The following is a 56,603-nucleotide window of genomic DNA, read 5'->3' as shown; positions in this document are numbered from 1 at the left end:
AGGGGCTTCTCGGAGTCGTACAGGAAGTACGCGTACCCGCGCTCGCGCCCTCGGCCGACACGACCGCGCAGCTGGTGGAGCTGCGACAGCCCGTACTTGTCGGCCTTGTCGATGATCAGCGTGTTCGCGTTCGCGATGTCGAGGCCGGTCTCGATGATCGTCGTCGACACGAGGACGTCGAACCGGCGCTCCCAGAAGTCGACCATGACCTGCTCGAGGGTGCTCTCGGACATCTGCCCGTGTGCCACGGCGATGCGGGCGTCCGGCACGATCTCGGCCAGGTGCGCGGCGACGCCCTGGATGTCCCGCACGCGGTTGTGCACGTAGAACACCTGGCCCTCGCGCAGCAGCTCGCGGCGGATCGCGGCGGCCACCTGCAGGTCGGACTGCGGCCCCACGAAGGTCAGGATGGGGTGGCGGTCCTCGGGCGGGGTCGCGAGGGTCGACATCTCGCGGATCCCGGTGACCGCCATCTCGAGTGACCGCGGGATCGGGGTCGCCGACATCGCCAGGACGTCGACGTTCGTCTTGAACTTCTTCAGCTGGTCCTTGTGCTCGACACCGAACCGCTGTTCCTCGTCGATGATGACGAGCCCGACGTCCTTGAAGGTGATGCCCTGCGACAGGATGCGGTGGGTCGCGATGACGATGTCGACGGTGCCGTCGGCGAGCCCGGCGATGGTCTCCTTCGACTCCTTCTCGGACTGGAACCGGCTCAGGGCGCGCAGGTGCACGGGGAAGCCGGCGAAGCGCTCCTGGAACGTCTCCATGTGCTGGCGGACGAGCAGCGTCGTCGGCACGAGCATGACGACCTGCTTGCCGTCCTGCACCGCCTTGAACGCGGCGCGGATCGCGACCTCGGTCTTGCCGTAGCCGACGTCGCCCGAGAGCAGGCGGTCCATCGGGATGGGCCGCTCCATGTCCCGCTTGATCTCGTCGATCGTGGTGAGCTGGTCGGCCGTCTCGGCGAACGGGAACGCCTCTTCCAACTCGCGCTGCCACGGGGTGTCCGGGCCGAACGCGTGCCCCTTCGACGCCATCCGCGCCGAGTACAGCTTCACGAGGTCGACGGCGATGTCGCGGACGGCCTTGCGGGCCTTCGACTTGGCGGCGGACCAGTCCGAGCCGCCCATCTTCGACAGGGTCGGGGACTCGCCACCGACGTACCGCGAGAGCTGGTCGAGCTGGTCGGTCGGCACGAAGAGCTTGTCGCCGGGGTAGTTCCGCTTCGACGGCGCGTACTCGAGCACGAGGTACTCGCGCTGCGTCTTCACCGCGTTGCGGCCGCCGGAGCTGACCTCGCGGCTCACCAGTTCCACGAACTTGCCGATGCCGTGCGTCGCGTGCACGACGACGTCGCCCGGCTTGAGCTGCAGCGGGTCGACCACGTTCTTGCGACGGCTCGCGAGCTTCTTCACGGTGCGCGCGCCCTGCTGGACGCTCCGACCGTAGAACTCCGCTTCGCTGAGCACGACGATGCGCGGATCCGGGATGGCGAAGCCGTGCTCGACGGTGGCCGTCGTGACGATGGCGACACCCGGTTCGGGAGGCGCGGGCAGGGCTTCGGCACGGGCTGCGACCCCGGCGTCGGCGAGGACCTGCACCGCCCGCTCGACCAGACCCTGGCCCTGGGCGGTCACCACGACCGCCCACCCGTCATCGGTGAGCGCCTTGACGTGCGCGATCGCGCCGTCGGCGCTGCCCGCGAAGCTCGGTACCGCCTCGGCACGGACGCGGATGTACTCCCCCGCCTCGGCTGCTGCCTCGGCGTCGGTGAGCACGCGCGCGGTGTCACCTTCGTCGAGACCGGAGTCGAACGGCGACACCGTCCACCAGGTGCGCTGGCCGCGGGTGTTCTTGAGCTGCTGCACCGTCAGGAAGTTGCCGGCGTCGAGGTCGATCGGCGCCTGGGCCCCGGCGACCGCGGCGCTCCACGCGGCCTGCAGGAACTCGGTGTTCGTCTCGGCCAGGCTGTTCGCGCGACCGTTCACCCGCTCGGGCGAGAACACCGCGATGGTGGCGTCCTCTGGCAGGTACGAGGTCATCGGGACGAGGTCCTGCACGAGCGCGGGGGCGAGGGACTCCATGCCCTCGACCGGGATCCCCTCGGCGATCTTCGCGAGCATCTGGGACAGGTTCGGGAACTCGTGGAGCATCTCGCGCGCCCGCTGCCGGACGTCGTCGCTGAGCAGGAGTTCGCGTGAGGCCGTGAGTTCGACCGAGCCGAGGTCCTCCTCGGTCGTGCGCTGGTCGGCGACCGAGAACGCCTTGACGGCCTCGATCTCGTCGCCGAAGAAGTCCACGCGGACGGGGTGGTCCGCGGTGGGCGGGAAGACGTCGAGGATGCCGCCGCGCACCGCGAACTCACCGCGCCGCGTGACGAGGTCGACGCGGGCGTAGGCCATGTCGACGAGCTTCGCGGCGATGGCGGCCAGGTCGTTGCCGCGCGAGTCGGTGCGCAGCACGACGGGCGCGAGCGAGGTCAGGTTGGCGGCGATCGGCTGCAGCGCTGCGCGGACGCTCGCCACGACGATGGTGGTGCGGCGGTCGGCGGCGTCGGCGGCGGCGGACCAGGACGCGAGCCTGCGGAGCGTCGCGATGCGGGTGCCGACGGTCTGGGCACTCGGGCTGAGCCGTTCGTGCGGCAGGGTCTCCCACGCCGGGAACTCGAGGACGTCGGCGTCGGGGACGTAGCTGCCGAGGGCGTCGCGGACCGCTTCGGCTTCACGCCCCGTCGCCGTGATGACGAGCACGCACTGCGGCCCGTTCCGCTCGGCGAGCAGCGCCCCGAGCAGCGGGACCCGCAGGCCGTCGACGACCGAGAAGTCGGCGTCACGAGGCGCGGCGCGGAGCACGCGATCGAACGCGGAGGCGCGCGAGAGCGCAGGGATGATGCCCGAGATCGTCACTCACGAGATGGTACCGGCCCCCACCGACACCGCCCGCGTGGTGCGCGACGGGCGAACACGGCCGGGATCGACCAGCGCGGTCAGGACGGTGCGTGCACCCGCTGCTGCGCGGCGACGAGTCCGACCTCGGCGATCGCCTCGACCGCGTCCGCGGCGTCGGCCAGCAGGATGGGCAGCGACTTCTTCTCGGCTGCGGAGAAGTCACGCAGCACGTAGTCGGCGGGGTCCTGACGACCGGGCGGACGACCGATGCCGACGCGCACGCGCGAGAACTCGTTCGTGCCGGTGGCCTTGATGATGTCGCGCAGCCCGTTGTGCCCGCCGTGACCCCCGCTGCCCTTGAGGCGGACGGTGTCGAACGGCAGGTCGAGCTCGTCGTGCACGACGACGAGGTCGGCCGGGGTGGCGCTGTAGAACCCGAGGACCGACGAGACCGGTCCACCCGAGGTGTTCATGAACGAGCCGGGCTTCGCGAGCACCAGGCGCGGTCCGCCGGGCACCAGGCGCCCCTCGGCGACCTGGTTCGGCGTCTTGTGCTTCTTGAACCGCGCTCCCATGCGGGCGGCGAGTTCGTCGAGGACCATCTGGCCGACGTTGTGACGGTTGCCGGCGTAGTCGGGCCCGGGGTTCCCGAGTCCGACCACGACCAACGTTCGATCCGCCACAGCGTCGACCAGATGCCTTCGAAGGGGTGTTACTCGGAGTCGACCGGCTCGGAGCCGCCCTCGGCACCGGCTTCGGCACCGGCCTCGGCCGAGGCCTCGTCCGCAGCGTCGTCGTCAGCGGTGCCACGCGGGGTGACGATCTGCACGACGAGCGCCTCGCCGTCGGTCTCGAGCTCGGCACCCTCGGGGAGCTCGAGCTCGGCGGCGGTGATCTGCACGCCGTCCTCGAGGCCCTCGACGTCGACGACGACGTGCTCCGGGATGTCGGTCGCGAGGACCAGCAGGGAGACGGTGTTCAGGTCCTGCACGTGGATCGTGCCGGAGAAGGACTCGCCCTCGATGACGACGGGCACGTCGACCGTGACCTTCTCGCCGCGGCGCAGGACCACGAGGTCGATGTGCTCGATGATCTGGCGCACCGGGTCACGCTGGACGTCCTTGACGAGGGCGAGCTGGGCCGCACCCTCGATGTCGAGGTCGACGACCGCGTTGGCGGTACGGACGAGCAGCATGGTCTCGTGACCGGGCAGCGAGATGTGCTTCGGCTCGGTGCCGTGGCCGTAGACCACTGCCGGGATCTTGTCGGCGGCGCGGAGCTTGCGCGCTGCACCCTTGCCGAACTTGGTGCGGACGTCCGCTGCGAGCTTCGTGTAGTCGGCCATGGTGCCTCCTGGTCTCGGGGGTCGACACCGGCGGTCCGGCATCGTGGGGGTCTGTGGTGTTGCAACTCGAACGCGTGCACGCGTGAGGAACGTTCCCTGGGCTGGGCCGGGTCTCCCACCGCGTCGATCACGGCCGCTGTCGCGGCCCTCGCCGAAGTCAATCACCGACTCTACCAGCACCCGCCGGGCGTGTCGTGCCTCAGTGCCCCGCAGCCACCGACTCCTTCGGCACCTTGAGGAAGGACAGCACCACGAAGGCGAGGACGTAGAGGCCGACGAACGTCCAGACCACGCCACCGGGGCCACCCCACGGCAGGACGGCGCTGACCACGGCGTTGCCGAGGAAGGTCGCACCACCGGCCGCCGTGGCGTACATCGCCATCGCGGCACCGCGACGCTCCTCGCCGGCGAAGGCGGGGACGATCGCGCCCATGGGTGTGAACCCGGCGAGCATGATGCCGAACACCGTCCCCGCGGCGGTGGCGAGCCAGAAGCCCCACTCGGAACCGGCCGGCACCAGGTGCGGGACGTACCACCAGGCCAGCAGCCCGATCGCCGAGGCGCCGATGCCGAACCACTTGACGGTGCGGATCCAGCCGATGCGGTCACCGAGGGCACCGAAGAAGGCGTTGAACAGGATGTTGCCGGCGTAGACGATCACCGTCATCGTGAGCCACTTCGACTGGCCCCACCCGAGCTCGGTACCGATGATCGCCGGCATGATCACGAACATGCCGAACTCGGGCGCCGTGTTGACGAGCCGGATCAGGACGGCGAGCAGGACCTTGGGGCGCGTGATGCAGACCTCGATGCCGCTGGCGATGACCCGTGCGGCGGAGTGCGAGCGCGGGGCGATGCGGCCGAGCCCGGTCCGCTCGTGCACGCCGAACCGGACGATCACCCAGCCGGCCACGACCAGGACGAGCGACAGGGCCATCGACCACGTCTCACCCGTGTGGCCGCCACCGAACGCGGGGATGCTGCCGATCGCGATGAGCGAGCCGAGCGTCGGCAGGCCGCCGGTGAAGACGACGTAGAACCAGCCGACGGCCGTGGCGTTCCGGTCGCGCGCCACGGTGTGGTTCACCCAGCAGAGGAACGAGAAGGCGAACAGCGGGAAGCCGAGTCCGCGCAGGAAGTACGTCAGGGCGATCAGCCCGACCGACCCGGTGGGCAGTGCCGCGAGGAACGCGACCTGGAACACCACCCACAGGACGGCGCCGATCGTCATGACGCGGCGCGGGCCCCACAGCTCGGAGAGCACGCCGGCGAAGTAGGACGCCACCAGGACGGCGACGCCGTAGATGCCGATCACCATCGCGGCGCTGTCCGTACCGCCCGAGCCGAGGGCCGCGGCGATGTGCGGAGCGATGAAGTTCGACTCGATGCCGTCGCCCGTCATGAAGACGAGGACACCGAGGAAGCCCCAGCGCAGCGGGTGCGGGATGCCGAGGCGGGCGATGAAGCCCTCGCGCCCGGCAGCCGGTGGTGCGGTGGCAGGTGGGGCGGTCGTCACGCCGTTCGGCGGGGTCAGGGTCGTGGTGCGGTTGGTGCGGGGTTCCGACATGTGTCGTCTCTCCTGGAGGGGCCCCGGAGTGCTCGACCCGGCATCGCGGCATGTCTCCGGGGTGCGCCGCGCGCCACGCACCCGACCGCCCGCGCAGTGGCTGCGGGCGGTCGGGGCGTCGGCGATGATGCGAGTCCTGTACCCGGGGCGCCCCGTGCTGATGCGGAGACGGATCCCGGCGGACCATCGCCGGCCCGAAGCATGGTGTCCGACGTTAGACCGCTCCAACGCCGCTCGTCAAGAACGACAACTGTTATGTAACGATCGGCGGTCGTGCCGCGCGTGGTGGGTCGTTCCGGGCGTAGTGGGTCGTTCCGGGCGTAGGTGGTCGTTCCTTTTGACCGAGTACGCCCGATTCGACCTTCCATCGCGCGCGTGATGGGAAGGAACGCTCCGCGAGGCTCAGCGGCCGAGGCTGCGCCGGTGCTCCTGCGCGGCCGCCAGCAGCTCGCGGGCGTCGTTGCTCGTGGCCTCGGCGGCGTCGCGAGCACGTTCGAGGGCCTCGATCTCCGCGGTCGCCCGATCGAGCTCGCGCTGCAGGTCGGCCCGGCGCTCCTCGGCCTGCTCGAGGTCCGCCTCCGCGGCGTCGACTGCGGCATCGGCGTCGCGCGACTCGCTCCGGGCGGCGGTCTCCGCCTGGCGTGCGGCCTTCCGCTCAGCGGCCGGGTCACGCTTGGGCTCGGGCTGGGCGTCCGGCTCCGGTCCGTCCTGGGGTTCCGTCTCCGTCGACCGGGAGGCACGGCTCGCCTTCCGCGCGCCCCTCGCCTGGGTGATCGGGATGGGTGGGGCATCGCTGCCGGACCAGGCGTCCGGCACCGCGTCCGGGTCCGCGAGCGCCCCGTCCAGGTCGACCGCGTCGAACCCCACGCTCTCCAAGGGCGTCACGAGCAGCCCCGAACGCACAGCGGCGCCTGCGTGCGGATCGGCCATCGCCGCTTCGATCGTCGCCCGCACCTGTGCCAGCACCGCCGCCGTCACCGGGTGTCCGGCGTCCGAGGCGAGGTCGGCCCCGGCCTGCGCCAGCGCCTCGATCACCTCGGAGCGTTGCTGTCGGAGTGTCCGGATCGCTCCGGGGTCGGCGTCGGCCTGGGCCTTGCGGAGGGCTGGCCCGAGGTCGACCGCGTCGTCGAGGGCGCCGTCGTGCGCGAGCAGGTCCACGACCCACGCTGCCGGTGCCGGCTTCCGGAGCTTCCCGATCGCCGCGGCCAGGGCCCGGTCGTCCTTCCGCACCGCGCGCTGGCGAGCGGTGCGCTCGGCGACGAAGTCCCCCGGCGGGACGAGCAGCAGCTCCCGGGCGACCTCTGCGAACTCCACACCCACAGCTTGCCGCTACCAGTCGTGCACCGTTCCGTCGGCCAGGCGGTTGAACGGCAGGTAGGCCTGCTCGTACGGGTACTTGCCGGCCTCGTCGACGTCGAGGCTGACCCCGAGGCCGGGCTCGTCACCGGGGTGCAGGTAGCCGTCCGTGAAGGTGAAGGTCTGCTGGAACACCTGGTTCGTCTGCGGCCCGTGCTGCATGTACTCCTGGATGCCGAAGTTGTGGATCGCCATCCCGAGGTGCATCTGGGCAGCCAGGCCGACGGGCGAGATGTCGGTCGGCCCGTGGAACCCGGACTTGATCTGGTACATCGCGGCGTAGTCCATCGTCTTCTTGAGCGGGGAGATGCCGCCCATGTGCGTGACGGCTCCGCGGACGTAGTCGATGAGCTGGTCGCGGATGATGTCCTTGAAGTCCCAGATCGTGTTGAAGACCTCACCGATCGCGAGCGGTGTGGTGGTGTGCTGCCGGACGAGCTTGAGTGCCTCTTGGTTCTCGGCCGGGGTGCAGTCCTCGAGCCAGAACAGGTCGTACGGCTCGAGGGACTTGCCGAGCTTCGCGGCCTGCAGCGGGGTCATCCGGTGGTGCCCGTCGTGCAGGAGCGGCAGTTCGGGTCCGAACTCGTTCCGGACGGCCTCGAACACGGTGGGCACGTGGCGCAGGTAGGCGCGGGTGTCCCAGTCCTCCATGGCGGGGAAGGCTCCGCGCTGTGCCGGCTCGAAGTCGTACCGGACACCCTCGTTGCCCTCGGTGGTCTTGTTCGACGCGATGCCGTAGATGCTCTCGAGGCCGGGGACGCCGGTCTGCACGCGGATCGAGCGGTAGCCCTCCTCCTGGTGCTCGCGGATCGAGTCGAACAGCTCGGGGAGCTCCTTGCCCGAGGCGTGTCCGTAGGCCATCAGCCCGGTGCGGGATGCGCCACCGAGGAGCTGGTACAGCGGCATGCCGGCGACCTTGGCCTTGATGTCCCAGAGCGCCATGTCGACGGACGCGATCGCCGCCATCGTGACCGGGCCGCGACGCCAGTACGACGAGCGGTAGAGGAACTGCCAGGCGTCCTCGATGCGGCTGGCGTCGCGGCCGATCAGCAGCGGCACGACGTGCTCGGACAGGTACGCGGCGACACCGAGCTCGCGGCCGTTCAGCGTCGCGTCACCGAGGCCCGTGACGCCGTCGGCGGTCGTGATCTTCAGCGTGACGAAGTTCCGGTTCGGGCTGGTGACGATGACCTCGGCACGCTCGATGAGCTGGCCGCGGTCGGCCGACGCCCACGTGTCCGGACGCCCGGAGGTGTGCCCGGTCGCCGCGCCGGTGTCGGCGGCGCCCGGCACCGGGGCCGCGGGGTTCGTGGTGGTGTCGGTCATGCGTGGACTCCTTCGTCGGTGCTCGTTCGGGCGGTGCTGGTGGTGGTGCGTGCGGCGGTGCTCGCCGCCCGGATGTCGTCGGCCGCCGCGGTGATCGCGTCGACCACGTCGGTGGTGTCGAGGTCGGGGGCGATGACGCGCAGCACGTCGCGCACGTCCGAGTCTGCCCCGGGGGCTCCGTCGTCGTCCACGAGGTCGGGCTGCGCCGTGACGTGGAGCCACCACGCGGCGATCGCGGTCGCGGCTCCGGGCCCGATGCCGCCCGACGGCTCGCGCTCGAGTCGGTGCCGCACGACGTCGACGACCCGGACGGGCAGCTTCTGCGACCCGCCGGACGCGATCTGCCGCAGGGTGTGACGGATGCGCGGGTTCTGGAACCGGTCCACCAGGGCGGCACGGGCGTCGGTGACCTCGTCGGCAGGCAGGGGCAGTTCGCGGGCGGCCTCGTCCCACAGCTGCTCGACGGCGGCACGGCACACCGGGTCGTCCACGGCCGCGGCGACGGTCTCGTGCCCGAGCTGGAGCCCGAGGTACGCGAGCAGCGAGTGCGAGCCGTTCAGCAGCCAGAGCTTCCGCTGCTCGTACGGGGTGACGTCGTCGACGATGCGCACGCCGGCGGTCTCCCACGCGGGGCGGTCGATCCCGTCGAAGGCGTCCTCGAGCACCCACTCCGCGAAGGGCTCGGTGACGACGGGCACCCGGTCCCCGGCGAGTGCTCCCGGCAGGGCGGCGAGGCCCTCGACGTCGGCGTCGGTGGTCGCGGGGGTGATCCGGTCGACCATCGACGACGGGAACGAGACGTTCGCCTCGATCCACGCGCGCAGGTCGGGGTCGGTGGTGGCGCCCAGCACGGCCTCGCGCAGCACCGCGCCGTTGTGCGTCAGGTTGTCGAGGCTGACGAGCGCGATGCGCCCGCCGCTGGCCGTCCGCCGGGCGTCGAGCCCCGCGACCAACCGGGCGGGGACGTCGGAACCGGACCGGTAGCCCTGCTCGGTGACCGTCAGCGTGACGATGGTGGTCTCCGGGGACGCGACCACGTGCCTCCAGGCCGTGTCGTCGCTGCCCGGGTGGGCGGCCACGATCGTGTCGACCACCTCGGCGGCGTCGCCGGTCGCAGCACGCGTGACCAGCGTGTACCGGCAGTCCTGCGCGGTGAGGGCGTCCGCCGCCGCGGGCGAGCGGCCGGTGAAGGCGGTGATGCCCCACGGCTCCCCCGTGGTGTGGGCGGTGTACCAGGCGAGGTGGGCGCGCGCGAACGCACCCACCCCCAGGTGGACGATGCCGGGGCGGCGATCGGTCATGCCGACACCGGGACGAGGGACCGCAGGTACGCCAGGTTGTCGGCGGTCCGGGCCTCGAGCGGCAGGTCGGTGGAGAAGTCCTCGATGGTGACCCAGCCGTCGTAGCCGACCTGGCGGAGGGCGTCGAGGTACTCGGAGACGGACGCCTGCCCGGTGCGCAGCGGCGCCCACTCGTTCTGCCAGATCGTGCTGCCGTCGGCGCGGGTGTCGCCGGTGTCGACCCAGCGGGCGTTCTTCACGTGGGCGTGCGCGAGGTACGGGCCGAGGAGCTCGAACGCGGCGAGGTGGTCCTCCTGCCCCTCGATGACCAGGTTGCCGAGGTCGTGGATGACGCCGATGTGCTCCGGGTCGAGGCCGTCGACGAGCCGGAGTGCCGCAGAGGCCGAGGGCGTGATCGTCATGTGGTGCAGCTCGACGAGCGCCTTGACGCCGAGCTCGGTCGCCCGGGTCACGGCCCACTCGAGGTCGGCGCGGGTGCGGTCGAAGATCTGCCCGTACGTCTCGCCGGTGCGTTCCTTCTCCTGCCGGTACATCGGCATCGAGACGCGGACCTGGCGGGCGCCGAGCTCGCTCGTGACACGGAGCATCGTCTCGACGCCCTCGTGGTCCGACGCCTGCTGGTACCCGCCGATGCCGGAGTACTCGAGCCCGGCGGCGTCGGTGATCCGCGCGATCTCGCCGACCTGGTCCTGGATGCCGGTGAACTGCCACGTGGAGTTGTTGCCGGCCCAGAACGAGCGACCGGCGGGGACGACGGCGCCGTCCGCGGGGCGGTCGTCGACGATGCGCCACTCGACGCCGTCCCAGCCCTGCTCGGCCAGCGTCGAGGCCGCCTGCGACGGGGTCCAGTCGGGTGTGGAGGCGGTGAACACGGAGAACTTCATCGGGTGGCTCCTTCGGTCGCGGTGTCGGACGGTGCTGCAGCGCCGACGACCGGCACCACGTCGTCGTACTTGCCCTCGATCACGTCGTCGATCCGGACGGGCTGCCCGAGCGTCGCGCTGACGTACAGCCCGCGGACGGTGGCGAGCGACACGAGGGCCGCGTCGACGGTCACGCCGGGCTCACGGCCCTCGCGGATCGCGGCCACGATGTCGGTGTACTGCCGGCCGTGCCCTGCGGCGAAGTGGTCGGGCTCGGCCGGACCGCCCACGACGTGCTCCGGCGGGACGACGTCGTCCTTCTGGTCGACCGCGCCCGCGACCGCCGAGGCGTTCGAGGTGGTCGACGCGGACTCGAGGGTCGCGGCGTCGGGTGCGATGTGGAAGTAGGCCAGGCGGTCGTCGTCGACGATCGCCGACCCGTGCGTGCCGTACACGGCGTAGCGGGCGGACAGGCCCGGGTACGCGGCGGTCGTGCAGTGGATGACACCGAGCGCGCCGCCGGCGAACCGGACGGTGGCGACGGCGGTGTCCTCGACCTCGATGCGGTCGTGCGCGAGCAGCCCGGTCTGGGCCGAGATCTCGACCGGACGGCCGAGCGCCCACACGAGCAGGTCGACGGTGTGCACGCCCTGGTTCATCACGGCGCCACCACCGTCGAGCGCCCAGGTGCCGCGCCAGTCGCCGGAGTCGTAGTAGCCCTGCGACCGGTACCAGGCGACGCTCGCCAGGCCGGAGGTCACGGTCCCGAACCCGCCGTCGTGGGCGGCTGCGGCGACGGCGGCCGAGGCCGGGTCGAAGCGGTGCTGGCTGATGACACTCGTGACGAGTCCACGGTCGCGTGCCGCTGCGGCGAGCGCGGCGATCTGCCGGGCCCGGGGCATCGTGGTGTCGAGGGGCTTCTCGATGACGACGTGCTTGCCGGCGGCCAGGGCGGCCTCGGCGAGCTGCACGTGCATGCCGGAGGGCGAGCAGATCGCGACGACGTCGATGTCGGTCTGCGCGATCGCCTCCTCGATGGTGGACGTCGTGACGGGGCGGGTGACGCCCATCGCCTCGATCTCGTCGGCGGCGCTCGTGGCGGCGGCGGGGATCGCGTCGACGAGGGCGACGACCTGCAGGTCCGGGTGGTGGACGGCGACCGTGGCGTGGTGGCGTCCGATGACGCCGGCGCCGACGACTGCCAACTTCAGTGGGGTGGTCATCGCAGGGTGACTCCGATCTGGTCGGTGAGGGTGCGGAGGGCACGACCGGCGCGACCGAAGGCCGCGGGGCCGGAGTACCCGCCGAGGGAGGTGAAGTCGCTGAGGTGCGGCTCGAGCGAGGCGTAGCCGGAGTACCCGGCGTCGCGCAGCGCGGTGAGGGTCTGGAGCAGTTCGCCGTCGCCCTCGCCCGCGGGGACCACCGACGAGTCGGCGGCCAGGGCGTCCTTGACCTGCAGGTAGTCGACGTAGGGCGCGAGCTGCGCCCACCCTTCGGTGAACGGCTTGACGCCGCACTGCACGTAGTTCGCGTTGTCCCAGGCCAGTCGGAGCGCCGGGGACCCGACGCTCTCGACGATGTCGAGCACGCGCGAGGGGACGTCGCCGTAGATGTCCTTCTCGTTCTCGTGCAGCAGGGTCACGCCCTCGCGTGCGGCGAGGTCGGCCAGGGCGCGCATCCGGACGAGGACGTCGTCGCGGACGTCCTCCGGCTGCCGGCCCTCGAAGTAGAACGAGAAGATCCGGATGTTCGTGGTGCCGAGGGCGTGCGCGGCGGCGATCGCGCGACCGAGCCGTCCGACCTCGTGCTCGACGGGCTCGTCGACGGAGACCTTGCCGATCGGCGAGGCGATGGCGGACACGGTCTGTCCGCGCTCCTCGAGCAGGCGGTGGAGTCCGGCGAGCTGGTCCTCGTCGAGGTCGACGACGTTCACGCCCCAGGCGCTGCGGACCTCGATGGCGCTCGCGCCGAGCGCCTGCAGGACCGCGACCTGGACGACGGGGTCGGCGTCGATCTCGTCGCCGAAGCCGGAGAGTTCCCACGTGGGCTGGTCGGTCATGGTGTCCTTTCGTGTCGGACGGGAGGCGCGTGGCGGGGCCGCCACGGGCCTCCAGTCCGGTTCTGGGTTGCGGTGACTGCCGCGCTCACTTGACGGAGCCGGCCGTCAGACCGCCCACCAGGTAGCGCTGGAAGATGAGGTACAGGGCGACGACCGGCACGGCGCAGACGATCGAGGCGGCCATCATCTGGCCGTAGATCGGGACAGCGCCGCCCTCTTGCGCGGTGCCGAGCACCTGCAGGACCACGGCCACCGTCCGGGTGTTCGGGGTCGTCATGATCGTGGAGAACAGGACGTCGTTCCAGCCGAGCAGGAAGGCGAAGATCGCCGAGACGACGATGCCGGGCCACGACAGCGGCAGGACGATCTTCGTCAGGATCTTCGTGCTCGAGGCGCCGTCGATGCGGGCGGCCTCCTCGAGTTCCTTGGGCAGACCACGCAGGTACGTGACCATGACCCAGGTCGAGAACGGCAGGGCGAACGTCAGGTAGGTGACGAACAGACCCCAGCGGGTGCCGATGATCTGCACGCCCGTGGCGCTGGCGATGTTCGAGAACACCACGAACACGGGCAGCAGCAGGAGCGTGCCGGGGATCGACTGCAGCGCGAGGAGCCCACGCAGGATGGTCAGGCGGCCGAGGAACCGGAACCGGACCAGCACGTACGCGGTGGACACGGCGAGCGCCGCACTCGCGATGGCGACCGCGCCGGCGGTGAGCATCGAGTTGACCAGCCCCTCGCCGAGGGCGACCGTGGACCAGATCTCGACGTAGTTCGACAGCGTGAACTCGGACGGGAAGTACTCGCCGCGGGCGACCGCGACGTCCGAGTTCACCGAGCCGAACAGGATGTACAGGACCGGGACGGCGATGAACGCGATGATGATCGCGATCACCACGATGAGCAGCCAGCGGGGCAGGAGCCGGGTGACGTCGGTGTCGTAGGGGCGCTTGTGGCGTCGACCGGGTGCGGTGATGCTCTCGGTCAGGGTCGACGTCGGGCGGGTCCGGGTGGTGCCGGCGAAGGATGTGCTCTGGGCGCTCATGCGCGTGCTCCGTCGATGTCGGCGGCGGTCGGGGCGGCGGCGAGCGTGGCGCGGTCGGCGCGGCGCTGCTTCCGGTTGGGGCCCGCGTCGTCACCGGTGTCGAGCTTGACGGCTCGCAGGTAGACGAACAGCGGGATGGCGACGATCACGAGGGAGCAGATCGCCATGGCCGCGGACAGACCGAAGCGGAACGACTGGAAGCTCGCGATGTACGTCAGGACGGGCATGACCTCGACGCTCGACGGCAGCGGGATGCCGAACAGCACGAACGGCAGGGTGAAGTTGTTGATGTTGTGCAGGATCGCGATGATCACCGCCAGGCTGAGCGGCCCGCGCAGGTACGGGAAGATGATGTAGCGGAGCTTCGCCCACCAGGTCACCCCGTCGAGCGCGGCGGCCTCGTGCACCTCGTTGTCCACGGCCTGCAGTCCGGCGAGCGACAGCAGGTAGACGAACGGCCAGCTCGTCCAGATCATCACGCCGGCCAGCGCCCAGTACGACGCGGATCCGTTCAGCCAGAGCACGTCGGTGTGCAGGATCGAGTTCACGACGCCCTGCGGCTGCAGCATCGTGCGGAAGAACGTGCCGACGACGAACGCGGGCAGCACGTACGGGATCAGGTAGATCGACCGGACGAGGCCGCGCCCCGGGAACCGGTTCTGCGTCGAGATCGCGGCCGCGACGCCGATCGGCACGGTGACCGCGGTGACCAGGACGGACAGCGACACCGAGATCCAGATCGAGTGGAGCAGGGGCGAGTTCGTGAAGGCCTCGGTGAAGTTCGCGAAGCCGATGAAGGGAGCGCTGAACCACTGCCGCAGCGTGTACTGGTCCAGGTCGAGCATCGCGATGTAGAAGCCCACCAGGAGCGGCACCACGATGACGGCGAGCATGAGGACCCCGCCGGGGATGAGCATCCAGAGCGGACGCTCCTTCTTGTACAGCGGCGTCGTGCCGTGCGGGCGGACCGTCTGCTCCGTGCGCTGCGGCGGTCTGGTCTGGGTGCTGGTCATCACAGACCTCCGTTCTTCTGACGGTCGAGGGTGGACTGGGCGTCCTTCTGGGCGTCCTGCAGACGCTTGCGGAGCTGGTCGTCGGTGACCTCGCCGCTCTTGAGCGACGGGATCGACTGCACGACCACGTCGACCAGGGCGAGCTGGATGTCGGACCAGGCGCCGGTGAAGGCGGTGGGCTTCGACAGGCGGCCCGCGTCGATGATCGGCTTGAGCTGCGGGTTGTCTGCTGCCAGGTCAGCGGCGGCGGACGCATTGGTCGGCAGGTTGCCGAACAGGTCGTAGTACTCGAGCTGCGCCTTCGGTGCGCTGAGCTGCTTGACGAAGTCGAAGGACAGCTGCTGCTTCGTGCCGTAGTCGGCCACCACCCAGTTGTCGCCGGACAGGATGCTCGCGGCCTCGATGCCGTCGGCCGGGCGCTCGCTGGCCCCCGGCGGGACGGTGGGGAGCAGGGCGAACTCGTACTTGCCGTCGACCTTGGTGTCCTTGAACGAGTTGATCGCGGTGGTGGTCGTCATCGGGAAGAACGCGGCCTTGCCCTCGGTGAACTGGGCCAGGGCCTGCGCGTTGTTCCAGCCGATCGCGGCCTTGTCGACGACGCCGTCCTTCGTGACCCAGTCGAAGTAGGTCCGGTACGCGTTCTCGACGGCGTCGCTGTCGATCTCGGCCTTCGAGCCGTCGACGATGGTGTTGCCGGCGTTCTGCGCCATGCCCCACACGAACTTCCACGGGTCGAAGCCGTCGGCGTAGGCGATCGCCAGGCCGTGCCGGTCACCGGTCGTCGTCGCCTTCGCGTCCTCGGTCAGCTCGTCCCACGTGGTCGGCATGTCGGTGATGCCGGCCTTCGCGAGCAGGTCCTTGTTGACGGCCATCACGAACGGACGGCTGGCGAACGGGATCCCGATCTGCTTCGAGTCGCTCGGACCCGAGATGCCGAACGAGGCCGGGTCGAACTGGTCCTTGCCGCCGATGGCCTGCCACTCCTTCGATCCCATCTCGACGAAGGCACCGGTGGCGTAGGCGGTCGGGGTGAACGTGGTGCCGATTGCGTAGACGTCGGGGCCCTGGCCGGAGATGACGCTGGTCTGGATCGCGGTCAACTCCTCCTGCGCGGACGAGTAGGTCTCCCACTGGATGTCCGCACCGGTGGTGCGCTTGAACTCGGCAGCGGTGTCCTGCTGCCACTGCTTGCGCTCCTTGGGGTACGTGGTGTCCGCGCCCATCATCACGCGGAGGGTGTTCGGGTCGTCGCCGCTGCCGTTCACGACGGCGCAGCCCTGCAGGGAGAGAGCGGCGAGGGCGATCACCGCGACGGCACCGACGAGGGTGCGGGGCTTCAGCCGTGTTCTGTTCATCCGGGGGCTTCCTCCTCGAGACCTCCTCCGGGCGGCGCTGCCCGGTGGCACCACTGTTCCGCCGTTGGCAACATCCGGCAACCGGTTGCCACTTGTTGCCAGACGCGAATACGTTCGGCCACGTGAGCGACACAGACATCGACGTCTCCGGCGCCGGCAGCGGCTTCGGCACGCGATCCGACGCGAGCGCCGACACGAGCGCCGGCGCCGGCTTCAGCGCCGCCCGGCGCGTGACCATCCGGGACATCGCCGACGCGACCGGCGTGGCCCCGTCCACCGTGTCCCGCGCACTCTCGCTGCCCGACCGCGTGAACCACACCACGCAGGAGCGCATCCAACGCGCGGCCCGCGAACTCGGCTACGTCGCCAACTCGCAGGCACGCGCCCTGACGTCCGGCCGCACCCGGGCCGTCGCCGTGCTCGTCTCCGACATCACGAACCCGTTCTACTTCGACGTCATCCGCGGTACGCAGCACCAGCTCGCCGGCGCCGGGTGGACGCAGTTGCTCGTCGACACCGAGGAGTCCGCCGACGCCGAACTCGCCACCCTGAGCGCGATCGGCGCGAAGGCCGACGGCGTCGTCCTCACCGCCTCACGGCTGTCCGACGCCCAGATCGCCCGGTTCGCCGAGCGGATCCCCCTCGTCGTCGTCAACCGTCGCCCCGCCGGGGTGCCCTCGGTGCTCATCGACACCCCCGGCGGCGTCGAGCAGGCCGTGCAGCACCTCGTCTCCCTGGGCCACCGCGACGTGCTCTACGTCGCCGGTCCGGACAGCTCGTGGTCGAACGAACGCCGGTGGAAGGCGCTCGTGCGCGTCGCGAAGCGCCTCGGCGTCCGCGTCGCCCGCATCGGGCCGCACGCGCCGTTCGTCGACTCCGGAGCCGCAGCCGCCGACGCCGCCGTGCACGCGGGCGCCACCGCCTGCATCGCCTTCAACGACCTGATCGCGATCGGCATGCTCGCGCGGCTGCGGGAACGGGGCGTCCGCGTCCCCGAGGACATGAGCATCGTCGGCTGCGACGACATCTTCGGTGCCGACTTCTGCAACCCGCCGCTCACCACCATGACCTCGCCGATCGAACGCGCCGGCCGGGTCGCGATCCGGATGCTGCTCGGCCGGCTCGGTGCGATCCCCGCCGACGAGCTGCCCGGTGAGCACATGACCGGCGCCGTCGCACTGCCCACCCACCTGACCGTCCGGGAGTCGACGGGTCCCGCGCCCGCCTGACACCGGCGCACGCCCGCTGCACCCGCCGGCCCCGCCGCGCCTCGCCGTCCGTACCGTTCTCGAAGGAGTCGATGATGACCCAGACCAGCACCGCCACCCGTCTCGCCCCGCACCCCGACCGGCTGCTGCCCGCCGACCCCGGCGCGCGTCAGGTGGCACGGACCGTCTACGACGCCGTCAAGGACGCACCGATCATCTCCCCGCACGGCCACGTCGACGCGGCGCTCATCGCCGCCGACCAGCCGTTCAGCGACCCCGCGTCGCTGCTCATCACGCCCGACCACTACGTGCTCCGCCTGCTGCACGCGAACGGGGTGGACCTGGCCGCGCTGGGACGCGCCGACCTGTCGGGGACCAGCCCCGTGCCTCCCGGTCGCGCCATCTGGCGGAACCTGGCGGACCACTGGGACGACTTCCTCGGCACCCCCGTCCGCTATTGGTTCGAGACCGAGCTGCACGACGTCTTCGGACTGACGGAGCAGCCGTCGACGGCGAACGCCGACGCCCAGTACGACCACATCGCCGGCCTGCTGGCCTCCCCCGCCTTCCGCCCGCGCGCGCTGTTCGACACCTTCGGCATCGAGGTCCTCGCCACCACCGACGGCTCCGCCGACGACCTCGCCGCGCACGCGCAGCTCGCCGCCGACCCCACGTTCACCGGCCGGGTGGTCCCCACGTTCCGCGCGGACGCCGTGTTCGACCCGTCGCGGCCGGACTGGAGGCCCGTGGTCGCGTCCATCGGGCAGGCCGCCGGCATCGACACGGGCACCCACGCAGGGCTGTTGGCAGCACTCCGCGCACGTCGCCAGTACTTCATCGAGCACGGCGCGACGGCCACGGACACCGGGGTGCTCGACGCCGGATCGTCGCCGTTGTCCGCCACGTCGCGCGAGCGAATCCACGCCGAGGCGCTCCGCGACCCGTCTTCCGTCTCCGAGGCGGACGCCACCGCGTACCGGCACGACATGCTCTACCGCTGGGCCGAGATGAGCGTCGAGGACGGCCTCGTCATGCAGCTGCACCCCGGCGTCATCCGGAACCACCACGCGCCGACGCTCGAACGCTTCGGCCCGGACACCGGCCACGACCTGCCCGCCGTCGGCTCCTTCACCACGCCGCTGCGACCGCTCCTGGAGTCCTTCGGCACCGCTCCGGGCTTCCACCTCGTGCTGTTCACCGTCGACGAGACCGTCTTCTCGCGCGAGATCGGCCCGCTCGCCGGCTTCTACCCCGCCGTGTACGCCGGAGCACCGTGGTGGTTCATCGACACCCCGGCGGCGATCGGCCGCTACCGCTCCGCGATCACCGACTCGGCGTCGTTCACGAAGACCTCCGGGTTCATCGACGACACCCGGGCGTACTGCTCCATCCCCGCGCGGCACGACATGGCGCGGCGAGCGGACGCGGCGTACCTGGCGTCACTCGTCGTCACGCACGAGATCTCGGAAGAGGACGCCGTCCGCACCGCACGGCGGATCGTGTCCGACATCCCGCGGGCGACGTTCAAGCTGTAGCGGTGCGGGCCGGGGCCGTGACGCTGCGGACGCGTACCAGCGCGGAACGGATCTCGGCTTCGGCGGTCTCGGCGTCGAGCGCCCACCGGCACTCGAGCGAGACGGCGCCCCGGTACCCGCCGTCGTGCACGGCGGCGAGGAACTCGCGCCAGACGTCGTCGACCGTGCCGGGCGGCCGACGGTTCGGATCGCTGAGGTGGACGTGCCCGATCCGGTCGCCGTGGCGCCGCAGGACCTCGAACGACTCGCCCTCGTTCCGGATGTGGAACAGGTCGGCGACGACGCCGACGCCGTCGAGGGCGGCACCGTCGAGGAACGACACCGTCGCATCGACTGTGTGCAGGATGTTCGTCTCCGCGCGGCTCAGCGGCTCCACCACGATGCGCAGGTCGTTCGCGGCGGCCACATCGCGTGCGGTCCGGACCACCTCGCCGAACCGGCGCAGGGCGTCGTCGCCCGCCATGCCGTCGGGAGCGTTCCGAGCGGTCCCCGACCCGAAGACGATCGTCGCGCCCGGTTCCGCGACCGACCGCACGATCGGCAGGACCGACTCGAAGTAGGACCGGACCGTCCCGGGCTCCGTGGTCAGCAGCGGGAGGTCGCCGGGCACCAGGATGGCGAAGGACGGGAACCGCTGGCCGGCGTAGACCTCGTTCCGCCGCCACCCCGTTCCGTCTTGGACCGCGAGGTTGCCGGCGATCGTCGGCTCCACGTGGTCGGCGCCCGCGCGGCGGACCACCTCGGTCAGTTCTGCCCCGGCCACGACGCCGAGTCCGCTGGACGACATGCGGTCCATGCAACTCGTCCGAGGTCCCGACGGCGACTGTTGCCGTCCGTTGCCACCGGCGCCGGTACGGTCGGACGATGGACCTCGACGTCACCGCTGCGTACGGCGACCGTGCGGGCGAGTACGCGGAGGTCCTCGGATCGATGTCGGCCGTCCACGACGAGGACCGGACTCAGGTCGAGGCCTGGGCGTCGGGATCCGGGGCTCGCATCCTCGACGCAGGGTGCGGGCCGGGGCACTGGGCCGCACACCTGGCGGATCGTGGGCACGCGGTGATCGGCATCGACGCGGTCGCACCCTTCGTCGAGCACGCACGACGCGCGCACGACGGCGTCGACTTCCGCCTGGGCGCGATCGAGTCCACCGGTCTCGACGACGGCAGCGTCGACGGGGTGCTCGCCTGGTACTCCGTGATCCACCACGATCCGTCCTGCGTCGGCGAGGTCTTCGCCGAGTTCCGCAGGGTGCTCCGGCCGGGCGGCGGCCTGCTGGTCGGGTTCTTCGAAGGGCCCTGGATCGAGTCCTTCGACCACGCGGTCGTCACGGCGTACCGGTGGCCGACGAGCGCGCTGGCGGAGGTCCTCGACGACCACGGGTTCGACGTGGTGGACGTCCGGGCCCGGGTCGATCAGGGACAGCGGCCGCACGCTGCCATCCGCGCGAAGCGGCGGTGAGGTGCCTCAGCCGGCGGTGCCATCCGCTGAAGCCGTCGTTCAGGCTTCAGCAACCAGCGATTGCAGCACCGCGGAGATGTCCGCAACCGCGTCCAACTCCCCCTCGGCGATGGCGATGATCAGTTCGTACGCCTCGTCGTTCGTCGCGCGCAACCGAAGCCCGTTGACCCCGAGGAACACCACCAGCAGCATCAACCCCAGGCGCTTGTTGCCGTCGACGAGTGCATGGTTCCGAACCGCGGAGTGCACGAGCGCTGCCGCCTTCTCGAGCAACGACGGATAGGCGTCGCGTCCACCGACCGAGGTCGCTGGTCGGGCCACCGCGGCCTCGAGGAGTCCAGCATCTCGGATGACGAAGTCCGGCCCCAACGTCCGCCGAGCGATGTGCAGCGCTTCGTCGATCGTCAGGTGGATCATCGTCCGAGTCGCTCGAGCGCCTCGGCGAAGTTCGGCAACTCGCGGTCGAGGACCCCGTCGATGAGGTCACGTCGGCTGTGGTGCTCGATGTACTCGCGGATCGCTTCCCGCGCGATGTCCTGCATCGATCGGGCTTCGAGGTCGGCCCGGGTTCGGAGCGCAGCCGCCTCGGCATCGTCCAGTCGAAGGGTCATGGCCATGCGCAGGACGGTATCACAGTTGATACCACGGTCATCGATCAGCAGCACCGACCGGCGTCCCTTCGCTCGAGGCGTCGACGTCGATCTCGATCTCGATGGTGGGGTCGACGCGTGGCGGCTTGATGCGACCTGTCACTGGATTGTTCACTGTCATGATCCGAGTGTTGCGCGGTCGCTTCTCCGCCGGGGGAAGGCCTGGGAGAGGTTGTGGACGATCCCTTGCGAGGACTTCACTGTGGAGAAGTGAGGCTCAGCCGGAAGTGACCGACAGCGCCGCGAGGATCGTCGTCACCGTGTCGTCGACCGGCCCGTCGATGGAGACGTCGACGGCGGCCTCGTCGGCCTGCGGCCGTTCGAGCGTCGCGAACTGGGAGTCGAGCAGCGACGACGGCATGTACTCGTGGTGCCGGTGCGCCTGCCGCTCGGCGATGAGGTCGTGCGAGCCGTCCAGGAACGCGATGACGAGGCCCGGCGCCGACTGCCGGAGCCGATCGCGGTAGACGCGCTTGAGGGCGGAGTTGGCCATCACGCAGCGGCTCCCGGACGTCTCGACGGCGGCGATCCGCGCGGCGCAGGCGTCGAGCCACGGCCAGCGGTCGTCGTCGGTGAGGGAGATGCCCTGCCGCATCTTCTCCTTGTTCGCGGCCGGGTGCAGGTCGTCGGCGTCGACGAACACGGTCGGTTGGCCCTGCTCGGCGAGCGCGTCGGCGAGCGCCTGCCCGATGGTGGACTTGCCGGAACCGGAGACGCCCATGACGAGGACGGGTGGGAGGACAGCGGTGTCGGTCATCCCTCCACAGTATTGACGGGGTGAACAGTGGTCCCCAGTTGCCGTAACACCCGTGCGGTCCCAGGGCGCCGACCGTAGGTTGGTCTCACGTCCGGACAAAGGAGACGACGTGGCAGACAGCACTGGTCAGGCGAACATCGGGGTCATCGGCCTCGCCGTCATGGGGTCGAACCTCGCACGCAACCTCGCGTCGCGTGAAGGCAACACGGTCGCGGTGTACAACCGCACCTACGCCCGCACCGAAGAACTCATCAAGGAGCACGGCGACGCCGGCTTCATCGCGTCCGAGGACATCGACGGCTTCGTCGCCTCGCTCTCGAAGCCGCGCACGGCGATCATCATGGTGCAGGCCGGCAAGGGCACCGACGCCGTGATCTCGCAGCTCGCCGAGAAGTTCGAGGAAGGCGACATCATCGTCGACGGCGGCAACGCCAACTTCCACGACACGATCCGGCGTGAGCACGACCTGCGCGAGAAGGGTCTCAACTTCGTGGGCACGGGCATCTCCGGTGGTGAAGAGGGCGCGCTCAAGGGGCCGTCGATCATGCCCGGCGGCTCGAAGGAAGCCTGGGAGACCCTGGGCCCCATCCTCAAGTCGATCGCGGCGGTCGCCGAGGGCGAGCCCTGCGTGACCCACATCGGCACCGACGGCGCCGGCCACTTCGTCAAGATGGTGCACAACGGCATCGAGTACGCCGACATGCAGCTCATCGCCGAGTCCTACGACCTGCTCCGCCGCGTCGGCGGGCTCTCCGTCGAGGACCTGGTCAAGGTGTTCCAGGAGTGGAACGGCGGCGACCTCGAGTCCTACCTGATCGAGATCACGGTCGAGGTCCTGAAGCAGCGCGACGCCGACTCCGGCAAGCCCCTCGTCGACGTCATCCGCGACGAAGCGGGTTCCAAGGGCACCGGCGTGTGGACCGTGCAGAACGCGGTCGGACTCGGCATCCCGGTCTCCGGCATCGGCGAAGCGGTGTTCGCCCGCGCGGTGTCGTCGAAGCCGTCGCAGCGGGCTTCGGTGCAGCAGGCGTTCCCGGACCGGCCCGACATCGCCGAGGTCCCCGACGGCTTCGAGGACGACGTCCGCGCGGCGCTCTACGCCTCGAAGGTCGTCGCCTACGCGCAGGGCTTCGACCTGATCATCGCCGGGGCCAAGGAGTACGGCTGGGACATCAACCTCGGCAACATGGCGAAGATCTGGCGGGGTGGCTGCATCATCCGTGCCCAGTTCCTCAACCGCATCGTCGAGGCGTACGACAAGAACCCCTCGCTCGAGAGCCTGCTGGTCGACCCGTACTTCGCGAACGCCGTGCAGGAGGGCGAAGCCGCCTGGCGCCGCATCGTCGGGATCGCCGCCGCGTCGGGGATCCCCGCGCCGGGCTTCTCGTCGGCGCTGTCCTACTTCGACTCGCTCGCCTCCGAGCGGCTGCCCGCCTCGCTCATCCAGGGGCAGCGCGACTTCTTCGGCGCGCACACCTACCAGCGCATCGACAAGGACGGCACCTTCCACACGCTGTGGTCCGACGACGACCGCCGCGAGGTCGACCAGGAACCGTCCACCCACTAGACCGCGGCACGACCGCACCCTCGAAGGGCCCTGCCGATCGGCGGGGCCCTTCCCACGTCCGACAGCAGTGCGCTCGGTCACGACGATGTGCTCGGTTCAGGCGACGATGCGCTCGCGCGCGAGGTCGGCGACGAGCCGGTCCAGCCGCTGTCCGCGGCCGAGCAGCCGACGAGAGCCGGGAGCCGTCCGCACGAAGAAGGTCGCGACCGCCGGGGTGTCGTCCGGCCGGACGTAGTGGATCGCGACCGCGCACGCCCGACGGGCATCGGCGCGGTCACCGTCGCCGTGGACGTCCTCGATCCCGACGTGCACCACCCGGCTCCACCGGACCACGAGCAACCGTGTGGCCTTGCGGTCGTCGAGTTCCCACAGGGAGGCCTCGGTCGCCCCGAACGCCCACGTCACACGGGCACCGAGGCTCACCTCCGGCCGGACCTCGGCGATCGCGTCGCGCAGTTCGGTCGTCGGAGCCGCCGGCACGAGCCAGACCGTGGGGTCGATGCGGCGGATGGCGAGCGCGAGGGCCTCGTCAGCGTGCCGGCGACGTACCGCAGCGGCACGGAAGACCGCGACCACGATGACCGTGACGCCCAGCGCGATCGCACCGAACTCGACGATCCCGAACCAGGACAGGTCCACGTCGGGCGCCGTCGCGACGACGATGATCCGCGCGGTGAGGAGCGCTGCCCAGATGCCCACGATCACCCACCGCAACGTGGACAGGCGCTGCGCCGCCGACATCGGCGTGCGGTCGGAGCGGCGGGCGCGGCCGGGGCGCGGAACTGGATCTGGACGCCTCGGCACACCCCGATCCTCGCACGGCCCGATCGGCAGGTGCTGGCCGGGGTCGGTGAACGCCCGGGGAACCGCACGCACAGCGGACGAGCGGCCGGGCGACCTACGCTCGGGCGGTGACCACCGAACGCACCACGGACGTCCCGACGCCGGACGACCCATCGACGGACGAACGCCCCGCCGGAGCCCCGCTCCGCCGGCCCGCGGTCCTCGCTGCGGCCGTCGGTCTCGTGGCCGCCGCCGCCTTCCTCGGGATCGCCGAGTTCGGGGCGCTGCTCCTCGGTGGTGCCGGCAGTCCGTTGGTGGCCGTCGGGTCCGCCGTGATCGACCTCGCACCGGCGGGGGCAAAGAACCTGATGGTCGCCCTGTTCGGCACCGGCGACAAGGTCGCACTCTTCGCGCTCATGACCGTCATCGTCGCGGCGATCAGCGCCGGGGCCGGGGTCCTCGAGCGCGCTCGGCCGCCCTTCGGGGCGCTCGTCTTCGCCGTCGGCGGCGTGCTCGCGCTCATCGCGGTGAGCACCCGTTCCGGCAGCGGCACGTTCGACGGCGCTCCCACCGTGTTCGGCGTGGCGGCCGCCGTGATCACCCTGCGGCTGCTGCTCCGCCGGCTCCGGCGCTGGGAGGCCGCAGCGGCCGTCCCGTCGGCGTCACCGCGACCGGCCTCGACCGAGCGCCGCGCGTTCCTGGTCTGGGGTGTCACGACCGCAGCGGTCGCGGTCGTGGTGGGCACGGCCTCCCGGGTGGGGTCGTCCGCGATGCAGGCGGTCGCCGCTGCCCGACGAGCCGTGCGCCTGCCCGCGGCGGCGACGCCCGCACCGGCCGTGCCGGGCGGCGCCTCGCTCGACGTCGACGGGATCACGCCGTACGTCACACCGAACGCCGACTTCTACCGGATCGACACCGCGCTGCGCGTCCCCTCCATCGATCCGGGTGACTGGAGCCTGCGCATCCACGGCGCCGTCGAGAACGAGATCACGCTGACGTGGGACGAGCTGCTGGCCCTGCCGCTGGAAGAGCACATGGCCACCCTGAGCTGCGTGTCCAACGAGGTCGGCGGCGACCTGATCGGCAACGCGCTCTGGCTCGGGTACCCGATCCGGGAGCTGCTGGCCCGCGCGAAGCCGACCGGGGACGCCGACATGGTGCTGTCCCGCAGCATCGACGGGTTCACCGCCGGGACGCCGTTGGACGTCCTGCAGGACGAGGGCACCGACGCGCTCCTCGCCATCGGCATGAACGGCGAACCGCTGCCGACCGAGCACGGATTCCCGGCGCGGATGGTCGTGCCCGGGCTGTTCGGGTACGTGTCGGCGACGAAGTGGGTGACCGAGATGGAGGTCACGCGCTTCGCCGATGCGCAGGGCTACTGGACGCCGCGAGGATGGTCGGAACGCGGGCCTGTGAAGCTCGAGTCGCGCATCGACACCCCACGGAACGGGACGACCGTGACCGTCGGCGAGCAGGTCGCCATCGCCGGGGTCGCCTGGCAGCCGCACACCGGGGTGAAGGCCGTGCAGGTCCGAGTCGGCTCGGGTGCGTGGCAGCAGGCAGAACTCGCGGACTCGGTGTCGGCGGACACCTGGCGCCAGTGGGTGCTGCGCTGGACGCCGACCGCGGGGTCGCACCGGATCGAGGTCCGCGCGGTGAGCGCCGACGGCGAGGTGCAGACGAGCGTCGAGCGGCCACCCGCGCCGAACGGGGCCTCGGGCTGGGCGTCGGTGACGGTCGACGCGAAGTAGCGCGGGCCGGCGCGGTTCGGGGGCGTCGGGTGGGGCCGTGCGGCGCGCCGTCCGCTGGTCGTCGAGGTTCCGAGATCTCGGCATGTCGAGCGTTCGAAGGGCCGTCTGTGCGACCTCGGCGGAAGTGAGCGGCGTGTCGCGACCGGCCGGCGAACCAGGCGCCGGCCGAACCCGCGCGGGTCGAGCCCGTGCGGGTCGAACTCGTGCGGGTCGAGCCCGTGCGGGTCGAACTCGTGCGGGTCGAACTCGTCGGGTCAGACGGGGAGCGTCGCGACGACGCAGGTGCCGTCGACATCGTCGTCCTGCTCGACCACGGCCGTGAACCCGGCGGACACGAACGCCGCGACCGACGCATCTGCCTGCGCCACCGACACCTCGATCACGACCGAACCACCGGGGCGCAGCCACTCCCCCGCTCCTGCGGCGATCCGCCGGTGCAGGTCGAGGCCGTCCGCGCCACCGTCGAGGGCCACGCGGTGCTCGTGCTCACGCGCTTCGACCGGCATCATCGCGATCGACGCCGTCGGGACGTACGGGGCGTTCACCGCGATGACGTCGACGGCGCCGCGGAACCGGTCCGGCAGCGGCGCGAACAGGTCGCCGGCGACGACGATCCCGCGGTCGCCGATGTTCTCGGCCGCGACGTCGACGGCATCCGGGTCGATGTCCGTCGCCACGAGGTCGAGCGCGCCGACCCGGCCGAACAACGCCACCGAGATCGCACCGGCGCCACAGCACAGGTCGACCACGCGGTCGTAGCGCTGCAACCGACGGGCAGCCTGCTCGACGACGACGGTCGTCCGGGCACGGGGGACGAACACCCCAGTGGTCACCCGGATGCGGTGTCCGTCGAAGGCGGCCCAGCCGAGGACGTACTCGAGCGGCTCACCGGCGAGGCGACGCTGGACCAGGGAACGCAGCCGGACTGGTTCACCGTCGCCTGCTTCGAGGAGCAGGTCGGCTTCGTCCTCGGCGAAGACGCTCCCCGCGGCCCGGAGCCGGGCCGCGAGGGCGTCACGCGCGGGATGGGTCACCAACGGTCCGCAGACACGTCACGTCGACGAGACGGTGAGGCGCCGCCGGCTGTGCCCATGGTTCGACGGCTCCGCTACGCTGCGCCGTCGAACATCGACGTGACGGACCCGTCGTCGAAGACCTCGTGGATGGCGCGGGCCAGGAGCGGGGCGATCGGCAGGATCTCGAGACGGTCCCAGCGCTTCTCGACGGGCACCGGCAGGGTGTCGGTGACGACGACACGGTCGATGAACTCGCTCTGCAGCAGCTCGGTGGCGGGGTCGGAGAACACGGCGTGGGTCGCGGCGACGACGACGCCGATCGCGCCGGCCGCCTTCAACGCCTCAGCTGCCTTGGCGATCGTGCGCCCGGTGTCGATCAGGTCGTCGACGAGCAGGCACCAGCGGCCGGAGACGTCGCCGACGATCTCGTGGACCGTGACCTGGTTCGGGACCAGCGGATCGCGACGCTTGTGGATGATGGCGAGGGGTGCACCGAGCTTCTCGGACCAGATGTCGGCGACGCGGACGCGCCCCATGTCGGGAGACACGACCGTCAGCATCGACGGGTCGAGGATCTCGCGGAAGTGCTCGAGCAGCACCGGCATGGCGAAGAGGTGGTCGACCGGGCCGTCGAAGAAGCCCTGGATCTGGGCGGCGTGCAGGTCGACGCTCATGATGCGGTGCGCGCCCGCGGCCTTGAACAGGTCGGCGACCAGGCGGGCCGAGATCGGCTCGCGGCCGCGGCCCTTCTTGTCCTGACGGGCGTACGGGTAGAACGGCGCGACGACGGTGATGCGCTTGGCCGAGGCCCGCTTCAGCGCGTCGACGATGATGAGCTGCTCCATGAGCCACTCGTTGATCGGCGCCGTGTGCGACTGGATGACGAACGCGTCGCACCCGCGGACCGACTCGTCGAACCGGACGTACAGCTCACCGTTCGCGAAGGTCCGGGCATCGGTGGGGACCAGGTCGACACCGAGTTCCTCTGCGATCTCGGCGGAGAGCGCCGGGTGTGCTCGCCCCGAGACGAGGACGAGTCGTTTCTGGCCGGTTGTCTTGATTCCGGACAAGTGCGGTGCTCACTCCCTGACCCGTGTGGGGTCGATGTCGACGACCGGTGGTCGCCAGGATCTATTCGCCGTTCGCGTGCCGAGCAGCCTCGGCCGCCGGTGTGCCGGGTCGGTGTTCCTCGACCCATCCGTCGGTGTTGCGCTGTGGGGCGTAGCTGATCGCGAGCGATCCGGCCGGGACGTCCTTGCGGACCGTCGTTCCGGCACCCGTGTACGCACCGTCACCAATCCTAACCGGGGCGACGAACACGTTGTGCGAGCCTGTACGAACGTGCGAGCCGACCTCGGTGCGGTGCTTGTGCACGCCGTCGTAGTTCGCGGTGATCGTGTTCGCACCGATGTTCGAGTCCTCGCCCACCTCGGCGTCGCCGATGTACGACAGGTGCGGGACCTTGCTGCCGCGCCCGATCTTCGCGTTCTTCGTCTCGACGAAGGTGCCGATCTTGCCCTGGTCGCCCAGGATCGTGCCCGGACGCAGGTACGCGAACGGCCCCACCGAGGCACCGTCACCGATGACCGCGAGGGTGGCGTCGACCCGGTTCACCGTCGCGCCGGCACCGACCTCGGTGTCGCGCAGCGTGGTGTCCGGCCCGACGACGGCACCGGCGGCGATGGCGGTCGCGCCGAGGAGCTGGGTGCCGGGCAGGACCTCGGCATCCGCTTCGATCGAGACGTCGAGGTCGATCCAGGTGGTGGCCGGGTCCTGCACGGTGACGCCGGCGAGCTGGTGTCGGCGGACGATGCGGGCGTTGAGCTCGCGGGCGGAGTCGGACAGCTGCGCGCGGTCGTTGATGCCGGCGACGAGCCACGGGTCGGTGAGCGTGACGACGTCGATGCGCCCGCCTCGCGCACTGATCAGCGCGGGGGCGTCGGTGATGTACTTCTCGCCCTGCGCGTTCGCCGTGGTGAGCGACGGCAGGACCGCCCGGAGGCGCGTCACGTCGAACGCGTAGATGCCCGCGTTCGCCTCGACGATGGCCAGCTGTTCCGCTGTCGCGTCCTTGTGCTCGACGACGCCGACGAACGCGCCGTCAGCATCCCGCACGATCCGTCCGAGGCCGGTCGGGTCCGGGGCGATCGCACTGACGAAGGTCGCACCGTTTCCCCCTCCGGCGTGGGCGTCGACGAGCAGGCGGAGCGACGCCGCGTCGAGCAACGGGACGTCGCCGGAGAGCACCACGACGGCACCGTCGAAGTCGGCGGGGAGCGCCTGGACCGCGACCTCGACCGCGCGGCCGGTGCCGGGGACGTCGTCCTGGTCGACGATGATGGCGTCGGGCGCACGCTCGGTGATCTCCGCTGCGACCAGGTCACGCTCGTGCCGCACGACCACGGCCACGTGCTCCGGCCCGAGGGACGACGCCGTCCGCAGCACGTGCGCGATGAGCGGCAGCCCGGCGAGCCGGTGCAGCACCTTGGGGGTGGACGACTTCATGCGCGTGCCCTGCCCGGCGGCGAGGACGACGACGGCGATGCGCTGGTCGGTCATGGGTCCATCCTGGCGCACCCGCGCTGCGGAGTCCGGTGGAACCGCGGCCCTGTGCAGAACCGTGCGCACAACCGCACCGGGGACGTTCCTTCCCATCGACCTCGGGATGGAAAGCGGGATCGGGCGTACCTGGACGGAACAAACGACCAGCTACGCCCGAAACGACCAGCTACACCCGAACACCTACCCGCGCACCACCCGCGGCTCGGCCTTCACGAACGCCATGAGCACCAGCCCCACGACGAGCACCACCACGATCCCGAGGATCCCGAAGCGCGTCGAGCCGCCGACCGTCACCGCGACACCGAACAGCGCCGGCGCCAGGAACGACGCCGCCCGGCCGGTGGTGGCGTAGAGGCCGAAGAGCTCGCCCTCGCGGCCGGGGGTCGCCAGCCGCGCCAGGTACGCCCGCGACGACGACTGCACCGGTCCGACGAACAACGCCAGGGTCAGCCCCAGCACCCAGAACCACTCCGTCCGACTGCCGACCGCCAGGACGCCGAGCCCGCAGGCAGCGAGGCCGATCAGCGACACCATGATGAGCGCGCGCGAGCCGAAGCGGTCGTCGAGCCGTCCGGACACGAAGGTGGCGACGCCGGCGACGACGTTCGCGGCGATGGCGAACAGGATGACCTGCGAGGCGCTGAACCCGAACACCTGCGCCGCGATGATCCCGCCGAAGGTGAACACCGCGCCGACGCCGTCGCGGAACACCGCGCTGGCGACCAGGAACGCGAGTACGTTCCGCCGTTCGCGCCAGAGCCGGGCGATGTCCCGACCCAGGTCGCGGTAGGCACCGAACACGCCGCCGGTGTGCCGGTGGTCGGGCGCGGCCTCGGGCACGACGACGAAGAGCGGGATCGAGCTGACCGCGAGCCACACGGCGGCGATGCCGATGGCGACGCGGACGTCCCACTGCCCGGTCGCGACGGTGGCCGGCAGCTGCAGGAGTCCGCCGACGACGCCGTCGCCGCGGAAGTCCTGGATGCAGAGCACGAGCAGCAGTACGAGCAGCACGATGCCGCCGAAGTACCCGGCGGCCCACCCGATCGCGGACACCCGTCCGGTGCGCTCCCCTGACGCGACCTGCCCGATCATGGCGTTGTAGCCCACGCTCGCGATCTCGTACGCGACCGTGCCGATGCCGAGCAGCGCCGCCCCGAGCACCAGGTACGGCTGGCTCGGTGCGACGAAGACCATGCCGCCGATGGACAGCACGATGCCGATCGTGGCGATGAGCACGGACCGGCGGCGGTGCCCGGACGAGTCAGCGAGGCGCCCGATCGCCGGGGCCACGAGCGCGACGACGATGCCGGCGATCGTCAGGGCCGTGGAGACCACCGCGGCGTTGTGGGCGAGTTCGCGTTCCACCAACGCCGTGCCCGCGGCGGACGTGTCGGCCACCTTCGCCGGGTCGACGAACGCCCGGCTGGCCAGGTACGTGCTGAACACGAACGTGGTGACGACGGCGTTGAACGCCGCGGACCCCCAGTCCCACAGCGCCCAGGACACGAGCGCGCGCCGGTCGGTGCGCTGCGGCACGACGGCGGCCGGTGAAGCGGTCATGCGCGAACCGTAGCGCGTCCCGGTGACGCACCGGTGGCCCCGTTCCGGGTCACGTGGCGGTCGGGAGGCGCGTGGCGGCCTGGCCACGGGCCTCCCGTCCGCCCTGTGCGGTGTCCAGCACCCGGCGCGCGTCGCGCACGCCGGCTCAGGCGGGCACGCCGCCGGGGTAGACGACCGACTTGAGGGACTCCGGGTCGGTGTCGCTCTCGAGTGCCTCGCGGACCTCGTCGAGGCCGAACCGACCCGTCACGAGCGAGTCGAGGTCGATCTGTCCAGAGGCGACCAGGCCGATCGCGACGGGCCACGTGCCGGTGTAGCGGAAGATCCCGGTGACCGTGACCTCGAGGTTCTGGATGTGCTCGACGGGCAGGGTCATCTCGGAGTTGCCGAGCCCGACGAGCACTGCGGCGCCGGCCGGTCCGACGGCCTTGATGCCGTCGGAGACGGCTCGGGGAGCACCACTGGCGTCGATGAACGCGTCGACCGGTGCGATGTCCGAGGCGACGGACACCACGGTCGGGTCGACGACCTCGGTGGCGCCGTACTGCAACGCACGCTCCCGGCGCTCGGGGACCAGGTCACTGATGACGATCCGGGTGGCGCCGAAGGCCCGCGCCGCCTGGGCGCAGATGATCCCGATCGGACCGGCACCGGCGATGAGCACCGAGGAGCCGGGGACGATGCCGGCCTTGCGGACCGCGGCGATCCCGACGGACAGCGGTTCGAGCAGGGCACCGGCCTCGAACGAGACGGAGTCGGGCAGCACGTGGGCGAACTCGGCCTCGATCGTGACGAACTCGGCGAAGGCGCCGTCGACCGGCGGGGTCGCGTAGAAGCGCATGTGCGGGCAGAGGTTGTAGCGGCCGGCCAGGCACTGCGCACAGCGGTGGCACGGGCGCTGCGGTTCGACGGCGACGCGCTCCCCGACGCGGGCGGGGTCGACGCCCGCCCCGACGGCGGTGATCGTGCCGGACAGCTCGTGGCCGAGGACGAGGGGCTCCTCGACGACGAAGTCCCCGATGCGGCCGTGGCGGTAGTAGTGCACGTCGGAGCCGCACACCCCGACGGCGGCGACCCGGACGAGCACGTCGCCCGGTTCGACCTCGGGCACGGGGCGGTCCTCGACGGTCAGGTCCTGGGTCCCGAGCAGCACGCTGGTGCGCTGGCGCTGGATGGAGGTCATGGGGTTCTCGCTTCCTCGGCCGCGGCGTCGCGGTCGGACGTGGGGGTGGTGGAGCGGTCGGGCGTGTGGGTGGTGGAGCGGTCGGGCGTGTGGGTGGTCGTGGAGTCGGCTGGAGCTGGCCTCGGGACGAGCCGGGCTGCCGTCGGGTCGCGCAGCAGGTCACGGAACCCGAGTTCGGCGGCACCGCGGAGCAGCACGTCGGCACCGAGCGCCGCCGGAGCGATCCGCAGCCGTTCGGTCACGGCGGCCATCGACTGGGCGCGGACCTCGACCTCGATGCGGTCGCCGACGTGCTCGAGCAGCACCCCGAGGAACCCGCCGAGGACGACCACCTCGGGGTTGACGGTGTGGATCGCGTTGCGGAGCGCGGTGGCGAGCGCCGTCACCTGGCGGTCGACCACCCGCTCGACCTCGGGTCGGCGTTGCGCGAGCACCGCGGCGAGCGCGGACGGGTCGTCCGGGGCGACACCGGCCGCCGCGACGAGGGCGTCGCGCGAGGCCTCGGTCTCGAGGCACCCGACGGCCCCGCAGTGGCAGCGGACACCGTTCGCCGCGACGAACGTGTGGCCGAGCTCGCCGGCGTAGCCGTCCGCGCCGCTGAGGGGCCGGGCGGCGCTGATGACACCGCCGCCGATACCGCTCGCGCCGCCGTTGAGGTAGATCAGGTCGTCGACTCCGCGGCCGCTGCCGTACAGGCGCTCCGCCCAGGCACCGGAGTTCGCGTCGTTCGTCGCACGGACCGGCAGGCCGGTGCGCTCGGCGAGGGGACGGGCGATCGGTTCGTCGTGCCAGCCCAGGTGGGGCGCGGAGCGGACCACGCCGTCCTCGACCCGCACGGTCCCGGGCACGGCGACGCCGATGCCGGCGATCCGGGCGGGTGCGGCGTCCCCGGCGACCAGCTCGTCCAGGAGTCCGGCGATGGTCTCGACTGCCTGGGCAGCGGTCGGGGCCGAGCGACTCGACGCCACCGCACGGTCGCGCACGCTGCCGTCGAGCCCGACCAACGCGACGGTGACGGCGTCCACCTCGACCGTGACGGCGACGGCGACCACCTCGGCGGCAGCACGAACGACGGGGCTCGGACGGCCGACGCCTGCGGTCGCGCCGCTCGTCGTGCCTCCCGTGCCGCCGGTCGTGCCTCCCGTTGCAGGGACGTCCTCGTGCACGAGTCCGCGCTCCACCAGTTCACCGACGAGCGTGAGCGTGGTCGACCGGTTGAGTCCGGTGCGTCGGGTGATCTCGGCGCGGGTGATGGGACCGTCCTCGTGCACCAGGCGGAGGACGCGCGCAGCGTTGCCGCGTGTCGGGGTCTGCGCGACGACGGGTGCCGCTGTCAGGCGAGCCATCGGGTCCTCTCGGTCGTGCTCCGTGTGTGCTGGCCCATCCTCGCGTGTTCGGTCCTTCCCAGAACGCCCGCGATGGGAAGCGGGATCGGGCACACCTTGTCGAAACGAACGACCAGGTACGCCCGGATCGGCAGGTACGCCCGGAACCGCCGGTCACCGCGACTGCGAGAACGCGGCGTCGAACGAGGCCTCCGGCGGCGCGATCGTGCCGAGCTGCCGCACGAACGCCAGCGCCTCGGGTCCTCCGACGAGTCGGTCCATGCCGGCGTCCTCCCACTCGACACTGGTCGGGCCGGTGTACCCGATGTGGTTCAGCACGCGGAACACCCGCTCCCACGGCACGTCACCGTGTCCGGCGGTCACGAAGTCCCAGCCGCGGCGCGGGTCGCCCCACGGCAGGTGCGAGCCGAGCCGGCCGTTGCGCCCGTCGAGCTGCTTCACCGACTCCTTGCAGTGCACGTGGTACACCCGGTCGGCGAAGTCGAGCAGGAACGCGGCGGGGTCGAGGTCCTGCCAGACGAAGTGGGAGGGGTCGAAGTTGAACCCGAACGCCGGCCGGTCCGCGAAGAGCTCGAGCGTGCGCTTGGCGGTCCAGTAGTCGTAGGCGATCTCGGACGGGTGCACCTCGAGCGCGAAGCGGACCCCGACCTCCTCGAACACGTCGATGATCGGCAACCACCGGTCGTGGAAGTCCTGGTATCCGGCGTCGATCATGCTCGGCGGGACCGGCGGGAAGCCCGCGACGGTCTTCCAGATCGACGACCCGGAGAACCCGGTGACGGTGTCGACCCCGAGTGCCGCTGCGGCGCGTGCGGTCCACTGGAGCTCCTCGGCGGCACGCTGTCGGACACCTTCGGCCTCGCCGTCGCCCCAGACGTGCGGCGGCAGGATGTCCTCGTGCCGCTGGTCGATGGGGTCGTCGCACACGGCCTGGCCGACCAGGTGGTTCGCGATGGTCCAGACCCGCAGCCCGTTGCGTTCCAGGATCGCCTGCCGCTCGGCGACGTACGCCGGGTCCGTCGCGGCGCGCCGGACGTCCAGGTGGTCGCCCCAGCAGGCGATCTCGAGTCCGTCGTACCCCCAGTCGCCGGCGAGCCGGGCGACCTCCTCGAAGGGCAGGTCGGCCCACTGTCCGGTGAACAGCGTGACCGGCCTGGAGGCCCGGGTCGGCTCCGCCTGGTCGCTCGCGGCCGTCGTCGTCATCGTCGTCGTCCTTCCGTGCGGTGGTCGGGGTCCGTGCTGTGTTCGAGGTGCGTGCTGTGGTCGAGGTGCGTCACCACGACCCGGGTGCGGACCCGGCGGGGACGGTGGCGGGGCGGTCGACGCGCGAGTGCACGTCGACGACCGCGTGGTCGCGGGCCGCGGCCGAGACGGCCTCCATGACCTCGAGCACGTGGAACGCGAGGTCGCCGGAGGCCCGGTGCGGACGGTCCGTGGTGATCGCGTGCGCCAGGTCGGCGAGCCCGTAGCCGCGACCGGCGTCGGCGTACCCGGCGGAGACCGGCAGCTCGCGCCACTCGCGGTCGTCCGCCGTCGCGATCGACACCGGGTCCGAGAACCGGTTCGGGTCCGGCACACCGAGGGTGCCGGCCGTGCCGTACACCTCGAAGAGCGGTGCTCGGGTGGCCCAGACCTCGAACGAGACGGTGACGGTCGAGACGACGCCGTTCTCGTGTTCGAGGATCGCGACCACGTGGGTGTCGATGTCGACCGGGATCGACGTGCCGGCGTTCGGTCCGGTCGCGACGGTCCGCTCGCGGGTGGAGCGGGTGGCACTGCCGCTCACCCGGACGACCGATCCGAAGAACGTGACGAGGCTGGTCAGGTAGTAGGGGCCCATGTCGAGCAGCGGGCCACCACCGGGCTGGTAGTAGAACGCGGGTGCCGGGTGCCAGAGCTCGTGGCCGGGGGCGCTCCAGGCGACGGCCGCGCCGACCGGGGTGCCGATCAGGCCGTCGTCGAGGGCGGCCCGCGCGGTCTGGATGCCGGTGCCGAGCACGGTGTCCGGGGCGCTGCCGACCCGCAGGCCCGCGGCTCGGGCGGCCTCGAGCACCGGTTCGGCCTCGGCCGTGGACATCGCCAGGGGCTTCTCGCCGTAGACGTGCTTGCCCGCGGCGAGCGCCCGGGTCGCGACGTCGGCGTGGGCGGCGGGGATCGTCAGGTTGAGCACCACGTCGACGTCGTCGGCCGCGAGCAGCTCGTCGACGCTCGTGCCGCGCACGCCCTGCGCGGCGCCGACCGCCTGCGCCCGGTCGACGTCGAGGTCGGCGACCGCGACGAGCGACAGGCCGGGCAGGGCCGGGAAGTGTTCGAAGTACTGCTGGCTGATCACGCCGACGCCCACCACCCCGACGCGGAGGACGGGTTCGTTCATCGTGCTGCCCACAGGAGGCCCCTCTCGATGATGGTGCGGAGTGGCTGCGACTCGACGACCTCGAGGCGGTGCCCGGGTGCGGAGACGAACACGCGGCCCTCGCCCCACTGCCGTGTCCAGATCGCCGGGGCGGTGACCGGTCGGTTCCAGGCGTCGAAGTCGCGCGCTTCCTGCGTGGTGGTCGCGAGGACGTCGTTGTACTCGTCGGACAGCACCCAGTACTGCTCGGTGACGAGGTCGAAGTCCTCGATGCCCTGCGTGATCGGGTGCGATCGTCCGAGGTCGGTGAGGTGCACCGTGTACGGGATGTAGTTGTCGGACTGCTCCCCGACGCGCTCGTCGGGGTGCTTGCCGGCGTGGTGGGCGAACTGGCCGCCGACCATGTGCAGGTAGTCGGCGGTGTTCCGGAACGCGTCCGCGATCCCGCCGTGCCAGCCAGCCAGTCCGGCGCCGTCCAGTACCGCGCGCTGCAGCCCGGCGAACTCGTCGTCGGCGATGGTCGACATGGTGACGACCTGCACGATCAGGTCGACCTCGGCCATGACGGACGCGTCGGCGTAGACGGCCGTCGAGTCCGACACCCGGACCGCGAACCCGTTGTCGCGCAGGAACGGGACGAACAGGTCGGTGGTCTCGACGGGCTGGTGGCCGTCCCAGCCCCCGCGGACGACGAGCGCCTGGCGTGTGCCGTCGGCGGCGGTCACGCGGTCACCGTCCAGCTGCTGCCGTCGGCGGCGCTGCGTTCGACGGCGTCGAGCACGCGCTGCACGTGCAGGCCGTCCTCGAACGAGGGCGACGGGTCGGTGCCGGCCACGATCGCTTCGACGAAGTCCTTCACCTGGTGGCTGAAGGTGTGCTCGTACCCGATGAGGTGTCCGGTCGGCCACCATGCCGCCATGTAGGGGTGCTCGGGTTCGGTGACCAGGATGCGGCGGAAGCCCTGCTCTCCCGCGGGTGCCGATGACTCGTACAGCCGCAGTTCGTTCATGGACTCGAGGTCGAACTGGATCGCGCCTTCGGACCCGCTGATCTCGAGCGTCAGGCCGTTCTTCCGGCCGGTGGCGTAGCGCGTGGCCTCGAACGTGCCGATCGCGCCGTCGGCCGCACCGCCGCCGAGTCGGGCGGTGAAGAACGCGGCGTCGTCGACGGTGACCTGCCCGCGCTCGCTCGACGCCGTGCCGGAGAGTCCGACGCCGTCGGCGAGCAGGGGGCGCTCGGTCACGAAGGTCTCGAGCAGACCCGACACCCGGGTGAGCTCGGCGCCGGTGACGTGCTCGACGAGGTCGATCGCGTGCGCGCCGATGTCGCCGAGCGCACCGGAACCGGCGAGCTCCTTGTCGAGGCGCCACGTCATCGGGCCGTCCTCGTCGGCGAGCCAGTCCTGCAGGTAGAGCGCGCGGACCTGGCGCACGGTGCCGATCCGGCCGTCCTGCACGAGCTGTCGGGCGAAGGCGATGGCCGGCACCCGGCGGTAGCTGAACCCGACCATGGCGCGGACCCCGTGCGCCCGGGCGGCTGCGGCAGCGGCGGTCATCGCCTCGGCCTGTTCGACGGTGTTGGCGAGCGGCTTCTCGCACAGGACGTGCTTGCCGGCCTCGAGCGCGGCGATCGCGATCTCGACGTGCGACGAACCGGGCGACACGATGTCGACGACGTCGATGTCCGGGTCGGCCACGACGGCGCGCCAGTCGGTCGACGCAGCCTGCCAGCCGTACTGCACGCGAGCGGCCTCGGTGCGTTCCGGGTCGCGCCCGACGATCACCGCCATCTCGGGCTCGACCCCGAGGTCGAAGAACCTGGGGGCGGTCCGCCACGCCTGTGAGTGCGCGGCTCCCATGAAGCCGTGTCCCACCATGGCGATCCGCAGTCGTTGCTGCGCCGTCGAAACACTTGCCATCCGCTCGCTCCTTTGCGATCACGTCCTTGCCACAGCCAACACTACCGCTTATGTTGGGCGCGGCAACATTTTGTTTCGACGACGAACGGTGACCACCATGGCAACGACGCCCACCCGTGCAGACAAGTTCTCCTTCGGTCTCTGGACCATCGGCTACAACGGCTCCGACCCCTTCGGCGGGCCGACCCGTCCGGCCCTCGACGTGGTCGAGGCGGTCGAGAAGCTCGACGAGCTCGGCGCCTACGGCCTGACCTTCCACGACGACGACCTGTTCGCGTTCGGCTCGACCGACGCCGAGCGGCAGACGCAGATCGACCGCCTCAAGGGTGCGCTCGACTCCACCGGCCTCATCGTGCCGATGGTGACGACGAACCTGTTCTCCGCACCCGTGTTCAAGGACGGCGGCTTCACCTCGAACGACCGGCAGGTCCGCCGCTTCGCACTCCGCAAGGTCCTGCGCAACATCGACCTCGCCGCCGAGCTCGGTGCGTCGACGTTCGTGATGTGGGGCGGCCGCGAAGGCTCCGAGTACGACAGCGCGAAGGACGTGCAGGCCGCACTCGAGCGCTACCGCGAGGCCGTCAACCTGCTCGCCGACTACGTCACCGACAAGGGCTACGGCATCCGCTTCGCCATCGAGCCGAAGCCGAACGAGCCCCGCGGCGACATCCTGCTGCCGACCCTCGGCCACGCGATCGCCTTCACCGAGACCCTCGAGCGCCCCGAGCTGTTCGGCATCAACCCCGAGGTCGGCCACGAGCAGATGGCGGGCCTGAACTTCACGGCCGGCATCGCCCAGGCGCTCTACCAGGGCAAGCTCTTCCACATCGACCTCAACGGTCAGCGCGGCATCAAGTACGACCAGGACCTGGTGTTCGGCCACGGCGACCTGCAGAACGCGTTCTCGCTCGTCGACCTGCTCGAGCACGGTTCGCCGCAGGGTGGCCAGGCCTACGACGGCCCGCGCCACTTCGACTACAAGCCGAGCCGCACCGAGGACATCACGGGCGTCTGGGACTCGGCGGCCGCGAACATGCGCATGTACCTGCTCCTCAAGGAGCGCGCGCAGGCCTTCCGCGCCGACCCCGAGGTGCAGGCCGCGCTCGAGGCCTCCAAGGTCGGCGAGCTCAGCACGCCGACCCTGAACGACGGCGAGTCTTACGACGCCTTCCTGTCCGACCGCTCGGCCTACGAGGACTTCGACGCCGACGCGTACTTCGGCGGCAAGGGCTTCGGCTTCGTCCGACTGCAGCAGCTCGCCATCGAGCACCTGCTCGGCGCGCGCTGACAGGCTGCGGGGATGACACAGCTCGTCGCCGGCGTCGACTCGTCGACCCAGTCCTGCAAGGTCACGATCCGCGACGCGGCGACGGGTGCCGTCGTCCGTGAGGGACGTGCCGCCCACCCGGACGGCACGTCCGTCGATCCCCGCCACTGGTGGGACGCCCTCGGCACCGCGGTCGCGGACGCCGGCGGGCTCACCGACGTCGGCGCCGTCGCGATCGCCGGGCAGCAGCACGGCATGGTCGCGCTCGACGCCGACGGTCACGTGGTCCGCGACGCCCTGCTCTGGAACGACGTGCGCAGTGCGGATGCGGCCGCGCAGATGGTCGAGGAGATCGGACGGGAGGCCTGGGTCGCCCGGACGGGACTGGTCCCGGTGGCATCGTTCACCGGTACCAAGCTGCGGTGGCTCCGCGACGCCGAGCCGGACAACGCCGGCCGCGTCGCAGCCGTCGCGCTCCCCCACGACTGGTTGTCGTGGCGGCTGCGCGGGTACGGCCCGGCCGACGAGAGTCCGCTCGGCCCCGACCTCGACGCACTCGCCACCGACGCCTCGGACGCCAGCGGCACGGCCTACTGGGACCCGGTGCGCCGGGAGTACGACCCGGAGCTGTTCGAACTCGCGCTCGGTCGCCCGATGCGCGTCGCCGGCTCCGAGCCGACCGCGGACACGGTCGTCGTGCCGCGCGTGGTCGCCCACGACGAGGCGATGGGGACGCTCGACGTCGACGTCACGCTGCCGAACGGCGCGGTCGCACCGTCCGGACTGGTCGTGGCCGCCGGACTCGGCGACAACGCCGGTGCGGCGCTCGGACTCGGACTCGCTCCCGGGGACATCGCGGTGTCCCTGGGGACCAGCGGGACCGTCTTCGGCGTCACCGCGACCGAGGTCCTGGACCCGAGCGGGACCGTGGCGGGCTTCGCCGACGGGACCGGGTCGCGCCTCCCGATCGTCACGACGCTCAACGCAGCCCGCGTGCTCGAGGTGATCGGCGGCCTGCTCGGCGTGGACCACGACGCGCTCGGTGAGCTGGCGCTGCAGGCGCCGGCCGGGGCCGACGGCCTCGTGCTGGTGCCGTACTTCGTCGGCGAGCGCACGCCCAACCGGCCGGACGCGACCGCGTCACTGCTCGGGATGACCCCGGGCACGACCGACCGACCGCACCTGGCGCGCGCCGCGGTGGAGGGCATGCTCTGTGCCCTGGCCGACGGGCTCGCCGCGGTCGAGGGGACCGGCGTGACCGTGTCACGACTGCTGCTCATCGGCGGGGCCGCGCGGAACGAGGCTGTCCGGACCGTCGCGGCGCAGGTGTTCGGGCGCGACGTGCTCATCCCGGAACCCGGCGAGTACGTGGCGTCCGGGGCCGCGCGTCAGGCAGCCTGGGCGTTGACCGGCGCGCTGCCGTCGTGGGACATCGCGACGACGACCGTGCCGGCGGACCCGCACCCCGAGGTGCTCGAGCAGTACCGCGCCGCAGCGCGCTGACCGAGGAGACCCATGGCACGCACCGACCTCCCGCTCGACGAACTCCGTCGCCACCGACCCGAGGTCCGGCGACCGGCCGACTTCGACGCGTTCTGGGCGGACACGATCACCGCGGCCCGGGCGGCCGGAGCGGAGACGGCTCCCGTCCTCGCTCCGGCCGACACCCCGGTGACCGGACTCGTCGTCGAGGACCTGACGTTCCCGGGGTTCGCCGGCGATCCGGTGCGCGCCTGGGTCTCGCGACCGCTGGCCGGTCGTGACACGGCGATGCCCGTCGTGGTCGAGTTCCTCGGCTACGGCGGCGGCCGCGGGCGCCCCGGCGAACGCGTGCACTGGGCCCTCGCCGGGTACGTGCACGTCGTCATGGACACCCGTGGCCAGGGCAGCGGGTGGGCCGGCGGCGACACCCCCGACCCGCACGGCTCCGGACCGCACGCGAGCGGGTGGATGACGAGCGGCATCGGATCCCCCGCGGACCACTACTACCGCCGGGTGTACACCGACGCCGTCCGCCTGGTGGATGCCGTGCGGACGCTGCCCGGTGTCGACCCGTCACGCATCGCCCTGACCGGCGGCAGCCAGGGCGGGGGCATCGCCATCGCCGCAGCTGCCCTCGTGGAGGCCCACGTCGGACCGATCACCGCGGTGCTGCCCGACGTCGCGTTCCTGTGCGACTGGGAGGGCGGCACCGACATCGCCGTCGGGGGCCCGTACCTGGAGCTCGCGACCTACCTGTCCGTGCACCGCGACGCAGCCGACACGGTGTGGGACACCGCGGCGTACTTCGACGGGGTGAACCACGCCGCCGGCATCACCGCCCCGGCGCTGTTCTCCGTGGCCCTGATGGACGACGTCGTGCCGCCACGCACGACCTTCGCCGCCTTCAACGCACTCGGGGCGGACGACACGCACGCGCCGGCCGACCGTGAGATCGAGGTCTACCCGTACAACGGGCACGAGGGTGGCGGCTTCCGGCACTGGGAACGGCAGGTGGCGTTCCTGCGCGCACGGGCGTGACGGCGACGGCCGCGTAGCGTGACCGACGACCACCCGGGCCGCCGCGGTCGCTCGCCGCTCACTCCCCCGAAGCGCGCTCGATCCGCTCGAGATGCTCGACGCGCTCGAGACCGCCCCGGCACCGGTCGACGTACTCGGCGTACAGGTCCGGCCGCTGCTCCCGCGCCCACCGGGTCACGTCGACGAGGTGCAGCGCGGTGAGCGACGCCAGGATCGCGTGGTCAGCCGGAGTGGCCAGCCCGGCGGCAGCGATGAACTCGTCGTACTCGGCCCGCGAGATCGTCGCGTCGACGAACGCCCACTCGAACACCCGACGAGCGTCGGTCCACGGTGACGGACCGGTCTCGGCAGCGCCCCAGTCGATGAGCACGGGCGCACGACCCGGTCCCCGTGCGATCAGGTTCCGCGGTGCCAGGTCACCGTGTGCGAGTCCGAACGCGAAGTGCTCCGCGGCCAGCCGCTCGAAGTGCCTCCGGAGCGCGCCGGCCGAGTTGTAGGCGCCGTCCCGGCGGAGTGGATCGTCCGCGACGAGCGCTGCGCTGTTGTAGGCCAGGTGCGCCGACCACGCCCGAGCCAGGTCGGTGCCGAAGCGGGTGAACAGCGACGCCGGCGCCGCGCCCAGGTCGATCGAGGCGACGGTGCGGGCGAACGAGCCGAGCCACGTCCAGGGGTGATCGATCGGCCGCGGGTCGGGTTCGACGTACTCGGACACGATGAAGGGGACGCCGTCCTGGACACCGTGGCCGAGGGTCCGAGCGACGGCGATGCCCGCTGCGGCAGCCGCTCGCGCGGCCCACGCCTCGACGGGGAACTCGTCCGAGCGCAGGGCGTCGACGGGGAACCGCACGACGACGTCGGCACCGACCGCTCGCCGCACCCGGTACGTGTGGTTCACGGATCCGCCCAGCAGCCGTTCGGCCTGGTCGTCCGAGCTCCCGACGGCACGAAGGACCGCGTCCAGTCGGTGGCGGTGGGTGTCGTCGTCGAGCACGCACCCATCATGGCCGTCGGGGTGTCACGCCCGCCGCATCGTGTCCCGGGGGTACTCGCCGTGGCGCTCGAGGTAGGCGGCAGAGAACCGACCAGCGTGGGCGAACCCCCACTGCCGGGCGACGTCGGCGATGCTCGTCCCCGCCGGGTCGGCGTGCACGAGCTCGTCGCGCACCCGGTCGAGACGGACCCCGCGCAGGTAGCCGTTCGGGCTCACCCCGAGCTGCCGCTGGAACGCCTGCTGCAGGGCACGCAGGCTCAGGGAGGCCACCTCGGCCAGGTCGGTGCTCGTGATCGGCAGGTGGGCGTGCTCGTGCACGTACTCGACGGCCCGGCGGATGTGCGCGTTGCGCGGGAGCAGCAGTTCGTCCGGCAGCGTGGCCGAGACGACCGGGTACAGCTCGAGCAGCGCCAGCGCCCCCAGCCGGCCCATCTCCGCCTGCAGCAGCGGTGAGACCTGCCGGTCGAGCACCGTGTGCGAGATGAGCTTGACGGTGTTCCGCCACATCGTCACGGCCCGGTCGTCGGGTTGCACGGTGTGGTCGAGCTGCACGCCGCCCGACGCCGCGCCGCGCTCGCCGGCGACCTCCTCGAGCGATGCCCGGTTGATCTGCACGAGACGCTGGTCGTAGTCCTGGTACGTGAACGCGGCGCCGTCCTGCGGCCACAGCTGCGGCCGGCCCACGGCGCTCACGAGGCGGTCGTCACCCTCGCCGATGAAGCCGGTACCCCGGGTGATCCACTGCACGACGAAGTCGTCCGACGGCGTCATGACGCCGTCGAGGTGCCCGTCGAACCGGATCGCGCGCAGCGTCATCGTCGAGTCGCCGACAGCTGAGTACCGGAAGGTGAAGGGCTGCGCGGTCGTCTCGGCGCGCCACTCGGAGGCGTCGTACGCACCGACCAGGAAGTCGCGTGCTTCGTCGACGTCGGCGGACCGGACGTCGTCCTGCACGCGAGCTCGTTCGTCTGTCATCGGTTCACCGAGAGCAGTGTGACCGAACGGACGCGCGTCGTCCGTGTCGCTGTCCGAGAAGCGCTACCGACGATCGTCGGCGCGCGGACCGGATGCTCGTGGCGACGGGACGATGTCCGGATTTCGACCGCCGGGCCGCTCACGACATCCGCGATCCGTCGAGTCGTCGGTCCTGGTGCACACCGACGACCCCGCTGATCGTACGGTCGTCTCATCCGGCGGCAACGGGCCGCTCAGGAGAACACGAGGACGACATGACCGCCGCGACCGCAACCCCGGTCCACCCGATCAGCGCACCCAAGCTGGCCTTCGAAGCGACGGCGGTCACCAGCCGGCGCAACCGCCACCGGGGCTTCTTCAGCGAGCTGCGGGACGCTCAGCGACAGCGCACGCTGCAGATCGCCGCGGTGAGCACCGGCATCGTCTCGGTGAGCGTCCTCGCGTCGGCCGCCGCCGTGCTCGGACTCTCCGCGTGATCCGCGAGGGATCAGCGGTCGAGGACGTCCGCACCCAGGCCATCGACATGACCGCCCTCTTCGCAGAACAGGAACGCCACGATGCCTGAACAGCGCACGCTCGAACAGCTCCGCCGCAACCCGGTCGAATGGCGCCGACGCGGCCTGACGCCGCCCGCCGATCTCGACGAGATGGTGCAGGCCCGCCTCACCGCCCACATGGGCCACGCCGACCCGTCCTACGCCGACTTCTTCGCAGCCTGAACCCCGACCCCACTTCCCCATGACGCTCCTCACACTCACGCCCCCGGCCGTCGAGACGACCGCGCAGCGCACCGCATCCAAGGCCGCCGATGACCTCTTCACGGCGCACGGCGTGATCCCGGTGCGTTTCGAGGACGTCGCCGCGCACGCGGGCATGAGCGTGGACGAGCTGACGGCGGCCTACCCGTCCAAGCAGGCGCTCGTGGTGGCGGTCCTGCGACGCTGGCACGGCGCGTGGCGTCGGGCCCTGGACCACATCGCCACCACCTCGGCGGATCCCCGCGATGAGATCCTCGGCATCTTCAGCTACTTGGAGGAGTGCTTCGCGGACGAGGGGTGGCGCGGCTGCGCGTTCATCAACGGGCACGCCGAGCTCGGACGGCAGGACGTGGAGATCGCCGCGCTCGCAGCCGAGCACTTCCGCGACGTCGAGAGCCACCTCACGTTGCTCTGCACCCGTGCGGACATGCCGGCGCACATCGCCGAGACCCTGTCGCTGCTGGTCGAGGGTGCCCGGGTGGAGTCAGCCGTGCAGGGGTCGGCCAAGCCGGCCCGGAGCGCACGGCTCGGTGCGGCCATGATCATGTCGGTGTTCGAGGAGCGCACGACGTTCTGACCGGCGGCCGGACGTATGATCCGGGGAACCACTCGTCACCGAAGACGGAGACCGGAATGACGCGCACCGAGCCCACCACCGCCGCTCACCACGGCACCCCCAGACCGACCCGAGCCACCGCCTCGGTCGCCGCGATCCTGGCCGAGTCCGCCGCGCGGTACCCGGACGACGTCGCCGTGATCGTCGGCGACCACCGCACCACGTACGCCGAGCTGTGGTCGGAGACCCTGGCGTACGCCGGAGCGCTCCGGGCCCGCGGGGTCACCGAGGGATCGCGCGTGGCGATGCTCGTGCCGAACGTCGCGGACTTCGCCCGCGTCTACTACGCCACCCTCGCACTCGGCGCCGTCGTCGTCCCCGTCCACGCGCTGCTCAAGCGGCGCGAGATCGAGTACCTGCTGCAGGACAGCGGCGCCATGCTGCTCGTCTGCGCTGCCCCGCTGCTCACCGAGGGCGCGGCCGGTGCCGAGCTCGCCGGCGTCGACGTCATCACCGTGCTCGCACCGGCCGACCACGACGACCACGACGGCCACGACGGCCACGACGGCCCGGACCGCCTCGAGGCCCTGGCCGCGGCAGCCGAACCCCTCGACACCTACGTCCCCCGCGACCCCTTCGACACCGCGACGATCCTGTACACGAGCGGGACCACCGGCAAGCCGAAGGGTGCAGAGGGCTCGCACTTCGCCCTGCTCGAACAGGTCAACACGAACCTGATGAGCACCTTCGACATGCACCGCGGCGACGTCCTGCTCGGGGCACTCCCGCTGTTCCACACGTTCGGTCAGACCTGCACGATGAACACCGGGTTCCGCGCCGGCGCCACCATCGTGATGCTCCCAAAGTTCGACGGCGACGCAGCACTTTCGGCGATGGTCGAGCACGGCTGCGAGATCTTCATGGGGGTGCCGACGATGTACATGGCACTGCTCGACGCCGCGACCCGGAACGACGCCCGCCCGGACCTGCGCTACGCGATCTCGGGCGGGGCGTCGTTGCCGTTGGCCGTCCTCGAGCGGTTCCAGACCGTGTTCGACGCGCCGATCCACGAGGGCTACGGACTGACCGAGACGTCACCCGTGGCCACCTTCAACCACGTCGGCCGCGCACCACGACCGGGAACGATCGGGACGCCCGTGTGGGGTGTCGACGTCGAGATCGCCGACCCGGCCACGCCCGACGCGATCGTGCTGCTGCCGCACGGCGAGATCGGCGAGCTCGTCATCCGCGGGCACAACCTGATGAACGGGTACCTGGACCGGCCGGAGGACACCGACGCGGCGATTGTCGACGGCTGGTTCCGCACCGGCGACCTCGGCACGAAGGACGACGACGGGTTCCTGACGATCGTCGACCGCACGAAGGACATGATCATCCGCAACGGCTACAACGTGTACCCGCGGCAGGTCGAAGAGGTGCTGGCGACGCACCCGGACGTCACCATGGCGGCGGTCTTCGGCGTCCCGCACGAGCTGCACGGCCAGGAGATCGAGGCCGCCGTGGTGCTCCGTGCCGGTGCGACCGTCAGCCCCGACGAGCTCGTCCACTTCGTGTCCGACGAGATCGCGGCGTACAAGTTCCCGCGGGTCGTGCACGTGGTCGACGCCCTGCCCCTCGGACCGAGCGGCAAGGTCCTGAAGCGGACGCTGGTCGAGCAGTTCAGCACACCGGTCGACGCGGCGACTGCTCCGGCCTGACACACTCGGAGCGTGATCACCAGGCCGCGTTCCGTCCTCCTCGCCGCTGTCCTGACCGCGGGCCTCGTCCTGACCGGCTGCACGGGCCCCGCGAACGCCGAGTCCGGCACCCCCGACTGGTTCGACGTCACGGGCTTCCAACCAGAGGGGGCGGATCCCGCGCTGATCGACGGCAACGCACCGGCGATGGACGTCGTCGGCGTCGACGGGCTGCTGCTGAGCCGGACCGGCACGCGCGTCAGCACCCCCTCCCGCGAGGCGAGGACGCAACGCAACCGGGCGCACGCCCGCGGGCTCGAGGCGCAGCTGCTCGTCAGCAACTACGCCGACGGCGACTTCAGCGAGCCGATCGCCCGGAGGATGCTCCGGTCCCCCGCCAACCGGTCCCACGTCGTCCGCGCGCTCGCGACCGACGTGCGATCCGGCGGGTGGGACTCGGTCATGATCGACCTCGAGGCGTTGACCGCGGCCGACACGGCGGGGTTGACGGCCTTCGCGCGGGAGCTCCGTGCGGCGGTCGGCGACGACGTCCGGCTCGACATCGCCCTGTCGGCGTCGACGACCGCGGCCGGGTACGCGCGCATGGGGTACGACGTCCGGGCACTCCGCGCTCCGCTGGACCACCTCACACTGATGGCCTACGACCAGCACGGCCCGTGGGAGCCGGACGCACCGGGGCCGGTCGGGTCGTTGCCCTGGGCGTCGAAGTCCGCCAGGGCGCTCGCCACCCTCGCGCCCGCCGACCAGATCGTGCTCGGCGTCGCCGGGTACGGCTACCACTGGAAGGGGCCGCGACCGGCGGGGCAGCTGTCCGACGACCAGGCCCGTCGTCGCGTCCGGAAGGCCGGCGTCACCCCGACCTGGAACGCGACAGCGGGCGAGTGGACGGCGACCCTGCCCAGCGGCGAGGTGCTCTGGTGGTCCGACGCGCGGTCGCTGCGCGAGCGCGTGGCACTCGCCGAGCGGCTCGGCCTGACCGGGGTGGCCGTCTGGTCCCTGGACCTGTCGGACACGCTGGACACGGTGCACTGACGGCGACCGACGAACGGACGGGAGGCCCGGTGCGGGCCCGCCACGGGCCTCCCGTCCGCCGCCGCACGACGCAACTGCCGTGGCGGGCTTGACAGCGTCGGCTAATGGTATTAGCTTTTAGCTAACACACTTAGCCATGGAGGCAGTCATGCTCGAACACCTGCGCACCGACGAAGGCACCATCGCGTACGACGTCAGCGGCGACGGACCGCTCGTCGTCCTCGCACACGGCATGGGCGACAGCCGGCACGCCTACCGGTTCCTGGTCCCCGAGCTCGTCGCCGCGGGCTACCGGGTGGCGAACGTCGACATCCGCGGGTGCGGCGACTCGAGCACGGGATGGGCGTCGTACCAGCGCGCCGACATCGCTCGCGACCTGGTCGCCGTCGTCCGGCACCTCGGCGGCCCCGCGGTCATCGTCGGGCAGTCGATCAGCGGTGGGGCGGCCACCATCGCCGCCGCCGATGCCCCCGACGTCGTCGCCGGCATCGTCGAGCTCGCGCCGTTCACGCGGAAGCAGTCGTTCGACCTCGGCGGCCTGCTCCGGAACCGCCACCACCGCGCCGGCACGTTCCAGCTCGCCAAGGTGATGACGACCGGGAGCCTGGCCGGCTGGCTGGCCTACCTGGACCTCGCCGTGCCGACGAAGCCGACCGACTGGACCGAGGAACTGGGCCGCATCGAGTCGACGCTGCAGCAGCCGGAGCGGATGGCGGTGCTGCGCGCGATGACCAAGACCTCGCCCGCAGACGCCGGTGCACGGCTGACGGACGTGCGGTGCCCCGTCCTGGTGATCGAGGGCAGCGCCGACCCCGACTGGGCCGTCCCGCGGGCCGAGGGCGAGCGGGTCCTGGCCGACCTGCCCGACGGGCTCGGCGAGCTGGCCGTCATCGACGGTGCCGGCCACTACCCGCACACCGAGACCCCGACCGAGGTCCTCGCACTCGTGCTCCCCTTCCTCGGCCGCACGCTCGCGCCGGTCGGCGGCCACCGTGGCTAGGGCAGGACTCGACCCCGCCGCCGTCACCACCGCCGCGGCGGGGCTGGCCGACGAGATCGGGCTCGCACGGCTGAGCATGAGCGTCGTCGCCGAACGGCTCGGCGTGAAGTCGCCGTCGCTGTACAAGCACGTCGACGGACTCACCGACCTGACCCGCCGGATCGCGATCCTCGCCGCGAACGAACTCGGCGACGACCTGCGCGACGCGATGCAGGGGCTCGCCGGCCGCGATGCCGTCGAGGCGGCCGCGCAGACCGTCCGCCGGTACGTGCAGCGGCACCCCGGTCGGTACGAGGCGACGGTCGGGATCCGTCCCACCGGGCCGGACGACCCGTTGGCCGTCGCCCTGGAGCGCACCCTCGCCTCGTTCGCAGCGGCGCTGCGCGGCTACGGGCTCGACCCCGCCGACGAGGTGCACGCGCTCCGTCTGCTGCGCAGTGTCCTGCACGGCTTCGCGACCATCGAGACGTCCGGTGGGTTCCAGATGCGCACCGACGTCGATGCGAGCTTCGAGTGGATCATCGCGTTCCTCGACCGGGGGTTCCGCGCGACGACCGCCGCCCCCAGTCATGGTCACGATCCGGACTCCCTGAACCGGTAGGGTTGTCACGAGCCAACATTCACTGCGGAAGGTGTGCCATGCCCCTCGACGATGAAGCCCCGGGTCGCGTGCTCGCACCGGGCCAGACCTGCCGGATCCGGATCTGGCACCGAGCCGACCGCAGCGTGACGACCGTGCACGAGTCCGCCGAGCGGCTCTACGAAGCGCCGAACTGGACCACCGACGGCCGTCTCGTGCTGAACGGCGACGGGGTCCTCTGGACGATGCCGTCCGACGGTGCCGCAGCTCCGGAGCACGTCGCGATCGAGGGCGTCCCGCCCCTGAACAACGACCACGTGCTCGATCCCGACGGCGTCACCGTGCACGTCAGCGCGAACGACTTCCACATCTGGAGCGCCCCGCTCGCCGGCGGCGCAGCGACCCGGGTCACCGCGGACGACGGCGGTCTGCACTTCCTGCACGGCGTCAGCCCCGACGGCTCCGAGCTCGCCTACGTCCGGCTCGACCCGTCCGGTGACGCCGTCTGGTCCTCGGGCACGATCCGGGTGATGGGCGTCGACGGCAGCTCGGACCGCGCCGTGACGACGGACCCCTCCGCGGCCGACGGCCCGGAGTGGACGCCCGACGGCGCGTGGATCCTGTTCAACACCGAGCAGTTCGAGTCCGCACCGGGGCACGCGCAGATCGCCCGGGTCCGACCGGACGGCACCGGGATCGAGCAGCTCACGGTCGACGAGCACGTCAACTGGTTCCCGCACCCCGCCCCGACCGACGACGCCGCCGTCTACCTGTCCTTCCCGCCCGGCACCGAGGGGCACCCGGCCGACGAGCGCGTGCGGTTGCGCCTCGTCACCGGTGACGGATCCGTCAGCGCCTGGGGACCCGAGGTCTGGCAGGCAGCCGAGACCATCGTCGAGCTCGACGGCGGGCAGGGCACCCTCAACGTCAACGGGTGGGCTCCCGACGGGTCCGCCTTCGCCTTCGTCGACTACCCCACCGGAGACCCCGCATGATCGTCCACACCGTCTGCTTCACGCTCGTCCACGCCGCCGGCTCCCCGCACGAGGCAGCGTTCCTCGAGACCGCCCGCGACACCCTGCCGGCGATCCCCGGCGTGCAGGACTTCACGGTGTCCCGCCAGGTGTCCACGCAGAGCGACTTCCGGTTCCAGTTCTCGATGGCGTTCGCCGACCAGGACACCTACTCGGCGTACGACGCACACCCCGCGCACCAGCGCTTCGTCGCCACCCGCTGGGCGGACGAGGTCGCATCGTTCCAGGAGTTCGACTTCGTGCCGCTGCCCGCCTGAGCGGGCGTCCGCTGGGCGCCCCAGGTTCCGAAATCCTCGCATCTCGGGGCACCCAGGGGCCGTCCACGGAACCCCGGGGAACGTGAGCGGCAAGTCGTGGAACCTCACGCCCGCGAACGCGACCGGTTGAGAGCCGGGAGGCCCGGTGCCAGCTGGAACCGGGCCTCCCGTCCGTCACGCGGTGACGACCACCGCTACTGGTTGCTGAAGGCGGCGTCGAACGCAGCCTGCGGCTGCGGCCAGAGCAGGGAGCGGACGAACGCGGCCGCCTCGGCGGCGCCGTGCAGGCGGTCCATGCCAGCGTCCTCCCACTCCACGGAGATCGGGCCGGCGTAGCCGATGTGCCGGAGCGCGCGGAACGCGTCCTCCCAGGGGATGTCCCCGTGCCCGGTCGAGACGAAGTCCCATCCGCGGCGTGGATCGCCCCACGGCAGGTGGGATCCGAGGATGCCCTGCCGGCCCGACGCGGAACGGATGCGGGTGTCCTTGCAGTCGACGTGGTGGATGCGGTCCGCGAAGTCGGTGATGAAGCCGACGGTGTCGATGCCCTGCCATGCCATGTGCGACGGGTCCCAGTTGAACCCGAAGGCCGAGCGGTGGTCGATCGCCTCGAGGGCACGCACGCTCGTCCAGTGGTCGTACGCGATCTCGGACGGGTGGACCTCGTGGGCGAACCGGACACCCTCGGCCTCGAACACGTCGAGGATCGGGCTCCACCGGTCCGCGAAGTCCTGGTAGCCGGCGTCGATGACGTCCTGCCCGACGGGCGGGAACATCGCGACGTACTGCCAGATGCTCGATCCGGTGAACCCGACGACGGTGTCGACACCCATCTTCCGGGCCACGCGGGCCGCACGCTGCATGTCGGCGGCGGCGCGCTGCCGGACGCCCTCGCCGTCACCGTCGCCCCACACGGTGTCGCGCAGGATCGCGCGGTGGCGGAAGTCGATCGGGTCGTCGCAGACGGCTTGCCCTGCGAGGTGGTTCGAGATCGCCCACACCCCGAGGCCGTGGCGGTCGAGGACCTCGAGCCGGCTCCGCAGGTAGGCGTCGTCCTCGTCCGCGCGGGCGAGGTCGAGGTGGTCGCCGGACGCTGCGATCTCGAGACCGTCGTAGCCCCACTCCGCGGCCAGGCGGGCGACCTCCTCGAAGGGCAGGTCGGCCCACTGCCCGGTGAACAGGGTGACGGGGTTGGTGGTGGTGCTCATCGTTCCTCCGTGCTGGTGCTCGTCCACCGTCCGGTCGCGGCTCCGCGCAGGACGGCGTCGACGACCTCGAGGGAACGGACACCGTCCTCGACGGTGGGGAGTCCCTCGGGTGTCTCGCCACGGACCGCGGCGTAGGTGTCGGCGCAGAACGCCGCGAAGGCGTCCGTCCAGCCCTGCGGGTGCCCGGCCGGTGTCCGGTTGAGCCGCGCCTGGCCGGCGGAGACGGATCCTTCGGCACGGTGCACCGTCGTGGAGCCGTGCTCGCCGCCGAACCACACGGACTCGGGGTGCTCCTGGTCGAACACGGCAGACCCCTGCGAGCCGTCGACCTCGATCCACAGGCGGTTCTTCCGGCCGGCGGCGACCTGCGAGACGACGGTGTTGGCCAGGGTGCCGTCGGCGGTGGCGAAGGTCACGACGGCGGTGTCCTCGGTGCGGACCGGGACGGTGCCGGTGCCGGTTTCGGCGCTGGTGCCGGTTCCGGTTCCGGGTCCGGGTCCGGGTCCGCCGAACGATGCGCCGGCGGAGGTGGGGTCGGGGCGCTCGGCGTAGGCGATCGACGTCCGGGCGGTCAACTCCGTGAACCTCGTTCCGGTGATGAACTCGGCCAGGTCGGTCCAGTGCGTCCCGATGTCCGCGAACGCCCGCGACGGACCGCCCCGCTCCGGGTCGACCCGCCACGTCGAGGCGTCCGGCGACACCATCCAGTCCTGCAGGTACGAGCCGTGCACGGTCAGCACCCGGCCGAGCGTGCCCGCGGCGACCCGGGCACGGAGCTCCCGGACCATCGGGTGGTACCGGTACACGTACGGGACCGTGCTCACCGTGCCGGCGGCGCGCACGGCATCGGCGAGCCGTCGGCCCTCCGAGAGCGTCATCGCGACCGGCTTCTCGACGACGGTGTGCAGCCCGGCCGCCGTGGCGGCCAGGGCGTAGTCGACGTGGGTGTCGTTCGGCGTGCAGACGTGCACGACGTCCGGCCGGTCCGCGACCAGTTCGTCGACGGACGCGTACCCGGTCGGCACGCCCCACCGTTCGGCGGCCTGCCGGGATCGCGACGCCGACGAGCCGAGCACCCCGCCGACGACCGCGCCGGCGTCACGGGCCGCCCGGACGTGCGCGTCCGCGATCATGCCCGTCCCGATCACGGCGACGCGGAGTGCGGTCACCGGCGTCCCTCGAGGAACGCACGGAGCCCGGCGACGACGAGGTCGTGGTCCTCCGTCGAGGACAGGCCGGAGGCCGTCGCGGCCGCGACCACACCGGCACCGCGGACCCGGATCGGGAACGACCCTCCGGTCACGGCGTACTCGGCGCCGAGCCACCCGATCGCAGCGGGATCGACCCCGGCGGCGGACAGCCGGGCGTCGACGAGGGCACTCGACTGCTCCATCCGGAGCACGACCGCGGCCTTGCGATCGATCCAGACGTGCTGGTCCGGGGTGATGCCCGGGGTCGCCGCGCGGAACAGCCCGAGGCCGGGACGCCGGATGTCGATGCCGACGGCGTGGCCGGCGTCGTGGGCGATGCCGCGGATCAGGGAGCCCAGCTCCCAGGCGTCGTCGTGGGTGAAGGCGTCGAGCACGAGGTCGCGCTCCTGCTGTTCGAGGGTGGTGATGAGGTCGGACATCGTCGTCTCCTGCTCAGCCCGCGGCGATCTGCGCGCGGGCGGTGTCGACGGTCTCGAGGATCGAGATCGTCTCGTCGAGGGTGTGCAGCGGGGACTCCGTCCGCCCCTCGCCGACGAAGCGTGCCAGGGCGGTGGCTTCCCAGGCCAGGGCGGCGAAGCCCCGCAGTGGTGTCGGGTCCTGCCAGTGCAGGACGGGCGAACCGTGCGCTGCTGCCGAGATCGTGAAGGTCGTCGGGTTGTAGAACGGTCCGGCGAAGTCGATCGTGCCCTCGGTGCCGGCGATCGACGCGGTGGTGGGCGTGCGGGCGGCGATGGTCGTGTGCAGGACGGCCTGGGCGGCGCCGTGTTCGAGGACGAGCGAGCCGGAGGCGTCGACGCCGGACTCGGTCATCCGGCCTCGTGCCGTGACGCGGTCCGGGGTGCCGAGCACCATCGACGCGAACTGCACGGCGTAGATGCCGAGGTCGAGCAGCGCTCCCCCGCCGAGCTCCGGACGGAACAGCCGGTGGTCCGGGCCGAACGGGATCGCCTGGCCGTGGTCGGCGAGCACGCTGCGCACCGCACCGAGCGCACCGTCCGCCAGCAGGGTCCGGAGCACCGAGGCCTGCGGCAGGTAGCGGCTCCACATGCCCTCCATCGCGAGCACCCCGGCGGCGCGTGCGGCATCGGCGACGGTACGGGCCTCGGCAGCCGTGACGGTGAAGGGCTTCTCGATGAGCACGTGCTTGCCGGCGGCGATCGCTGCCAGGGCCACCGCGGCGTGCTCACTCTGCGGTGTCGCGATGTAGACCACGTCGACGTCGGGCCGGGCGACGAGGGCGTCGACACCCTCCACGGCTGCCTCGATCCCGTGCTCGGCGGCGAACGCGGATGCGCGGGGCAGTGACCGGGACGCGACGGCGACGATGCGCTGGGCGGTCGAAGCGCGCACCGCGGTGGCGAACTCGCCGGCGATCCAGCCGGGGCCGACGATCCCCCAGCCGAGGGACGGCTCACCGGACGCCGTCGTGAAGAGCTCGGGTTCGGGCAGGGCGGTGGGGATCATCGTGCTCCAGTGCTCTCGGTTCCGTGGTTCGTCGTCGGGCGGTGGCATTTGCGCTTGGCACGAGATAACATCGCCGACGTCGTCAGGTTAGCACGAGCCAAACGCGCGTCACCGATGACCGGGTTTCCGACCGGACGACGTGCACACGACCCGAGGAGGAGTCGATGTCGACAAGGCTGCCGGCGCACCCGTTCACCACCGCCACCCCGACCAACCACGTCAGCAACTGGTACCTGACCGCCCTCGGACTGGCACAGTTCGGCATCTACGTGGCGATCTTGTCGCCGGTCTACGTCAGCATGCAACTAAAGGCCCAGGCGCTGAACCCCGACGACCCCGCCTCGGTGATCGCCGTCGCGCTGCCGCTCGGATCGCTCGGCGCGATCTTCGGCAACCCGCTGTTCGGCGCCCTGAGTGATCGAACCCGGACGCGGTGGGGGCGCCGCCGCCCGTGGCTACTCGGCGGCATCCTGGTGCTGCTCGGCGGACTCGCCATGGTGGCGTACTCGCCGAACGTCGGCATGCTCACCGTGGCGTGGATCATCTGCCAGCTCGGGTCGAACGCCGCCTACTCGGCCATGATGGCCAGCTGGGCGGACAACGTGCCCGAGCTGCAACGCGGCCGCGCCTCGAGCGTGATCGGGCTGGCGCAGAACCTGGCCGTGCTCGCCGGCACGTACGCCGCCGTCCTGCTGGTCGAGAACCTGCCGCTGCTGTTCATCTTGCCCGGCATCCTCGGCGTGCTCTGCGTGCTGGTGTACGCGTTCGTCACCCCCGACCGCATCCCCGAGGTCCGACCGAAGCCGTTCTCGTGGCTCACGATCGTGCAGACCTTCTGGACGAACCCGATCACGCACCGCGACTACGGACTGGCGTGGTGGTCGCGGTTCCTGATCATCCTCGCCACGTTCCTGTTCACGACGTTCCGGCTGTTCTACATGCAGGACCACCTCGGCATGACCGCGCAACGCGCCACCTCGGCAGTGGCGTTCGGTGTCCTCCTCTACACGATCGCACTCATGATCGGCACGGCGTTCTCGGGCTGGCTGTCCGACCGGCTGCGGCGCCGCAAGGTGTTCGTCGGCGGCTCGACCCTGCTCTTCGGCGTGGGCCTCGTCGTGCTCGTCTACGCGCAGGACGTCACCGTGTTCTACGTCGCCGAGGTGATCATGGGCTTCGCCTACGGCATCTACGTGGCCGTCGACAACGCCCTGGTGGTCGACGTCCTGCCCGACAAGGACAAGCCCGGCAAGGACCTCGGCGTCATGAACATCGCGAACTCCCTGCCGCAGTCGTTCGCGCCGGCACTCGGTGCCTTGCTGCTCGGGGTCGGCGCTGGTGACAACTACCCGGTGCTGCTCTGGGGCGCCGGCATCGTGGCACTCGTCGGCGCACTCGTCGTGATCCCGATCCGCAGCGTGCGCTGAGCGGCAGCCACCCCGACCCGGAACGACATGGTCGACGTCGCACGACGTCCACCACGTCGTTCCGGGTCAACGCTCGACGCTCAGCGCTCGGCAGGACCCGTCGACGCGCGCACCACGAACCCGGTCGGTGTCGCGACACGACGTCGCTCCCCACCGTTCCCCGAGGTCCGGTCGAGGACGGCAGCCAGCGCCGCGTCGACCGTCGCCTCGACGTCCTGGTGCACCGACGTCAAGCGGTGGTAGCTGAGCGACGCGAGGTAGCTGTCGTCGAAGCCGACCACCGACACCCGTCCCGGCACGTCGACACCGTGCTGCGCGAAGACGGCGAGCAGGCCGGTGGCGCACTGGTCACCGCAGCAGACCACGGCGGTGGGCAGGGTGTCGCGGGCGACGAGCGTGCGGGCGGCCGCGGCGCCATCCTCTTCGCTGAAGCCGCTGGGGACGACGTCGGTCTCGGCTGCGAGTCCGGCGCCCTGCATCGCGGCACGGTACGCGGTCGCACGATCGAGGCCGACCAGCCCGTCCTCGCCACCGACGTAGGCGATGCGGCGGTGACCGAGACCGATCAGGTGCTCGACCGCGGCGCGGAGCCCACCGGTCTCGTCCACGTGCACGTTGTCGGCGTAGGGGGCGTCCGTCCACTCGCCGAGGAGCACGACCGGCACGAGGCGACTCGCCTCCTCGAGCGCGGTCGCGTCGGGGTCGGGGTTGAACACGACGAGGGCCTCGACGCGTTCGCCGAGCAGGTCGGCCACCACCTGGTCCGTCGAGCGCTCGGCACCGGCGGGGCCGAGGGCGACGCCGAAGCCCTGCTCGGCGGCACGGGCG

At 71.5% G+C, this 56,603-nt stretch carries 54 protein-coding genes (2 of these 54 running past the window's edge); 18 read left to right on the top strand and 36 right to left on the bottom strand.

The window, feature by feature from the left end; all coding sequences use genetic code 11:
- From mfd to EDF47_RS13725, 13 genes are all read right to left on the bottom strand, one after another.
- On the bottom strand, positions 1-2,909 hold the 5' portion of the coding sequence (gene mfd, locus EDF47_RS13785; protein WP_133938501.1) for a transcription-repair coupling factor. It extends 703 nt beyond the left edge of the window; only the first 2,909 of its 3,612 coding nucleotides appear in the window; the start codon lies at positions 2,907-2,909; its stop codon lies beyond the left edge, outside the window.
- Between the two features lie 80 nt (positions 2,910-2,989).
- A complete protein-coding gene (pth, locus tag EDF47_RS13780; protein ID WP_133938503.1) occupies positions 2,990-3,574 on the bottom strand; it encodes an aminoacyl-tRNA hydrolase in 585 nt (194 codons plus the stop codon).
- A 29-nt stretch (positions 3,575-3,603) separates the two neighbouring features.
- Positions 3,604-4,236: a 50S ribosomal protein L25/general stress protein Ctc gene (locus EDF47_RS13775; RefSeq protein WP_133938505.1), complete on the bottom strand. Its 633-nt coding sequence runs from the start codon at positions 4,234-4,236 to the stop codon at positions 3,604-3,606.
- A 199-nt stretch (positions 4,237-4,435) separates the two neighbouring features.
- Positions 4,436-5,803, bottom strand: coding sequence for an RbtT/DalT/CsbX family MFS transporter (locus EDF47_RS13770; RefSeq protein WP_133938507.1), 1,368 nt, complete (start codon positions 5,801-5,803; stop codon positions 4,436-4,438).
- A gap of 402 nt (positions 5,804-6,205) precedes the next feature.
- On the bottom strand, positions 6,206-7,117 hold the full coding sequence (locus EDF47_RS13765; RefSeq protein ID WP_133938509.1) for a hypothetical protein: 912 nt from the start codon (positions 7,115-7,117) through the stop codon (positions 6,206-6,208).
- Positions 7,118-7,132: 15 nt separating this feature from the next.
- Positions 7,133-8,485, bottom strand: coding sequence for a D-mannonate dehydratase ManD (manD, locus tag EDF47_RS13760; protein ID WP_228504708.1), 1,353 nt, complete (start codon positions 8,483-8,485; stop codon positions 7,133-7,135).
- Positions 8,482-9,786, bottom strand: coding sequence for a mannitol dehydrogenase family protein (locus tag EDF47_RS13755; RefSeq protein WP_133938511.1), 1,305 nt, complete (start codon positions 9,784-9,786; stop codon positions 8,482-8,484). The genes manD and EDF47_RS13755 overlap by 4 nt, the downstream gene beginning before the upstream one ends.
- Positions 9,783-10,670, bottom strand: coding sequence for a sugar phosphate isomerase/epimerase (locus EDF47_RS13750; protein ID WP_133938513.1), 888 nt, complete (start codon positions 10,668-10,670; stop codon positions 9,783-9,785). The genes EDF47_RS13755 and EDF47_RS13750 overlap by 4 nt, the downstream gene beginning before the upstream one ends.
- Positions 10,667-11,872, bottom strand: coding sequence for a Gfo/Idh/MocA family oxidoreductase (locus tag EDF47_RS13745; RefSeq protein WP_133938515.1), 1,206 nt, complete (start codon positions 11,870-11,872; stop codon positions 10,667-10,669). The genes EDF47_RS13750 and EDF47_RS13745 overlap by 4 nt, the downstream gene beginning before the upstream one ends.
- Positions 11,869-12,708 carry a sugar phosphate isomerase/epimerase family protein gene (locus EDF47_RS13740; protein ID WP_133938517.1) on the bottom strand — a complete coding sequence of 280 codons (840 nt, stop codon included), beginning with the start codon at positions 12,706-12,708 and terminating at the stop codon, positions 11,869-11,871. The genes EDF47_RS13745 and EDF47_RS13740 overlap by 4 nt, the downstream gene beginning before the upstream one ends.
- Before the next feature lie 85 nt (positions 12,709-12,793).
- Positions 12,794-13,753, bottom strand: a complete 960-nt coding sequence (locus tag EDF47_RS13735) for a carbohydrate ABC transporter permease (RefSeq protein ID WP_165901164.1) — start codon at positions 13,751-13,753, stop codon at positions 12,794-12,796.
- The gene (locus EDF47_RS13730; protein WP_123294721.1) at positions 13,750-14,766 is read right to left on the bottom strand and encodes a sugar ABC transporter permease; all 1,017 of its coding nucleotides are present in this window, start codon (positions 14,764-14,766) and stop codon (positions 13,750-13,752) included. Before EDF47_RS13730 ends, EDF47_RS13735 begins: the two co-directional genes overlap by 4 nt.
- A complete protein-coding gene (locus tag EDF47_RS13725) occupies positions 14,766-16,121 on the bottom strand; it encodes an extracellular solute-binding protein (RefSeq protein WP_133938519.1) in 1,356 nt (451 codons plus the stop codon). The genes EDF47_RS13730 and EDF47_RS13725 overlap by 1 nt, the downstream gene beginning before the upstream one ends.
- Positions 16,122-16,351: 230 nt before the next feature.
- On the opposite strand from EDF47_RS13725, the gene EDF47_RS13720 reads away from it, so the two are divergent.
- Complete coding sequence (locus EDF47_RS13720) at positions 16,352-17,350, top strand: LacI family DNA-binding transcriptional regulator (RefSeq protein WP_133938542.1); 999 nt, start codon at positions 16,352-16,354, stop codon at positions 17,348-17,350.
- Between the two features lie 74 nt (positions 17,351-17,424).
- Positions 17,425-18,864 (top strand): glucuronate isomerase, encoded by a 1,440-nt coding sequence (gene uxaC, locus EDF47_RS13715; protein WP_133938521.1) that lies wholly within the window; start codon positions 17,425-17,427, stop codon positions 18,862-18,864.
- Here the strand turns inward: uxaC and EDF47_RS13710 are convergent.
- Positions 18,854-19,651, bottom strand: a complete 798-nt coding sequence (locus EDF47_RS13710) for a sugar phosphate isomerase/epimerase family protein (protein ID WP_166673234.1) — start codon at positions 19,649-19,651, stop codon at positions 18,854-18,856. The two genes, uxaC and EDF47_RS13710, sit on opposite strands and share 11 nt — an antisense overlap.
- Before the next feature lie 77 nt (positions 19,652-19,728).
- Here EDF47_RS13710 and EDF47_RS13705 point away from each other — a divergent pair, with 77 nt between their 5' ends.
- Positions 19,729-20,325: a class I SAM-dependent methyltransferase gene (locus tag EDF47_RS13705; protein ID WP_131878196.1), complete on the top strand. Its 597-nt coding sequence runs from the start codon at positions 19,729-19,731 to the stop codon at positions 20,323-20,325.
- Between the two features lie 39 nt (positions 20,326-20,364).
- Here the strand turns inward: EDF47_RS13705 and EDF47_RS13700 are convergent, their stop codons facing one another.
- The 4 genes from EDF47_RS13700 to EDF47_RS13690 form a co-directional block, all read right to left on the bottom strand.
- Complete coding sequence (locus EDF47_RS13700) at positions 20,365-20,742, bottom strand: type II toxin-antitoxin system death-on-curing family toxin (RefSeq protein WP_123340626.1); 378 nt, start codon at positions 20,740-20,742, stop codon at positions 20,365-20,367.
- Positions 20,739-20,942 (bottom strand): ribbon-helix-helix protein, CopG family, encoded by a 204-nt coding sequence (locus EDF47_RS13695; RefSeq protein ID WP_185002705.1) that lies wholly within the window; start codon positions 20,940-20,942, stop codon positions 20,739-20,741. The genes EDF47_RS13700 and EDF47_RS13695 overlap by 4 nt, the downstream gene beginning before the upstream one ends.
- A 31-nt stretch (positions 20,943-20,973) precedes the next feature.
- The gene (locus EDF47_RS20350) at positions 20,974-21,096 is read right to left on the bottom strand and encodes a hypothetical protein (protein ID WP_279586388.1); all 123 of its coding nucleotides are present in this window, start codon (positions 21,094-21,096) and stop codon (positions 20,974-20,976) included.
- A 96-nt stretch (positions 21,097-21,192) separates the two neighbouring features.
- Positions 21,193-21,732: a gluconokinase gene (locus tag EDF47_RS13690; RefSeq protein WP_133938525.1), complete on the bottom strand. Its 540-nt coding sequence runs from the start codon at positions 21,730-21,732 to the stop codon at positions 21,193-21,195.
- Positions 21,733-21,841: 109 nt separating this feature from the next.
- On the opposite strand from EDF47_RS13690, the gene gndA reads away from it, so the two are divergent.
- On the top strand, positions 21,842-23,299 hold the full coding sequence (gndA, locus tag EDF47_RS13685) for an NADP-dependent phosphogluconate dehydrogenase (RefSeq protein ID WP_133938527.1): 1,458 nt from the start codon (positions 21,842-21,844) through the stop codon (positions 23,297-23,299).
- 96 nt (positions 23,300-23,395) lie between these two features.
- Here gndA and EDF47_RS13680 read toward each other — a convergent pair whose 3' ends face one another.
- Positions 23,396-24,103 (bottom strand): hypothetical protein, encoded by a 708-nt coding sequence (locus EDF47_RS13680; RefSeq protein WP_131878190.1) that lies wholly within the window; start codon positions 24,101-24,103, stop codon positions 23,396-23,398.
- Positions 24,104-24,210: 107 nt separating this feature from the next.
- Between EDF47_RS13680 and EDF47_RS13675 the strand changes: the two genes are divergently transcribed.
- Positions 24,211-25,836 carry a molybdopterin-dependent oxidoreductase gene (locus tag EDF47_RS13675; RefSeq protein WP_131878188.1) on the top strand — a complete coding sequence of 542 codons (1,626 nt, stop codon included), beginning with the start codon at positions 24,211-24,213 and terminating at the stop codon, positions 25,834-25,836.
- Between the two features lie 254 nt (positions 25,837-26,090).
- On the opposite strand, the gene EDF47_RS13665 is transcribed toward EDF47_RS13675, so the two are convergent.
- The 10 genes from EDF47_RS13665 to EDF47_RS13620 all read right to left on the bottom strand — a co-directional run bounded on the left by EDF47_RS13665 (position 26,091) and on the right by EDF47_RS13620 (position 37,777).
- Positions 26,091-26,870: a putative protein N(5)-glutamine methyltransferase gene (locus EDF47_RS13665; RefSeq protein ID WP_243698024.1), complete on the bottom strand. Its 780-nt coding sequence runs from the start codon at positions 26,868-26,870 to the stop codon at positions 26,091-26,093.
- Positions 26,871-26,944: 74 nt separating this feature from the next.
- Positions 26,945-27,922, bottom strand: coding sequence for a ribose-phosphate diphosphokinase (locus EDF47_RS13660; protein WP_123294708.1), 978 nt, complete (start codon positions 27,920-27,922; stop codon positions 26,945-26,947).
- A gap of 61 nt (positions 27,923-27,983) precedes the next feature.
- On the bottom strand, positions 27,984-29,411 hold the full coding sequence (glmU, locus tag EDF47_RS13655) for a bifunctional UDP-N-acetylglucosamine diphosphorylase/glucosamine-1-phosphate N-acetyltransferase GlmU (protein WP_131878183.1): 1,428 nt from the start codon (positions 29,409-29,411) through the stop codon (positions 27,984-27,986).
- Positions 29,412-29,594: 183 nt separating this feature from the next.
- The gene (locus tag EDF47_RS13650) at positions 29,595-30,977 is read right to left on the bottom strand and encodes an MFS transporter (RefSeq protein WP_133938529.1); all 1,383 of its coding nucleotides are present in this window, start codon (positions 30,975-30,977) and stop codon (positions 29,595-29,597) included.
- A gap of 145 nt (positions 30,978-31,122) precedes the next feature.
- The gene (locus tag EDF47_RS13645) at positions 31,123-32,160 is read right to left on the bottom strand and encodes an NAD(P)-dependent alcohol dehydrogenase (protein ID WP_123294705.1); all 1,038 of its coding nucleotides are present in this window, start codon (positions 32,158-32,160) and stop codon (positions 31,123-31,125) included.
- The gene (locus EDF47_RS13640; RefSeq protein ID WP_131845257.1) at positions 32,157-33,506 is read right to left on the bottom strand and encodes an ROK family transcriptional regulator; all 1,350 of its coding nucleotides are present in this window, start codon (positions 33,504-33,506) and stop codon (positions 32,157-32,159) included. The genes EDF47_RS13645 and EDF47_RS13640 overlap by 4 nt, the downstream gene beginning before the upstream one ends.
- Before the next feature lie 153 nt (positions 33,507-33,659).
- Entirely contained in the window at positions 33,660-34,709 is a 1,050-nt protein-coding gene (locus EDF47_RS13635) for a sugar phosphate isomerase/epimerase family protein (RefSeq protein ID WP_131845256.1), read from the bottom strand.
- 70 nt (positions 34,710-34,779) lie between these two features.
- Complete coding sequence (locus EDF47_RS13630; RefSeq protein WP_131845255.1) at positions 34,780-35,880, bottom strand: Gfo/Idh/MocA family oxidoreductase; 1,101 nt, start codon at positions 35,878-35,880, stop codon at positions 34,780-34,782.
- Positions 35,877-36,584, bottom strand: coding sequence for a ThuA domain-containing protein (locus EDF47_RS13625; protein ID WP_131845254.1), 708 nt, complete (start codon positions 36,582-36,584; stop codon positions 35,877-35,879). Before EDF47_RS13625 ends, EDF47_RS13630 begins: the two co-directional genes overlap by 4 nt.
- Complete coding sequence (locus EDF47_RS13620) at positions 36,581-37,777, bottom strand: Gfo/Idh/MocA family oxidoreductase (protein WP_243649839.1); 1,197 nt, start codon at positions 37,775-37,777, stop codon at positions 36,581-36,583. Before EDF47_RS13620 ends, EDF47_RS13625 begins: the two co-directional genes overlap by 4 nt.
- 97 nt (positions 37,778-37,874) lie before the next feature.
- On the opposite strand from EDF47_RS13620, the gene xylA reads away from it, so the two are divergent.
- The 3 genes from xylA to EDF47_RS13605 are packed head-to-tail and all read left to right on the top strand — an operon-like array spanning position 37,875 to position 41,564.
- Positions 37,875-39,065: a xylose isomerase gene (gene xylA / locus EDF47_RS13615; RefSeq protein WP_111084913.1), complete on the top strand. Its 1,191-nt coding sequence runs from the start codon at positions 37,875-37,877 to the stop codon at positions 39,063-39,065.
- Between the two features lie 12 nt (positions 39,066-39,077).
- Entirely contained in the window at positions 39,078-40,547 is a 1,470-nt protein-coding gene (locus EDF47_RS13610; RefSeq protein ID WP_131845253.1) for an FGGY family carbohydrate kinase, read from the top strand.
- A gap of 12 nt (positions 40,548-40,559) precedes the next feature.
- The gene (locus tag EDF47_RS13605; RefSeq protein ID WP_131878172.1) at positions 40,560-41,564 is read left to right on the top strand and encodes an acetylxylan esterase; all 1,005 of its coding nucleotides are present in this window, start codon (positions 40,560-40,562) and stop codon (positions 41,562-41,564) included.
- A 58-nt stretch (positions 41,565-41,622) separates the two neighbouring features.
- Here EDF47_RS13605 and EDF47_RS13600 read toward each other — a convergent pair whose 3' ends face one another.
- A complete protein-coding gene (locus EDF47_RS13600; RefSeq protein WP_131845251.1) occupies positions 41,623-42,555 on the bottom strand; it encodes a phosphotransferase in 933 nt (310 codons plus the stop codon).
- 24 nt (positions 42,556-42,579) lie between these two features.
- Positions 42,580-43,530 carry a helix-turn-helix domain-containing protein gene (locus EDF47_RS13595; protein WP_111084859.1) on the bottom strand — a complete coding sequence of 317 codons (951 nt, stop codon included), beginning with the start codon at positions 43,528-43,530 and terminating at the stop codon, positions 42,580-42,582.
- A gap of 254 nt (positions 43,531-43,784) precedes the next feature.
- Between EDF47_RS13595 and EDF47_RS13590 the strand changes: the two genes are divergently transcribed.
- The 9 genes from EDF47_RS13590 to EDF47_RS13555 all read left to right on the top strand — a co-directional run bounded on the left by EDF47_RS13590 (position 43,785) and on the right by EDF47_RS13555 (position 50,465).
- Positions 43,785-44,006: a hypothetical protein gene (locus EDF47_RS13590; protein ID WP_131845250.1), complete on the top strand. Its 222-nt coding sequence runs from the start codon at positions 43,785-43,787 to the stop codon at positions 44,004-44,006.
- Between the two features lie 81 nt (positions 44,007-44,087).
- Positions 44,088-44,249 (top strand): hypothetical protein, encoded by a 162-nt coding sequence (locus EDF47_RS19875; RefSeq protein WP_165901319.1) that lies wholly within the window; start codon positions 44,088-44,090, stop codon positions 44,247-44,249.
- A 19-nt stretch (positions 44,250-44,268) separates the two neighbouring features.
- A complete protein-coding gene (locus EDF47_RS13585; RefSeq protein WP_131845249.1) occupies positions 44,269-44,865 on the top strand; it encodes a TetR family transcriptional regulator in 597 nt (198 codons plus the stop codon).
- Between the two features lie 56 nt (positions 44,866-44,921).
- The gene (locus EDF47_RS13580; protein ID WP_131845248.1) at positions 44,922-46,562 is read left to right on the top strand and encodes a long-chain fatty acid--CoA ligase; all 1,641 of its coding nucleotides are present in this window, start codon (positions 44,922-44,924) and stop codon (positions 46,560-46,562) included.
- A gap of 12 nt (positions 46,563-46,574) precedes the next feature.
- Complete coding sequence (locus EDF47_RS13575) at positions 46,575-47,594, top strand: glycosyl hydrolase family 18 protein (RefSeq protein WP_131878168.1); 1,020 nt, start codon at positions 46,575-46,577, stop codon at positions 47,592-47,594.
- Positions 47,595-47,742: 148 nt separating this feature from the next.
- Positions 47,743-48,594, top strand: a complete 852-nt coding sequence (locus tag EDF47_RS13570) for an alpha/beta hydrolase (protein ID WP_131878166.1) — start codon at positions 47,743-47,745, stop codon at positions 48,592-48,594.
- On the top strand, positions 48,587-49,195 hold the full coding sequence (locus tag EDF47_RS13565; RefSeq protein WP_131878164.1) for a TetR/AcrR family transcriptional regulator: 609 nt from the start codon (positions 48,587-48,589) through the stop codon (positions 49,193-49,195). Before EDF47_RS13570 ends, EDF47_RS13565 begins: the two co-directional genes overlap by 8 nt.
- A 38-nt stretch (positions 49,196-49,233) precedes the next feature.
- Positions 49,234-50,169, top strand: a complete 936-nt coding sequence (locus EDF47_RS13560) for a hypothetical protein (RefSeq protein ID WP_131922272.1) — start codon at positions 49,234-49,236, stop codon at positions 50,167-50,169.
- A complete protein-coding gene (locus tag EDF47_RS13555; protein WP_123294686.1) occupies positions 50,166-50,465 on the top strand; it encodes a Dabb family protein in 300 nt (99 codons plus the stop codon). Before EDF47_RS13560 ends, EDF47_RS13555 begins: the two co-directional genes overlap by 4 nt.
- A 194-nt stretch (positions 50,466-50,659) precedes the next feature.
- Here EDF47_RS13555 and EDF47_RS13550 read toward each other — a convergent pair whose 3' ends face one another.
- The 4 genes from EDF47_RS13550 to EDF47_RS13535 are packed head-to-tail and all read right to left on the bottom strand — an operon-like array spanning position 50,660 to position 54,348.
- A complete protein-coding gene (locus tag EDF47_RS13550) occupies positions 50,660-51,673 on the bottom strand; it encodes a sugar phosphate isomerase/epimerase (protein WP_131878160.1) in 1,014 nt (337 codons plus the stop codon).
- A complete protein-coding gene (locus tag EDF47_RS13545; RefSeq protein WP_131878158.1) occupies positions 51,670-52,842 on the bottom strand; it encodes a Gfo/Idh/MocA family oxidoreductase in 1,173 nt (390 codons plus the stop codon). The genes EDF47_RS13550 and EDF47_RS13545 overlap by 4 nt, the downstream gene beginning before the upstream one ends.
- Entirely contained in the window at positions 52,839-53,303 is a 465-nt protein-coding gene (locus tag EDF47_RS13540; RefSeq protein ID WP_131878156.1) for a heme-degrading domain-containing protein, read from the bottom strand. The genes EDF47_RS13545 and EDF47_RS13540 overlap by 4 nt, the downstream gene beginning before the upstream one ends.
- 13 nt (positions 53,304-53,316) lie before the next feature.
- A complete protein-coding gene (locus EDF47_RS13535; protein WP_123340781.1) occupies positions 53,317-54,348 on the bottom strand; it encodes a Gfo/Idh/MocA family oxidoreductase in 1,032 nt (343 codons plus the stop codon).
- A 164-nt stretch (positions 54,349-54,512) separates the two neighbouring features.
- Here EDF47_RS13535 and EDF47_RS13530 point away from each other — a divergent pair, with 164 nt between their 5' ends.
- Positions 54,513-55,775, top strand: coding sequence for an MFS transporter (locus EDF47_RS13530; RefSeq protein WP_123939097.1), 1,263 nt, complete (start codon positions 54,513-54,515; stop codon positions 55,773-55,775).
- 80 nt (positions 55,776-55,855) lie between these two features.
- On the opposite strand, the gene EDF47_RS13525 is transcribed toward EDF47_RS13530, so the two are convergent.
- Positions 55,856-56,603 carry the 3' portion of a LacI family DNA-binding transcriptional regulator gene (locus EDF47_RS13525; RefSeq protein WP_207906634.1) on the bottom strand. 293 nt of this gene lie beyond the right edge of the window, so 748 of the gene's 1,041 nt are visible here — the last part of the coding sequence; its start codon lies off the right edge, out of view; its stop codon occupies positions 55,856-55,858.

The sequence above is a fragment of the Curtobacterium sp. PhB190 genome, from assembly GCF_004365385.1.
GTDB lineage: Bacteria > Actinomycetota > Actinomycetes > Actinomycetales > Microbacteriaceae > Curtobacterium.
This window is presented reverse-complemented; position numbering and strand designations above follow the sequence as displayed.

What these genes read in the sequence shown, in the direction of transcription:
- EDF47_RS13550 (WP_131878160.1), bottom strand. Translation starts at nt 51,673, where the DNA reads ATGAGCACCACCACCAACCCCGTCACCCTGTTCACCGGGCAGTGGGCC.
- EDF47_RS13650 (WP_133938529.1), bottom strand. Translation starts at nt 30,977, where the DNA reads ATGACCGCTTCACCGGCCGCCGTCGTGCCGCAGCGCACCGACCGGCGC.
- EDF47_RS13750 (WP_133938513.1), bottom strand. Translation starts at nt 10,670, where the DNA reads ATGAAGTTCTCCGTGTTCACCGCCTCCACACCCGACTGGACCCCGTCG.
- EDF47_RS13725 (WP_133938519.1), bottom strand. Translation starts at nt 16,121, where the DNA reads ATGAACAGAACACGGCTGAAGCCCCGCACCCTCGTCGGTGCCGTCGCG.
- glmU (WP_131878183.1), bottom strand. Translation starts at nt 29,411, where the DNA reads ATGACCGACCAGCGCATCGCCGTCGTCGTCCTCGCCGCCGGGCAGGGC.
- EDF47_RS13560 (WP_131922272.1), top strand. Translation starts at nt 49,234, where the DNA reads ATGCCCCTCGACGATGAAGCCCCGGGTCGCGTGCTCGCACCGGGCCAG.
- EDF47_RS13645 (WP_123294705.1), bottom strand. Translation starts at nt 32,160, where the DNA reads ATGACCTCCATCCAGCGCCAGCGCACCAGCGTGCTGCTCGGGACCCAG.
- EDF47_RS19875 (WP_165901319.1), top strand. Translation starts at nt 44,088, where the DNA reads ATGCCTGAACAGCGCACGCTCGAACAGCTCCGCCGCAACCCGGTCGAA.
- EDF47_RS13690 (WP_133938525.1), bottom strand. Translation starts at nt 21,732, where the DNA reads ATGACCGACACCGCTGTCCTCCCACCCGTCCTCGTCATGGGCGTCTCC.
- EDF47_RS13775 (WP_133938505.1), bottom strand. Translation starts at nt 4,236, where the DNA reads ATGGCCGACTACACGAAGCTCGCAGCGGACGTCCGCACCAAGTTCGGC.
- EDF47_RS13580 (WP_131845248.1), top strand. Translation starts at nt 44,922, where the DNA reads ATGACGCGCACCGAGCCCACCACCGCCGCTCACCACGGCACCCCCAGA.
- EDF47_RS13620 (WP_243649839.1), bottom strand. Translation starts at nt 37,777, where the DNA reads ATGGCAAGTGTTTCGACGGCGCAGCAACGACTGCGGATCGCCATGGTG.
- xylA (WP_111084913.1), top strand. Translation starts at nt 37,875, where the DNA reads ATGGCAACGACGCCCACCCGTGCAGACAAGTTCTCCTTCGGTCTCTGG.
- EDF47_RS13745 (WP_133938515.1), bottom strand. Translation starts at nt 11,872, where the DNA reads ATGACCACCCCACTGAAGTTGGCAGTCGTCGGCGCCGGCGTCATCGGA.
- EDF47_RS13540 (WP_131878156.1), bottom strand. Translation starts at nt 53,303, where the DNA reads ATGTCCGACCTCATCACCACCCTCGAACAGCAGGAGCGCGACCTCGTG.
- EDF47_RS13740 (WP_133938517.1), bottom strand. Translation starts at nt 12,708, where the DNA reads ATGACCGACCAGCCCACGTGGGAACTCTCCGGCTTCGGCGACGAGATC.
- EDF47_RS13595 (WP_111084859.1), bottom strand. Translation starts at nt 43,530, where the DNA reads ATGACAGACGAACGAGCTCGCGTGCAGGACGACGTCCGGTCCGCCGAC.
- EDF47_RS13535 (WP_123340781.1), bottom strand. Translation starts at nt 54,348, where the DNA reads ATGATCCCCACCGCCCTGCCCGAACCCGAGCTCTTCACGACGGCGTCC.
- EDF47_RS13570 (WP_131878166.1), top strand. Translation starts at nt 47,743, where the DNA reads ATGCTCGAACACCTGCGCACCGACGAAGGCACCATCGCGTACGACGTC.
- EDF47_RS13635 (WP_131845256.1), bottom strand. Translation starts at nt 34,709, where the DNA reads ATGACGACGACGGCCGCGAGCGACCAGGCGGAGCCGACCCGGGCCTCC.
- EDF47_RS13605 (WP_131878172.1), top strand. Translation starts at nt 40,560, where the DNA reads ATGGCACGCACCGACCTCCCGCTCGACGAACTCCGTCGCCACCGACCC.
- EDF47_RS13730 (WP_123294721.1), bottom strand. Translation starts at nt 14,766, where the DNA reads ATGACCAGCACCCAGACCAGACCGCCGCAGCGCACGGAGCAGACGGTC.
- manD (WP_228504708.1), bottom strand. Translation starts at nt 8,485, where the DNA reads ATGACCGACACCACCACGAACCCCGCGGCCCCGGTGCCGGGCGCCGCC.
- EDF47_RS13530 (WP_123939097.1), top strand. Translation starts at nt 54,513, where the DNA reads ATGTCGACAAGGCTGCCGGCGCACCCGTTCACCACCGCCACCCCGACC.
- EDF47_RS13735 (WP_165901164.1), bottom strand. Translation starts at nt 13,753, where the DNA reads ATGAGCGCCCAGAGCACATCCTTCGCCGGCACCACCCGGACCCGCCCG.
- uxaC (WP_133938521.1), top strand. Translation starts at nt 17,425, where the DNA reads ATGACCCAGACCAGCACCGCCACCCGTCTCGCCCCGCACCCCGACCGG.
- EDF47_RS20350 (WP_279586388.1), bottom strand. Translation starts at nt 21,096, where the DNA reads ATGACAGTGAACAATCCAGTGACAGGTCGCATCAAGCCGCCACGCGTC.
- EDF47_RS13770 (WP_133938507.1), bottom strand. Translation starts at nt 5,803, where the DNA reads ATGTCGGAACCCCGCACCAACCGCACCACGACCCTGACCCCGCCGAAC.
- EDF47_RS13555 (WP_123294686.1), top strand. Translation starts at nt 50,166, where the DNA reads ATGATCGTCCACACCGTCTGCTTCACGCTCGTCCACGCCGCCGGCTCC.
- EDF47_RS13710 (WP_166673234.1), bottom strand. Translation starts at nt 19,651, where the DNA reads ATGTCGTCCAGCGGACTCGGCGTCGTGGCCGGGGCAGAACTGACCGAG.
- EDF47_RS13755 (WP_133938511.1), bottom strand. Translation starts at nt 9,786, where the DNA reads ATGACCGATCGCCGCCCCGGCATCGTCCACCTGGGGGTGGGTGCGTTC.
- EDF47_RS13640 (WP_131845257.1), bottom strand. Translation starts at nt 33,506, where the DNA reads ATGGCTCGCCTGACAGCGGCACCCGTCGTCGCGCAGACCCCGACACGC.
- EDF47_RS13590 (WP_131845250.1), top strand. Translation starts at nt 43,785, where the DNA reads ATGACCGCCGCGACCGCAACCCCGGTCCACCCGATCAGCGCACCCAAG.
- EDF47_RS13630 (WP_131845255.1), bottom strand. Translation starts at nt 35,880, where the DNA reads ATGAACGAACCCGTCCTCCGCGTCGGGGTGGTGGGCGTCGGCGTGATC.
- EDF47_RS13705 (WP_131878196.1), top strand. Translation starts at nt 19,729, where the DNA reads ATGGACCTCGACGTCACCGCTGCGTACGGCGACCGTGCGGGCGAGTAC.
- EDF47_RS13610 (WP_131845253.1), top strand. Translation starts at nt 39,078, where the DNA reads ATGACACAGCTCGTCGCCGGCGTCGACTCGTCGACCCAGTCCTGCAAG.
- EDF47_RS13695 (WP_185002705.1), bottom strand. Translation starts at nt 20,942, where the DNA reads ATGGCCATGACCCTTCGACTGGACGATGCCGAGGCGGCTGCGCTCCGA.
- EDF47_RS13700 (WP_123340626.1), bottom strand. Translation starts at nt 20,742, where the DNA reads ATGATCCACCTGACGATCGACGAAGCGCTGCACATCGCTCGGCGGACG.
- EDF47_RS13585 (WP_131845249.1), top strand. Translation starts at nt 44,269, where the DNA reads ATGACGCTCCTCACACTCACGCCCCCGGCCGTCGAGACGACCGCGCAG.